General features: G+C 64.8%; 46 protein-coding genes and 1 tRNA gene (1 of these 47 only partly in view). 21 read left to right on the forward strand and 26 right to left on the reverse strand.

The window, feature by feature from the left end; all coding sequences use genetic code 11:
* Positions 1–71: 71 nt before the first annotated feature.
* From ACRYLT_RS03985 to ACRYLT_RS04010, 6 genes are all read right to left on the reverse strand, one after another.
* A complete protein-coding gene (locus tag ACRYLT_RS03985; RefSeq protein WP_482662813.1) occupies positions 72–1,178 on the reverse strand; it encodes a site-specific integrase in 1,107 nt (368 codons plus the stop codon).
* 2 nt (positions 1,179–1,180) lie between these two features.
* Positions 1,181–1,660, reverse strand: coding sequence for a helix-turn-helix domain-containing protein (locus ACRYLT_RS03990; RefSeq protein WP_482662814.1), 480 nt, complete (start codon positions 1,658–1,660; stop codon positions 1,181–1,183).
* A gap of 7 nt (positions 1,661–1,667) precedes the next feature.
* Positions 1,668–1,838, reverse strand: a complete 171-nt coding sequence (locus ACRYLT_RS03995; RefSeq protein WP_482662815.1) for a helix-turn-helix domain-containing protein — start codon at positions 1,836–1,838, stop codon at positions 1,668–1,670.
* 1,125 nt (positions 1,839–2,963) lie between these two features.
* Entirely contained in the window at positions 2,964–3,986 is a 1,023-nt protein-coding gene (locus ACRYLT_RS04000) for a tyrosine-type recombinase/integrase (protein WP_482662816.1), read from the reverse strand.
* A 143-nt stretch (positions 3,987–4,129) separates the two neighbouring features.
* Positions 4,130–4,216: transfer RNA gene (locus ACRYLT_RS04005), tRNA-Tyr, on the reverse strand.
* 162 nt (positions 4,217–4,378) lie between these two features.
* On the reverse strand, positions 4,379–5,767 hold the full coding sequence (locus tag ACRYLT_RS04010) for a glycosyltransferase (protein WP_482662817.1): 1,389 nt from the start codon (positions 5,765–5,767) through the stop codon (positions 4,379–4,381).
* Positions 5,768–5,924: 157 nt separating this feature from the next.
* Between ACRYLT_RS04010 and ACRYLT_RS04015 the strand changes: the two genes are divergently transcribed.
* Together ACRYLT_RS04015 and ACRYLT_RS04020 are read left to right on the forward strand one after the other, a co-directional pair.
* A complete protein-coding gene (locus ACRYLT_RS04015; protein WP_482662818.1) occupies positions 5,925–6,980 on the forward strand; it encodes a glycosyltransferase family 2 protein in 1,056 nt (351 codons plus the stop codon).
* Positions 6,981–7,257: 277 nt separating this feature from the next.
* Positions 7,258–8,088: a flagellin N-terminal helical domain-containing protein gene (locus ACRYLT_RS04020; protein ID WP_482662819.1), complete on the forward strand. Its 831-nt coding sequence runs from the start codon at positions 7,258–7,260 to the stop codon at positions 8,086–8,088.
* Between the two features lie 66 nt (positions 8,089–8,154).
* Here the strand turns inward: ACRYLT_RS04020 and ACRYLT_RS04025 are convergent, their stop codons facing one another.
* The 9 genes from ACRYLT_RS04025 to ACRYLT_RS04065 all read right to left on the reverse strand — a co-directional run bounded on the left by ACRYLT_RS04025 (position 8,155) and on the right by ACRYLT_RS04065 (position 14,942).
* The gene (locus tag ACRYLT_RS04025) at positions 8,155–8,883 is read right to left on the reverse strand and encodes a sigma-70 family RNA polymerase sigma factor (protein WP_482662820.1); all 729 of its coding nucleotides are present in this window, start codon (positions 8,881–8,883) and stop codon (positions 8,155–8,157) included.
* Positions 8,870–9,673, reverse strand: a complete 804-nt coding sequence (locus tag ACRYLT_RS04030) for a MinD/ParA family protein (RefSeq protein WP_482662821.1) — start codon at positions 9,671–9,673, stop codon at positions 8,870–8,872. The genes ACRYLT_RS04025 and ACRYLT_RS04030 overlap by 14 nt, the downstream gene beginning before the upstream one ends.
* Entirely contained in the window at positions 9,670–11,778 is a 2,109-nt protein-coding gene (gene flhA, locus ACRYLT_RS04035; RefSeq protein ID WP_482662822.1) for a flagellar biosynthesis protein FlhA, read from the reverse strand. Before flhA ends, ACRYLT_RS04030 begins: the two co-directional genes overlap by 4 nt.
* A gap of 3 nt (positions 11,779–11,781) precedes the next feature.
* Positions 11,782–12,561 carry a transglycosylase SLT domain-containing protein gene (locus tag ACRYLT_RS04040; protein WP_482662823.1) on the reverse strand — a complete coding sequence of 260 codons (780 nt, stop codon included), beginning with the start codon at positions 12,559–12,561 and terminating at the stop codon, positions 11,782–11,784.
* A gap of 59 nt (positions 12,562–12,620) precedes the next feature.
* Positions 12,621–12,926: a hypothetical protein gene (locus ACRYLT_RS04045; RefSeq protein WP_482662824.1), complete on the reverse strand. Its 306-nt coding sequence runs from the start codon at positions 12,924–12,926 to the stop codon at positions 12,621–12,623.
* Between the two features lie 2 nt (positions 12,927–12,928).
* Positions 12,929–13,204, reverse strand: coding sequence for a flagellar biosynthesis anti-sigma factor FlgM (gene flgM / locus ACRYLT_RS04050; RefSeq protein ID WP_482662825.1), 276 nt, complete (start codon positions 13,202–13,204; stop codon positions 12,929–12,931).
* Between the two features lie 62 nt (positions 13,205–13,266).
* Positions 13,267–13,782, reverse strand: coding sequence for a flagella basal body P-ring formation protein FlgA (locus tag ACRYLT_RS04055; protein ID WP_482662826.1), 516 nt, complete (start codon positions 13,780–13,782; stop codon positions 13,267–13,269).
* A gap of 54 nt (positions 13,783–13,836) precedes the next feature.
* Complete coding sequence (locus ACRYLT_RS04060) at positions 13,837–14,268, reverse strand: OmpA family protein (RefSeq protein WP_482662827.1); 432 nt, start codon at positions 14,266–14,268, stop codon at positions 13,837–13,839.
* Positions 14,265–14,942, reverse strand: coding sequence for a motility protein A (locus ACRYLT_RS04065; RefSeq protein WP_482662828.1), 678 nt, complete (start codon positions 14,940–14,942; stop codon positions 14,265–14,267). The genes ACRYLT_RS04060 and ACRYLT_RS04065 overlap by 4 nt, the downstream gene beginning before the upstream one ends.
* Before the next feature lie 192 nt (positions 14,943–15,134).
* On the opposite strand from ACRYLT_RS04065, the gene flgB reads away from it, so the two are divergent.
* The 16 genes from flgB (at position 15,135) to ACRYLT_RS04145 (ending at position 28,851) form a co-directional block, all read left to right on the forward strand.
* Positions 15,135–15,488, forward strand: a complete 354-nt coding sequence (gene flgB, locus ACRYLT_RS04070) for a flagellar basal body rod protein FlgB (RefSeq protein ID WP_482662829.1) — start codon at positions 15,135–15,137, stop codon at positions 15,486–15,488.
* A gap of 3 nt (positions 15,489–15,491) precedes the next feature.
* Positions 15,492–15,896, forward strand: coding sequence for a flagellar basal body rod protein FlgC (gene flgC, locus ACRYLT_RS04075; RefSeq protein WP_482662830.1), 405 nt, complete (start codon positions 15,492–15,494; stop codon positions 15,894–15,896).
* Positions 15,893–16,555: a flagellar hook assembly protein FlgD gene (locus ACRYLT_RS04080; RefSeq protein WP_482662831.1), complete on the forward strand. Its 663-nt coding sequence runs from the start codon at positions 15,893–15,895 to the stop codon at positions 16,553–16,555. Before flgC ends, ACRYLT_RS04080 begins: the two co-directional genes overlap by 4 nt.
* Before the next feature lie 24 nt (positions 16,556–16,579).
* Positions 16,580–17,851, forward strand: a complete 1,272-nt coding sequence (locus ACRYLT_RS04085) for a flagellar hook protein FlgE (RefSeq protein ID WP_482662832.1) — start codon at positions 16,580–16,582, stop codon at positions 17,849–17,851.
* Between the two features lie 13 nt (positions 17,852–17,864).
* Positions 17,865–18,608 carry a flagellar basal body rod protein FlgF gene (locus ACRYLT_RS04090; RefSeq protein ID WP_482662833.1) on the forward strand — a complete coding sequence of 248 codons (744 nt, stop codon included), beginning with the start codon at positions 17,865–17,867 and terminating at the stop codon, positions 18,606–18,608.
* Positions 18,609–18,627: 19 nt separating this feature from the next.
* Positions 18,628–19,416, forward strand: coding sequence for a flagellar basal-body rod protein FlgG (gene flgG / locus ACRYLT_RS04095; RefSeq protein WP_482662834.1), 789 nt, complete (start codon positions 18,628–18,630; stop codon positions 19,414–19,416).
* A gap of 1 nt (position 19,417) precedes the next feature.
* On the forward strand, positions 19,418–20,056 hold the full coding sequence (locus ACRYLT_RS04100; RefSeq protein WP_482662835.1) for a flagellar basal body L-ring protein FlgH: 639 nt from the start codon (positions 19,418–19,420) through the stop codon (positions 20,054–20,056).
* 9 nt (positions 20,057–20,065) lie between these two features.
* Entirely contained in the window at positions 20,066–21,163 is a 1,098-nt protein-coding gene (locus ACRYLT_RS04105) for a flagellar basal body P-ring protein FlgI (RefSeq protein ID WP_482662836.1), read from the forward strand.
* Positions 21,160–21,447, forward strand: coding sequence for a rod-binding protein (locus ACRYLT_RS04110; protein WP_482662837.1), 288 nt, complete (start codon positions 21,160–21,162; stop codon positions 21,445–21,447). The genes ACRYLT_RS04105 and ACRYLT_RS04110 overlap by 4 nt, the downstream gene beginning before the upstream one ends.
* On the forward strand, positions 21,444–22,793 hold the full coding sequence (gene flgK / locus ACRYLT_RS04115) for a flagellar hook-associated protein FlgK (protein ID WP_482662838.1): 1,350 nt from the start codon (positions 21,444–21,446) through the stop codon (positions 22,791–22,793). The genes ACRYLT_RS04110 and flgK overlap by 4 nt, the downstream gene beginning before the upstream one ends.
* Positions 22,794–22,804: 11 nt before the next feature.
* A complete protein-coding gene (locus ACRYLT_RS04120) occupies positions 22,805–23,662 on the forward strand; it encodes a flagellin (protein ID WP_482662839.1) in 858 nt (285 codons plus the stop codon).
* A gap of 125 nt (positions 23,663–23,787) precedes the next feature.
* Positions 23,788–24,651: a flagellar motor stator protein MotA gene (motA, locus tag ACRYLT_RS04125; RefSeq protein ID WP_482662840.1), complete on the forward strand. Its 864-nt coding sequence runs from the start codon at positions 23,788–23,790 to the stop codon at positions 24,649–24,651.
* A gap of 3 nt (positions 24,652–24,654) precedes the next feature.
* Positions 24,655–25,584, forward strand: coding sequence for a flagellar motor protein MotB (locus tag ACRYLT_RS04130; protein ID WP_482662841.1), 930 nt, complete (start codon positions 24,655–24,657; stop codon positions 25,582–25,584).
* A 67-nt stretch (positions 25,585–25,651) separates the two neighbouring features.
* Complete coding sequence (locus tag ACRYLT_RS04135; RefSeq protein ID WP_482662842.1) at positions 25,652–26,641, forward strand: GGDEF domain-containing protein; 990 nt, start codon at positions 25,652–25,654, stop codon at positions 26,639–26,641.
* Between the two features lie 123 nt (positions 26,642–26,764).
* Positions 26,765–27,109 (forward strand): antibiotic biosynthesis monooxygenase family protein, encoded by a 345-nt coding sequence (locus ACRYLT_RS04140; protein ID WP_482662843.1) that lies wholly within the window; start codon positions 26,765–26,767, stop codon positions 27,107–27,109.
* The gene (locus ACRYLT_RS04145) at positions 27,106–28,851 is read left to right on the forward strand and encodes a DUF885 domain-containing protein (protein WP_482662844.1); all 1,746 of its coding nucleotides are present in this window, start codon (positions 27,106–27,108) and stop codon (positions 28,849–28,851) included. The genes ACRYLT_RS04140 and ACRYLT_RS04145 overlap by 4 nt, the downstream gene beginning before the upstream one ends.
* Before the next feature lie 21 nt (positions 28,852–28,872).
* Here the strand turns inward: ACRYLT_RS04145 and ACRYLT_RS04150 are convergent, their stop codons facing one another.
* The 6 genes from ACRYLT_RS04150 to ACRYLT_RS04175 all read right to left on the reverse strand — a co-directional run bounded on the left by ACRYLT_RS04150 (position 28,873) and on the right by ACRYLT_RS04175 (position 48,557).
* Positions 28,873–33,084 carry a translocation/assembly module TamB domain-containing protein gene (locus tag ACRYLT_RS04150; protein WP_482662845.1) on the reverse strand — a complete coding sequence of 1,404 codons (4,212 nt, stop codon included), beginning with the start codon at positions 33,082–33,084 and terminating at the stop codon, positions 28,873–28,875.
* Entirely contained in the window at positions 33,084–35,225 is a 2,142-nt protein-coding gene (locus tag ACRYLT_RS04155) for an autotransporter assembly complex protein TamA (protein WP_482662846.1), read from the reverse strand. The genes ACRYLT_RS04150 and ACRYLT_RS04155 overlap by 1 nt, the downstream gene beginning before the upstream one ends.
* Positions 35,226–35,364: 139 nt before the next feature.
* Entirely contained in the window at positions 35,365–43,023 is a 7,659-nt protein-coding gene (locus ACRYLT_RS04160) for a hypothetical protein (protein WP_482662847.1), read from the reverse strand.
* Between the two features lie 14 nt (positions 43,024–43,037).
* Positions 43,038–44,807: a ShlB/FhaC/HecB family hemolysin secretion/activation protein gene (locus ACRYLT_RS04165; RefSeq protein ID WP_482662848.1), complete on the reverse strand. Its 1,770-nt coding sequence runs from the start codon at positions 44,805–44,807 to the stop codon at positions 43,038–43,040.
* On the reverse strand, positions 44,807–47,884 hold the full coding sequence (locus ACRYLT_RS04170; RefSeq protein ID WP_482662849.1) for a CHAT domain-containing protein: 3,078 nt from the start codon (positions 47,882–47,884) through the stop codon (positions 44,807–44,809). Before ACRYLT_RS04170 ends, ACRYLT_RS04165 begins: the two co-directional genes overlap by 1 nt.
* 121 nt (positions 47,885–48,005) lie before the next feature.
* Positions 48,006–48,557, reverse strand: coding sequence for a hypothetical protein (locus tag ACRYLT_RS04175; RefSeq protein WP_482662850.1), 552 nt, complete (start codon positions 48,555–48,557; stop codon positions 48,006–48,008).
* 328 nt (positions 48,558–48,885) lie between these two features.
* Between ACRYLT_RS04175 and ACRYLT_RS04180 the strand changes: the two genes are divergently transcribed.
* Complete coding sequence (locus ACRYLT_RS04180) at positions 48,886–49,662, forward strand: metallophosphoesterase family protein (protein WP_482662851.1); 777 nt, start codon at positions 48,886–48,888, stop codon at positions 49,660–49,662.
* Here ACRYLT_RS04180 and ACRYLT_RS04185 read toward each other — a convergent pair.
* The gene (locus ACRYLT_RS04185; RefSeq protein ID WP_482662852.1) at positions 49,659–50,669 is read right to left on the reverse strand and encodes a M48 family metallopeptidase; all 1,011 of its coding nucleotides are present in this window, start codon (positions 50,667–50,669) and stop codon (positions 49,659–49,661) included. The genes ACRYLT_RS04180 and ACRYLT_RS04185 overlap by 4 nt on opposite strands.
* A 221-nt stretch (positions 50,670–50,890) precedes the next feature.
* Between ACRYLT_RS04185 and ACRYLT_RS04190 the strand changes: the two genes are divergently transcribed.
* Positions 50,891–51,142 carry a hypothetical protein gene (locus tag ACRYLT_RS04190; RefSeq protein ID WP_482662853.1) on the forward strand — a complete coding sequence of 84 codons (252 nt, stop codon included), beginning with the start codon at positions 50,891–50,893 and terminating at the stop codon, positions 51,140–51,142.
* A 93-nt stretch (positions 51,143–51,235) separates the two neighbouring features.
* On the opposite strand, the gene ACRYLT_RS04195 is transcribed toward ACRYLT_RS04190, so the two are convergent.
* The 4 genes from ACRYLT_RS04195 to ACRYLT_RS04210 all read right to left on the reverse strand — a co-directional run bounded on the left by ACRYLT_RS04195 (position 51,236) and on the right by ACRYLT_RS04210 (position 56,853).
* Entirely contained in the window at positions 51,236–52,414 is a 1,179-nt protein-coding gene (locus ACRYLT_RS04195; protein WP_482662854.1) for a hypothetical protein, read from the reverse strand.
* Positions 52,415–52,466: 52 nt separating this feature from the next.
* A complete protein-coding gene (locus ACRYLT_RS04200) occupies positions 52,467–54,689 on the reverse strand; it encodes a GumC family protein (protein ID WP_482662855.1) in 2,223 nt (740 codons plus the stop codon).
* 19 nt (positions 54,690–54,708) lie between these two features.
* The gene (locus ACRYLT_RS04205) at positions 54,709–55,413 is read right to left on the reverse strand and encodes a polysaccharide biosynthesis/export family protein (RefSeq protein ID WP_482662856.1); all 705 of its coding nucleotides are present in this window, start codon (positions 55,411–55,413) and stop codon (positions 54,709–54,711) included.
* 117 nt (positions 55,414–55,530) lie between these two features.
* A complete protein-coding gene (locus ACRYLT_RS04210; RefSeq protein ID WP_482662857.1) occupies positions 55,531–56,853 on the reverse strand; it encodes an O-antigen ligase family protein in 1,323 nt (440 codons plus the stop codon).
* Positions 56,854–57,095: 242 nt separating this feature from the next.
* On the opposite strand from ACRYLT_RS04210, the gene ACRYLT_RS04215 reads away from it, so the two are divergent.
* Positions 57,096–57,671, forward strand: the start of a protein-coding gene (locus ACRYLT_RS04215) for a hypothetical protein (RefSeq protein WP_482662858.1). Its footprint extends 915 nt past the window's final position; 576 of the gene's 1,491 nt are visible here — the first part of the coding sequence; it begins with the start codon at positions 57,096–57,098; its stop codon lies beyond the right edge, outside the window.

A 57,671-nucleotide genomic window follows, 5' to 3' on the forward strand; every position in this document is an offset into this window, starting at 1 on the left:
GCCTAAATTACTGCGCTGCAAGGGGGTACGGTCCATAATGCGGAGGATGATGTGTCCGCCGAACCGCCTTTTCAGCTTCGCGCGCGATGCCGATGCGCGATCCGTTCGATCAGCGCGACGACGTCGGGATCGTCGAGAGGATCGGCAGCGACCGAGGTCTCTCCTAGCTTCTTGATGAGCTCGGCCTGTCGATAATCAGGCACTGAACCATAACTGGTCAGCGTTGTGAGAACTCCGGCGTGCCCCAGGTTTTGCGAACAAGCCTTAAAGGCTTCAGGGGATCGGCACTGTCGCTCTGCCCACCTCGCCAGCATGTCTCTGAGGCAATGAGGGTTGAAGTAGGGTAGCCCAGCGGCGTTGCAGGCTTCTCGAAACACCGCTCGGATTGGCGACGAGGAACTCCAGAAATGCCTCCGCACGCCCGCTGCTCGGAAACCGCCATCCGTCCCGACGACCAAAGCCGTCGCTGGAAACAGCGGATCTTCGTCGCCCCAGCCCAACTTGTCTCTGAGGTAATGGATCCACTCCTCGACCACTTCGAAGGCCACGCCGCCGATCGGGAAAAACCAAGTCGCAAAGGTTTTACTCCGCTTGGTGTTCACCTCGCGGGCATCCTGAAGGAAGACCTGGTCATCCAGGCGGACGTGCTTGAGCCTCGCTGAGGCGAGTGCTCCGTCCCGCGCCCCGGTCAGCATGGCGAACGCCACGAGCGCTCGGTTCCGGTCCGCCACAGGGTCGCCCGCCGGCATCATCGTAAGCACCCGATGCATTTGCTCAAGGGTCGGAACAGCCTTCGGGCGGGTGGCCCGCGCTATGGCAGCCTCCTTCTCTGACAAGTTGAAGTAGTCTGCGTCACTATAATGGATACGCGCACGATAGCCGGGCTGCCCAGCCAGCCACAGGAAGAACTCTCGGAGCGCACGGAGAATTCCGTTTATCGTGGATTTGCTGAGCGGCCTGCGGGTCCCTGAGTGCAGCTGCTCTGCCAAGTGCCTCTTGAACGCAACTGCCTGCTGGCGGTGAAACTTGCTGAAGCAGCGATTCTTGGTAGACTGCTCAAAGCGGTGGATCGCCGCGGCTGCCGCATCGATGGTGGACACACTCTGTCGCCGGGCCTCCTTCAGGTACTGGAAGTAGTCCCGCTTGATGCGAGCATTTTTGGCGTTGGTCCGAGCCATAGTCAGCTAGCCTTTCGCAAGTCACAGTTCAGGGGAGGAGATGCAGTTCTTCCTAATGGTGGATCCGCCTCCGGAAGCTGGACTTCGATTCCCGGCATTACCGTCGCGACGTCGTTCCGGCGCACGCGTCGATGCATCAGCGACTCGCACGTGTTACAAACAGCGCGAAGGTTGCCGGTCGATAGGTTGATCGAGATGAACTCAACCAACCCAAGAGCCGGCGCCCGCGCCGCCCGACATCCGAAGCAGTACATGGAACCCGGTGGGCAAGGCTGCTTCCGCGCCGCGCGCTCCCGCTCCAAAAAGACCTTAAGGACCTTTCCGGCGAACAACAGCGGGCGCCCCCCGTCGACCGTTTCCAATCCTCTGCTTCGCCATGCCAGGACCGTGTTCTTGTGGACCTTCAGTAGCCGGGCAACTTCGCCAACTGTGTAGCTGTGATGCTGCTTTACGAGGCGCGGGTTAATACGCTTTTGGCCCATGACCGGCTCACAGGTCGTTCGCGTTGGCGATGGCTTTGACGCTGGCCACTCTGACGAGCCTGCGTCGCCCAATCGAAATCGTCTCAAGACGCCCGGTTGTGATCAGCTCATAAATCTTGGAGCGTCCCAGGCCCAAGACTTTGCCGGCGTCGTGAATAGACATGAGAAGCGCTTCCATGGTTCCTCCAAGGTCGGCACGAGTGACAACAGGCCACCGCGCACCTTGAGGGGTACGGGAGAACGTCAGCGGGCACTATGGAATTGGTTTTACGAAATGATTCCGGAAAAGGTAGGGCTTAGCTTCTCCCACCGCGCTCGGCTTGCCAAGCCTGCCAGTACGCCAGCCCATCCTCTTCGACACGAGATCGCCACTGGTGCGGTGGATAGTCCATCCACTGCGGCTGGGCTGCTAGGCTGAGTTCGGAAACGACCGCGTCGCGGCCAAGTACGTCCTCGCATGATCCCCGCCACTTTCTGATGGCGTCCCAAGCTGTTCTGTAGGCACCCGCAATCGAGGGTTGGCGCTCGGCAGCCGATATGCCCCGTCGCTTGAGATGTTCGTTCCACGCCAAAGCCTGCAGACGCAGATGAGCTATCCACATCGGTCGACGGCTTTGCCCGCGTGACCGCGCCGGCGGCGCGAAGATTCTAGGTTGATCTCCACCGCGAAGGCAGGTGAGTTCCATTATGACCTCACGATAGCGGCGGTTCCACGCGGGAGGCACTCCTATCATGGCTTCCAGGATGCGAAGACGGGTCAGCAGATCCTCGCGCACCTGCTCCGAGCTCTCGCCCACCGTAGGGAAAGCTAGCTCCATCATCGTGAACCCGGCCAGCCTTGCCGCCACCTCCGAAACACCGCGGTAGAAGTACAAGGCGCGCCGTCGAAGCGAATATTCCCATGTCTCAGTTGACCAAGAGTCGTCGGGAGGCCCGTTTCGCCAATCGTGCTCGATCGCCTCTCTCGCAGTCATAAGGGCATGGACATTCGCGACGACGTCATGTCGGTCGTCGACTGATAACGGACGGCGCGGCCCGAGAATCTGGGCGGCCAAATCTTGCAGATCGCGGCCAGACATCGCCGCCATAACGTACCCTGCGAGTCCTTGTGTTGTGCGACAACCGACTTGCCAACGGCAGGCGGGATCGGACGACCGTCACGACACTGGAACAATGAACGACGCCGTGTTCGGTTCAACCCACCATCCGGACAACCTCGGCGTCCGCGCCATCGCAATAGCGCCCCCAAGCCTCCATGAGGTTGCGCCTCTTCTCGAGCAGATTGCCCCTTCGATACGCGGCTTCAGTCTTGTTCTCGATGGCGTGGGCCAGCGCACACCCAATCCCGGAAGCTGGACCGGAAACCAACCGTGCAATCCGCACCAAGGTCGCGCACGACCTTCAGCAAGGTCATGTCACTCATGGGCTTCTCAACGCGAGCTCCTTGAAAGACATAGCGAGTCCGTGGCGTGCGCAATTCGGTTGCGCGCTCAAACACGCGTCGCGCCGCCTGTGAGAGCGGAACGACGTGAGCCTTTCCAGCCTTCATTCTCTCGGGTGGCACCGTCCAGACACCGGCCTGTAAATCTAACTCGTCCCAAGTGGCGCCTCTAATCTCGCCGCTGCGCGCAGCCGTCAGAATCGCCGCCTCAAGCGCGAGGCGCCCCCATGTCTCCTTCTCGCGCAGATGGGAGACGAACGTCGGTAGATCTGCGAAAGGCATGGCAGCGTGGTGGCCCACCTTTCGGGGCTGCCGAGGCAAGCCTCTGGTGATAGCGCGCATAGGCGCTTCATTTTCGCGATACCCTTTGGAGTGTCCCCAATCGAGCACCATGCCGATCCGCTGCCGCACCCGCCGCGCGGTTTCGGGCTTTTCGAGCCAAATCGCTGCGAGCACGTCGTGCACTTGCGAAGCTGTGATCTCGTTCAGCTTGAGGTCGCCCAGTGCAGGGAACGCGAACATCTCCAAACTGCGCATCCACTGCCACTGATGCTTTCCGTTGCGCCACGTTTTCCGAATCGACCCGAACACGTGCGCCGCAGCTTCCTCAAAGGTGGGAATCCCCTCGGCCTTCTTTCGCTCGGCAACTGGGTCAATGCCGGCATCGATTTGAGAGCGCACCAGCGCAGCTTTTTCTCGCGCCCTAGCCAGTGAAACCTTCTTGACGCTCCCGAGCCCGATATCGCGCCTCTTTCCAGCTTTCTGGACACGGACCATCCATGAAGCCGTCCCGCTTCGACCGACCATTAGGAAAAGGCCGTCGCCGTCTCCATACCGGCCAGGCTTCTTCGCTGCCCTAACTGACGCTGCGGATAGCTTACCCACGCAGAGCCTCTTCCCACATTCTTTCCCACACTATGCCGCAGCTTCTGGCGAATGGCAACGGATGACTACGGTAGCAAAGACCAAGGAATCGCGGGAGGATTGGGCCTCCAGCGGCTTCTGGTGGACGCAAAAAAATGTGAGGGTGGTGGACAGGGCTGGATTCGAACCAGCGTACGGGAAACCCGGGCAGATTTACAGTCTGCTGCCTTTAACCACTCGGCCACCTGTCCGTGGGAGCGCCATATAAGAAGGCGGCGCCCTAGGCGGAAGGGGCGGTTTCTGTCAACGCGTCACCCCGACGCGGCGCGAACGACCGATCGGCCGCAGTCACGCCGCAAGGAGTCGTGACGGGATCCGGGGCTCCGATGAGCCGGCGCGCTGGGCGCCGAAGCTCATGCCGCGAGGCGAATTTCCTCCTTCGAGAGCAGCGCAAGGAGCGAGATCCGGTTGAAGAACCACATCTGTTCGATGTTGAAGCGGCTATATTTTCGGATCGTGTTAGCGAAGGTGTAGGGCGTGTACCAGGCATTGTGGTCGGGGTGCACGACCTCGACGAAGGTCTGGCTGTCTTCCACATAATCGAAATGGCGGCCGCGGCACTGGAAGGCATCCGGAACCGAGATCAACCAGGTGGTGGCATCCACATTCTGAAGCTGCGCCAGGAAATCGGAAACATTGGGAACATGCTCCATCACCTCGGGAACGAGGACGATGTCGTAGGAGTCGGTCACTTCCTCCAGGCTCGAGTAAAGCCGGCCAGACGCAAAGGGCGCCAGCTGTTCGAGCGCTTCCACGTGCGGATCGACGCCGTCGAGCACGGCACAGCACGGCTCCAGCGCCAGATGGAGCGAGGTAGCGGGATCGGTGATCGGCCAGTCGGCACAACCCACATGGAGCACGCGCTTGCCCTGGCAGAGGCTTCGGAAGACCTCGATCCGGCCGACTCCCACCAGTTCGCTGCTGATCGCGACGCGCTGGACGAAATAGGGATCGTGAAGCGATTCCAGCTTGGAGCCGGCCGCCGGCGCGGCCGCAACGGCGGGAAGCTCGTCGATTGTGACGCTGCCTGCGGAAGGTTCCGCTCGGCCGGCCGGCTGCGGGACCTCCTGATCGGCGGCCCCTGGAACAGCTTCCGCCACGACGGGAACGTCGAGCTTGTGAAGCTCGTCATAGGCGCGCCGGGTCGAGCCCCAAAGCTGGTGGGCATAGATCGGATCGCTGCCTTCATAGGTGAGCCCGGTGAAGTGCTGCGGAATGAAATAGTGGCTGGGGTAGATGCGAAGCTTGGTATAGCCATATTTGCGATAGCTGTCGGTCAGCCTTTGCGGGCCGACCGTCTTCCACGCCATGTCGTGAGTCACCGACGGTTCGGCCTCGATGTCGCGGATGATCTGCTCGACGAAGGGATTGCCCGGCTCGCAGCCGAAATAGCCGGCGGCGATCAGGCCGGGCCGGACCACCTCATTCTCCCAGCAGGCGAAGGCCTCGCAATCGAGCAGGTGATCGTCGAGCGGCCGAAGGGCGATGCTGTCGGCATCGACGACGATTCCCCCGGTCGCGTGAAGAATCTCCCAGCGCATCATGTCGGCGACGCCGTTCAGCTCCTTGCCGTACATCGCCTTCATGTGCGCGGCGTTGAACCAGTCCTGGCCCTCAAGCTCCGAATTGCCCCAAAGAACGAACTCATAATCGGGGTTGAGCGCCCGCCACGTATCCATGCAGTTGGTTGGGCACTTGCTTTCGTCGCCAACCCAGATGAAATGAATGAGCTTCGGGATCATTATCCTGCCCCCCGCATGGATCGTGGTGGAGCATGAGGTAAAGCGTGATGGTTAACTATGGCTTACCGCTCCGCTTCCGCTCTGGGTACGTCATGGTTAACGATTTGTTGGCAAGTTAACCGCAATCTGGGCCTTCGACATTGGCGGAGGCCTTTCCATGCGCAGGCACGTTTCCAATCGGCCGAGGATTGCCGCAACGCTGATCGTGCGCGACGAGGCACGATGCATCGTCCGCTGCCTGGAAAGCCTGCGGCCCTTTGTCGACCGGATGGTGGTACTCGACACCGGCTCGACCGACGGCACGCCTGCCCTTGCGGCCGGCTGCGGTGCCGAAGTCCATCACCTGCCCTGGCCCAATGATTTCTCGGCCGCCCGCAATCATGTTCTGGATCTCGCCGACGCCGACTGGAATCTCGTGCTCGACGCCGACGAATGGATCGTCTCCGGCGGCGAGCGGCTGCGCCAATGGTGCCGAGGACCGGCCCGCCTCGGGAAGGTCTGCGTCCGAAGCGCGATGGATGGGAATGACTCGCCGGGGGCCGAGCGGCGCAACTGGATCACCCGACTTCTGCCGCGCGGCGTCCGTTATGAAGGGCGGGTCCACGAACAGCCGGTCTCGCCGCTTCCGCGACTGCGGATCGATCTTCACGTCGCCCATGACGGCTATCTCGAGGACCAGCTTGCCCGAAAGCGCGACCGCAACGGGCCGCTCCTCCTGCGCGATCTCGAAGAGCGGCCGGGGGACCCCTACCTCCTGTACCAGCTCGGCAAGGACGCCGAGCTCCACGGCGACCTCGATTCCGCTTGCGGGCGCTATGCCGCGGCGATCGAGGGGACGGAGCCGGGGGCCAATTGGCGCCACGGCCTGGTCGTCAGGCAGATGCATTGCCTGGGCAAGACCGGACGCCTGGAGGAAGCGATGCTGCTCGCCCAGGACGAAATGCCGAACTGGACCGACTCCCCGGACTTCTTCTTCGTTCTGGGGAACCTGGCGCTCGACAAGGCACTCGCCGATCCGGCGAATGCGCTGGGCGAATGGCTTCCTCTCGCCGAAAGCGCCTGGGAGCGTTGCCTCGCCATCGGCGAGCGCCCGGACCTGGAAGGCAGCATGCAGGGTTGCGGCAGCCATCTCGCACGCCACAATCTGGAAGCGCTCCGAACCCAGACGGCGCTCTACGCGGCCCGGGACGAACTTTCCCGAATCTCCGGCTGACGCCTTCCGCTTCGATGCGCTGAACCCTTGCCTCCCGACGATCGGGGGAGGATTGCGCTCGACCTCGCCGCGACACGGAGCCGGACCGGTCAAACGTCGCTGACAGAAAGCGGCTTCGTTCGACCGATCCGGAACCGGTTTTCGCCGCGCATTCCAGCGGCCGGCATGAAGTCGAATAAAAAGCCGATTAAAGCTGTTCGGAAATCAGCCGTTACTGCTCTCGTGGCACGCTTGGGGACGGCCCGGCAGCCTCGATTGAGCGGGAAAGGAACCCACTATGACTGTGATCAACACCAACACCTCTGCGCTTCGCGCGCAGAATGGCGGCCGGGTTGCCAATCAGGCCCTGCGCACCGCCATGGAGCGTCTGTCGACCGGCAAGCGCATCAACTCCGCGAAGGACGACGCCGCCGGCCTCGCCATCGCTTCGTCGATGACCTCGCAGATCCGCGGCATGAACCAGGCGATCCGCAACGCCAATGACGGCATTTCCTTCGCCCAGACGGCGGAAGGCGCTCTCAACGAAGTCAGCAACATGCTTCAGCGCGTCCGCGAACTCGCGGTGCAGAGCAAGAGCGGCACCTACAGCTCGACCGACCGCACCAATCTGAATGCCGAAGCTTCGCAGCTGCAGGCCCAGATCAGCGACATTCTCACGAACACCAAGTTCAACGGCGTCGCCGTGTTCGACTATGCCTCGGCCGACACCGCCAGCGACGACATCGTCATCCAGGCGGGTTCGGACGCGTCCGTGGTCGTCAACGTGTCGAAGGCGTACCTCAACAGCAGCAACTTCGAGGCCGCCGACTTCGCGGTCGACTCGGTCGCCAATGCCACGGCGACGATCGCCAATGTCGACACCAATCTCGGTGCGATCAACACCGCCCGAGCCACGCTCGGTGCCGCTCAGAGCCGCCTCGGCTCGGTCGTGAACAACCTGACCAACAACGTCACCAACCTGGCCGACGCGCGGTCGCGGATCGAGGACGCCGATTATTCGTCCGAAACGACCAACCTCGCCAAGGCGCAGATCCTGAGCCAGGCTTCCACCGCGATGCTGGCCCAGGCCAACCAAAGCGGCCAGGACGTCCTGAGCCTGCTCCGTTAATCTCTGATCCCGTAGGACAGAGAGCGTAGGAGCCCCGGCGCGAGATTCGCGCCGGGGCTTTCCGTTTCAGTCGAAGCCGGCGAGAGCGCCGCGAACGCGATCCAGCGCGGCCTTCTTGATCTGGCAGATGCGCGCGGCGCCGACGCCGAGCGTTTGACCGATCTCCTCGAGATTCATTTCCTCGACGAAGTAGAGCTGGAGCACCATCGCATCGCGCTGCGGCAGCGATCGGATCGCTTCGGCGATGGCGCCCTTGAGCCGGGCCCGGTCGATCGCCTCGTCGGCGCGCTCCTCCAGGTCGGCGAACCACATCGAATGATCCGAATAGATTTCGTCGATCGACTCGTGGTGAATGGCCTGGCTGCCGTCGACCAGCTCGCGATAGCTTGCCGGATCGAGTCCCATCTCCTCCGCCATCTCCGAATCGGTCGGAGCTCGTCCGATCCGACTCTCGATCCGTTGCCGGGCGGCCGCCAGTTCGCGCCGTCGCGCCATGGCCGATCGACAGATGGCGGCGTGCCGGCGCAGATGGTCGATCATGGCGCCGCGGATCCGGACCGACGCGTAAGTCGCGAAGGCATGACCGCGATCCTCGAAGCCGTTCGCCGCTTCCACGAGGGCGACCATGCCGATCTGGACCAGATCCTCGACTTCGATCGCCGAGGCGACCCGGCCGTGCACGTGCCAGGCGATCCGTCGCACCAGCGGCATGTGCGTGCGTATCAGCGCCTCCGGTGAGGGCCTGGCCCGGCGCTCATAGACGCCGGGGCTCATTTGTGGCTCAGCAAGCCCCATCGAGCACCTCCATCGCCCGAACCGGGATCCCGGCCGGCTCCGTCATCAGACGGGCGAGGCGGGTGAAGGCGCGGCCGGCGCGCGAGCTAGGATAGGCCTCGACGCAGCAGCGCTTTCTCACCACCGCCTGCTTCAGATAAGGATCCTGCGGGACGGAGCCGAGATGGGTCAGCTCCACGTCCAGGAACCGGCCGATGATCGCGTGGAAATGATCGAACAGTTCGCGGCCGGCCTCCTCGCTTTCGACCATGTTGGTGACGATGGAAAAGGCCTTCCGCCCATGGCCGACGGCAAGTCCCTTCACGATCGCATAGGCATCCATGAAGGAGGTCGGCTCGGGGACCAGCACGATCAGGATCGTGTCGGCGGCCGCGACCAGGCTGAGGCCGTCGCTGCCGATGCCGCTGCCGGTATCGATGACGATCTCCTCGAAGCCGCGGGCTTCTTCCCGAAGCGCTTCGATCAGCCGGTGCCGCTCGCGGTCGGAGAGGCTCGAACCGATTCCGGTTCCGCTGTGGCCCGGGACTAGGCACACGCCCCCGGGGCCGGGCTGGACGATGTCGCCAAGCTCGCAATGTCGCGCCAGCACGTCGGCCAAGGTCCAGTTGGAATCCAGGCCCATCAGAATGCCTGCATTGGCCAGGCCCATGTCGCAGTCGGCGAGAAGCGTCCGGCGTCCGCTCCTGGCCATCGCAACGGCAAGGTTCACGGAGATATTGGTCTTTCCAACTCCGCCCTTTCCGCTTGCAACGGCGGTGACACGGGCGGTTGGAGAAATTTTGGAGTTCACGCAGCTACCTCCGTTCCGAGCATGGGTCGTTCAGTTTCGCCGCCGACGATGGCGACGACCTCGACGGCCTTGCCGTCGGGAATTTCCAGGAAGGACAGGACCGGCACGTCCGGCAGATGCGGCGCGAGCAGTCGCGACAAGGGTCTCCGGGCGATCGGCGAAGTGACCACGGCGAAGCGGCGCCCCTGGCCGAGCAACGGCCCCGACACCTCGCCGACGGCCTTGACCAGCCGCTGGCCCAGGCCCGGCTCGATCGGGTGGACGGCGTCCCGGCCGGTCCGGATCGCCTGGTTGAGCAGGCTTTCCAGGCTGGCGTCGAGAGTGACCACCGGCAAAGGCATTTTCACCGGAACGATGGTCTGGACGATCAGTGCCCCGATGCGCTGGCGCACCGCTTCCACCAGCTGAACCGGATCGCTTTCCTCGCGCGCCGCGTCGGCCATGGCTTCCGCCAGCCGACGGAAGTCCTTGAGAGGCACGCCTTCGGAAAGCAGCGCCCGACACAGAGCCGCGATCGAGGCGAGCGAAAGCGGCTGCGGAGTGAGGTTCGCGACCAGCTGCGGCGCGGTCTCCTTCAGCGCGTCGAGAAGCTTTTGCGCCTCGTCCATTCCGAACAGGTCGGCGGCGACGGTCTGGATGATCTGGTTGAGATGGGTAGCGACCACGGTCGCCGGATCGACCACCGTATAGCCCGCCACCACCGCCTCCGCCCGTTGCGACGGAGCAATCCAGACGGCGTCGAGGCCGAACGTGGGGTCTTTCACCTGGCGGCCGTCCACGCGATCGAGAAGATCGCCGGAATCCAGCGCCAGAAGCTCGTCGGGGAAGATTTCGTCCTCGGCAACGACGACTCCGGCAACGGTGATCCGGTAGGTGTTCGGCGAAAGGCTCATGTCGTCCCGCACCCGGACCAGAGGCACGACGAAGCCGAGCTCGCGCGAAAGCTGCCGGCGGATGCCGGTGATCCGAGTCATCAGCGGCGCGCCCTTGCGCTCGTCGACGAGCCCGACCAGGCCGAAGCCGAGCTCGAGGCCCAGCGATGCATCGTCGCTGACTTCGTCCCAGCCGATCGCGCTCGGCGGCGGCGCCGAGACAGCGGGAACCTCGGCCGCCTGAGCCTTTGCCGCAGCCGCCTTGCGCAGCTTCCAGGCAACATAAGCGGAAAGGCCTGCGGCAGGGAGGATCACCAGGTGAGGCATGCCCGGGAGGATGCCGAGGAAGAACAGGATGGCGGCAACTGGAGTCCAGGCCTTGGCGGATCCGAACTGACTCGAAATCTGGCCCGACAGGTCTAGCGGCGAATTGACCCGGGTGACGATCGACGCGGCCGCGATCGAGAGCAGAAGCGCCGGCACCTGAGCGACAAGAGCGTCGCCGATGGCGAGCAGGACGTAGGTCGAGGCAGCGTCGCCGAGCGACATTCCATGGCTGATCGTTCCGAGGACGAGGCCGCCGATGATGTTGATGACGAGGATAAGGACGCCGGCAACGGCGTCGCCCTTCACGAACTTGGAAGCGCCGTCCATCGATCCGTAGAAATCGGCCTCGGTAGCCACTTCCTGGCGCCGGGCCTTGGCTTCGTCAGGCGTCAGCAGGCCGGCATTGAGATCGGCATCGATCGCCATCTGCTTGCCCGGCATTGCATCGAGGGTGAAGCGGGCGGAAACTTCCGACACGCGTCCCGCGCCCTTGGTGATCACCACCAGGTTGATGATCATCAGGATCAGGAAGACGAAGAGTCCGACCGCATAGTCACCGCCGATGAGGAAGCTTCCGAAAGCTTCGATCACATGGCCGGCGGCGCCGGTGCCTTCATGACCCTTCACCAGGACGACCCGAGTCGAGGCCACGTTGAGTGCCAGTCGAAGCAGCGTCGCGAACAGAAGAACGGTCGGAAAGGAGGAAAAATCGAGCGGCCGGGCGACGTTCAGAGCCACCATCAGCACCGCCAGGCTGATCATGATGTTGGTGATGAAGCCGACGTCGAGCAGGAAGGCCGGAATCGGGACGATCATCAGCGCGACGAGCAGCAGGGTGGCGATCGGGAGCACCGCTCCGCGTCCACTGCTGAGCCAGACTTTCCTGTTGAGAGCGATCTGACTCATGGCTCAGCCGCCGAGGTTCGCGAGCATGAGATAGGCAAGCCGCGCATATTCGGGTGAAGGGCCGGCGATCGGCTGGCTCGGCCCCTCCTGGAGCGCCGCCATTCGAAACGGGGTCAGCCTCTCGTCAGCCGATGGCCGGCTTGGCGGCAACGGGCCGCTGCCCCCGATCCGCTCGGCGAAGCGCTGCCGGATCTCGGCAAAGCTGCGCGGCTCGCCATTGCGCTCGTAGAAGATCGGACGATTGGCTCGAGCGGCCTGCGGCAACAGGGCGGCCGCCGCGGCGTCGGGATTGGAGTCGTGGGCGCGAAGGAAGCGCGCGGCTCCGGCGGGCCCGAGAAAATGGGCGAGATAGAGGTCCACGGGTTCGACCGGGCGGCCGAGACGCTGTTCCAGATACTGGCGATTGTCCGCAGCAAATTCCGCCGCCATTGCCGAGGCGGCCTCAGGCTGGCGCCGAAGATCGAGGATCGACTGGCGGAGACCTGGATCGGCGACATGATAGCGGCCCGTTGGCCCCTGACGGATCGCTTCGGCGGCCCAGCCGAGCCCATGTTGCGCGCCGTGGCGCTTTACCGTCGCGAGCCAGGTCTGTTCGATGAACTGGAAGAGACCGGTCGCGCTGGACGTACGGGCGCGCGCGTCGGGATTGAGCCCGCTCTCGATCCGAGCCTGATTGAAGAGATAGGAGAAGTCGACTCCGGTTCGTGCCGCAGCGAGCTGGATCGCGCTTCCGACCCGGCTTCGTCCCCCGAGCCCGGCTAGGTCGTTGATCGTCGGATTCATGACGCCCCTTTCCATTCAGGGGCATGGTAGCAAGCCTCGTGCCAGACGACGCCGGGCGGCTATCGGCCGCTGGCCTGGTAAGTGGCGCCTACCTCACCGCGCGCTGCCGCCAGGCCGGCGGTCCTGCGTTTGAGCGCGTCCGTCAGAAAATTGACTCGGGTCTGGGCGGCATGGCCAAGCGCAACAAGGCGCGACAAGGCCGCGCGAGCCGCGGGATCGGCGGCCGGATCGGCCAGGCGCAACTGTTCGACGGCCTCGGCCAGATCGACCGAAGCCTTTTCGATCCCGACGGGATCAGAGCCGTCAAGGGCACGGATCAGCGTCTCGTAGGACGCCGTCAGCCGATCGATAGCCGCCTCGCTCATGCTCAACGAGGCGGAAAGTCGAGCGCGATCATCCGCTCGGCGATCTTCTCCGGGTCGACGGGATAGCGGCCCTCGGCAATGGCGGCACGGATTGCGGACACCTTGGCGCTGTCGACCGGCGGCCCGTCGGCAACCAGGCCAAAGACGGAGCTTTCGATCGCTCCGCCGCTGCCGCGGGTAACCGCGTCATTGGCCGGAGCAATGGCTGCCGTTCCCTCGACCGATCCGCGCACCGGATCGATCCGGCCCTGATTCAACTTTCCGATACCGTCGATCATTTCCAAACCCTTTCGCGGCGCGAGGCCCGATCTCGCAGAGAGTGTAACGGCACCATTAGCAATTAATTAAATCCCGGCAGAGCGACACGCCCGTCGACCGTCACCTGTCCGATCACGGGGGAGCTGCGCCGCTCGGTGCGAACGCGGATCCGGTCGCCAGGAGCGCCGTCCTGTTCGGCAACGCCGCTGGTGCTGACGGTGAAGCTGCTCGTCATTGCCACCACCTCCACCTGGTCGCCGCGGCGGATGATCGGTTCCACCCGGACCGGAGCGGCAACGGCCGCTGCTGCCTGGACGCTTGCACCGACGATCGGAACTCGAATCCGCCAGCCCAGCGGCTCGCAGCGTATCGCGACGGCACCAAGCGCCGGAGCGTCGACGGTTACCGGCTGCGGGCAGGCGGCTAGCCGAAGCCGACGATCGATCGGCCGCGCCGGTCCGCCCGGCTCGCCGATTCCCGCTCCCAAGGCCGCAGCCACGCGCGCCTCAAGCGCCTCCAGATCCTCGAACGGCTGGGCAAGGGCCGGCGCCGCGAAAGCCGCGCTGACCAGGATGAAGCGTCGAAAAATTGGCACCATCGTCATCACTCCGTCGATTCGGCGGGAGCGAAGCAACTGCCGTGCCAAGTGGGGTCAGTATCGGACGATGTCGATCCGTTGCCCGCCGGATCCGGCGTCCTGCTGCAGGTTGAGGCTGAGCCGGCGCTCCTCCACTCCGGCACTGCGGAGGGCTCGAGCGACCGCGGCGCTGCGCGCGGCGGCCAACTCGAACCGATCGAACCGGCTGCCGCCTTCGCTGGTTCCGCTGCTGACGATCCGGACATCCTTCCCGACCGAATTGCGGCCGAGCCTTTCCAGCCTTTGCCGACCCTGTCGAGTGAGCCGGGCTTCGCCGGGCTCGAACAGGTCCGAAGCGGCATAAACTACGCCCCCGCCACTGCTCGTCGAAGCGGCAGGCTGGTTCGGCTTCGCGGCTTCGATGGCGTGAAGAAGAATGAAGCAGCCGAGCAGCAGCAGGCCGAGATCGGCGAAGCTGATCGCCCAGCGCGGCGCCGCACCGGTCATTGTGCCACATTCAATCGCTGGCCGACCCAGGGCTTTCTCGCTTCAACCTCTTCGCGCGCGAGCGCCTGCAGGCGCGCGACCACCTTTTGCTGCCAGTGCCGCTCGGCTCGGGACAGTCGCTCGAGCCTGGTCGCGATCGGGCCGGCCACACCGGCGGCGATGAACAGGCCGTAAAAGGTCGTGAGCATTGCCACCGCCATGGCGGGTCCCATTTCCGCTGGATCGCTCATCCGGGCGAACATGCCGATCAGCGCGAGCACCGTTCCGATCATGCCCATGGCGGGGGCCGTTTCGGCTGCCGAACGCCACACCGCAATCGCGCCGTCGTGGCGGGCGCGGCGATCGTCCAGCTCCTCGCGCGCCCAGGCCGCAAAGCGCTCGACTCCGTCGGCGTCGGCAAGCCGACAGGCGGCCCGGCGGACAAATTCCACCGGAGTCTTCACCCGGTCGACGAAGACGATCCCCTTATACTCCGACAGGCGCTGAATCTGCCGGACGGCATGCTCGGCCACCGTTCCGTCCTCGCTCGGCCGGGCAAGGAGAAGCGGTTTCAAGGCCGCCAGGGCCCGCCCCAGATCGTGCCGAGTGGAAGTGACGACGGTAGCGACGGCGGTTCCCCCGGCGACGATGAGGAGCGAGAGGGGATCGAACAGACTTCCCGCCAAGCCGTTCATTCCCATTCTCCCGCCCACCGGCAAAGATTTGCCGGGTCCGGCAAAATCCTGCCGGTCCTCATTCGTCTGCTTCGAGGTCAAGGACGGCCGGCCCTGCCACAACAGGTTGGCACGATCATTGCAGCCATCGGACCGGACGCCCTTGCCTGTCAGAATAACGGCGGGTTCGGGCAAAGCTTTAGGGGGCTTGCAATGGCTCAAGGTGAAGGTCTTTTCGGGGTCCATGGGACGGCGCTGGCGTTGCGCTCCCAGCGCCTTTCGCTGCTCGCGTCCAACATCGCGAACGCGGCGACGCCGGGCTACAAGGCCCGGGATATCGATTTCGGGCGTGCGCTCGAGCTCGCCGGCCGCGGCTATGATGCCGATCAGGCGGCTCAGGGCGCCGTCGCCTATCGGGTTCCGGTGACGCCCTCGCTCGACGGCAACACGGTCGAGCTTTCCACCGAGCAGACGCTCTTCGCTGAGAATGCGGTCCAGTACCGGACCACGCTCGCCTTCCTCGAAGGCCGGATCAGCACGATCAAACGCGCCCTGAAGGGAGAATAAGTCATGGAACGGCCACTTTCCGTCTTTGACATTGCCGGGCGCGCCATGTCGGCCCAGCTCGTCCGGCTGAACGCCACCGCATCGAACCTCGCCAATGCCGGATCGGTCGCCAACAGCCGCGAGAATGCCTTTCGCGCCATGCGACCGGTGTTCCGAACGGTCGAGGCGGAGCCGGGGATTGCCACGGTCTCCGTCGAGCGCGTGGTTCGATCCGATATCGAGCCGACTCGGCGTCACGATCCCAACCACCCGCTCGCGGACGAGAATGGCGATGTCTGGGTCGCCGGCGTCGACACCGCCGCGGAGCTGATCGAAATGGTCGAGACGGCACGCCAGTACCAGAACAACGTCCAGGTCCTGCAGACCGCCAAAACTTTGACTCTGGACACGCTGAGGCTCGGCCAATGACGACCATCCCGAATCTGGGCGGATCGCCCACCAACCCATCCACGTCGACTTCGTCGGCAGCGGCCATGATGAATCAGAACGACTTCCTGCGGCTGATGACGACTCAGCTCACCACCCAGGATCCGTTCAACCCGGTCGACAATACGCAGATGGTCGCCCAGATGGCACAGTTCAGCCAGGTGGCCGGCATCGCCGAGATGAACAACAGCCTCAAGGCGATCGTCGATTCCCTCGGCGGCGGCCGCTTTGCCGACGCGGCAAGCTGGATCGGCCGCTCGATGCTGGTGGAATCCGACGTCGCCACTCCGCTTCGCGACGGCAGCTATGCCGGCGAGATCGATCTTCCGGCCTCGGCCGACGAGGTCACCGTCAACTATCTCGATGCCAACGGCGCCGTCGTTCACAGCCAGACTCTGGGACCGCAGGCGTCGGGAAATATCGGTTTCGGCTGGGACGGCAAGAATTCGGCCGGTGAGACGGTCGCCAATGGTCCACTTCAGATCGTGGTGACGGCTCGTACCGCTGGAGTCGCTTCCAACCCCGCCACGGCCACCTGGACCACGATCGGCGGGATCCAGTCGCCGGCAAGCGGCGGCGCCAGCCGCCTCGTCACCGGCCTCGGCCTTCTTCCACCCGAAGCGGCGATCCGCCTCGCCTGATCCTTCCTCAACAGGAGCAACTCCATGTCCTTCTACACCTCGCTGTCGGGCCTTCGCGGCGCCCAAACCGACCTGTCGACGACCGCCAACAATATCGCCAATGTCGGCTCGATCGGGTTCAAGAAGAGCCGCGCCCAGTTCGGCGACATCATGCCCGCGTCGAGCACGACCGCCGGGCAGGGCACGCGTCTCAAGGGCATCAGCCAGCAATTCACCCAGGGCGGGTTCGAAACCTCAGCGCGCGAGCTCGATCTTGCCATCAGCGGCGCCGGTTTCTTCGTCACCCGCGACAGCCTGACCGGCGGCACCACCTATTTCACCCGCAATGGCTCGCTCGCCATCGATGCGCAGCGCTACCTGGTCGACTCGAACGGTGCCTATGTGCAGGTCCTCCCGGTCGATACCGAGGGCAATGTCACGGCGAACACCTTGGCGGCCGCTCGCAACCTCCAGCTTCCGCTCACTTCCGGTACGCCGCAGGCGACCACCGCCATCGATCTTTCGGTCAGTCTGCCGAGCAACGCCGACAAGCCTTCGGCTCGTCCAACCTACAGCGCCTCGAACCCCTATGCTTTCGACCGGCTCGACCCGAACAGCTACAATTATTCGCAACAGACGACGGTCTATGACAGCGCTGGCCAGCCCGTTACCGCCACCCTGTATTTCGTCCGAACCGAGTCGACCGCCGCTGGCGATCCCGACAATCGGTGGGAGGTGCGGGCCTTCCTCGGCAACGAGGACGCCACCGCGACTCCGATCGAGCTGCAATTCGACTCGAGCGGTGCGCTCGTCTCCCCGACCGGGCCCGTCGCGCTGGACACGGTGACGCCATCAGGCGCTTCCGCTCCCTTGGCGATAAGTCTCGATTTCGGCGCCGCCACCGAACAGGCATCGGGAACGTTCAGCGTCGGCTCGCTCGACCAGAACGGTGTCGCCTCCTCCAAGCTCAACGACCTGTCGATCGGTGACGACGGGCTGGTCACCGCCACCTTCTCCGACGGCAGCACGCAGAAGCTCGGCAAGCTGCTGATCGCCAATTTCTCCAATCCCGAGGGGCTTCGCCAGCAGGGCGACGGGCGCTGGACCGTGACCGGCGACAGCGGCCCGGCCCAGATCGGCACGGCGAACAGCGAGGGCTTCGGACGGATCCAGTCCGGAACACTCGAGCGCGCCAATGTCGACATCACGGAAGAGCTTGTGTCGCTGATCTCGGCACAGCGCAACTTCCAGGCCAACGCCAAGGCGATCGAAACCGCCAATGCGATGACCCAGTCGATCATGAATCTCCGGAGCTAAAGGACCTTAGTCGATGGACCGGCTGATCCACACCTCGCTTTCCGCGCTCCGCGGCGCGATGTCGCGCCAGGCGACGACGGCGAACAATCTCGCGAACGCCAACACGGTCGGCTTTCGCGGGGAGCTGTCGACGGCACGCGCCCTGTGGATCCGGGGCGAGGGCCTCAACGCCCGTGCTCAGGCCGCTCAGGAAGTCACCGCCGCGGACATGCGCTCCGGCACCGTCTACCAAACCGGTCGCGACCTCGACATCGCCATGGAAGGGGACGCACTGCTCGCCGTCCAGGCGCGCGACGGCGACGAAGCCTATACCCGGCGAGGCGATCTCAGGCTGAGCGAAACCGGCCTGCTGACCACCGGCGACGGAAGGCCGGTGCTGGGCGAACAGGGACCGATCACTCTTCCACCGGCCGATTCCGTCCGGATCGACCGCGACGGCGCGATCTGGATCGTGCCTCAAGGCGGCGATCCCAACGTTCCGCAGCAGGTCGACCGGCTGAAGCTGACGAGCCCGGCAGGCTCGCGCGTCCTGAAGGGGATTGACGGCCTGTTCCGGGTCGAAAATGACGGTGCCCTGCCGGCCGATCCCCAGGCGCGGGTGACTCCGCGGAGCCTGGAAGGCTCCAACGTGCAGACCACTCAGGCGCTGATCGACATGATCGAGGCGAGCCGCGCCTGGGACACGCAACTGAACCTCATTTCCGCCGCTCGCGAAATCGACACTTCCGCCGCCGAACTGATGCGGCTGCCCAGCTGATCCTGAAGGAGTTACCGGCATGTCCAACGCAGCTCTCCACGTCGCACGAACCGGGCTCGATGCCCAGCAGATGCGGATGCGGGTGATCGCCAACAACCTCGCCAACGTGAACACGACCGGGTTCAAGCGGGACCGCGCGGAGTTCGAGACCCTGGCCTACCAGATGATGACCGCCGCCGGCGCGATCGCGGCGGGCGACAATCAATATGCGGTCGGCCTCAATCTCGGCAGCGGCGTCCAGGTCGTCGGCACCGCTCGAGTCACGACCCAGGGATCGATCAACACCACGGACAATCCCTTCGACCTCGCCATCGAAGGCGATGGCTACTTCCAGGTCGTCCGACCGGACGGAAGCACCGCCTATACCCGGGCGGGCAACTTCCACCTTTCCTCCGAAGGCAAGATCGTCACTTCGGACGGTCTGCCGCTTCAGCCGGAGATCCAGATCCCCGAGGGCGCGGAGTCGGTGACGATCGGGGCCGACGGCACCGTGTCGGCGACGCTCGCCGGCCAGAGCGCCGCAACCGAGGTCGGCAAGATCGAGATTGCGCGCTTCGTCAACCCGGCAGGGCTGCAGGCGCTCGGCGGCAACCTTTATGCCGAAACGGCGGCGAGCGGCGCGGCTCAGGTGGGACAGGCCGGGATCGAGGGCCGCGGCTCGATCCGTCAGGGTTCGCTGGAAGGCTCCAACGTCAATGTGGTCCAGGAACTGGTCGACATGATCGAGACTCAGCGGGCCTACGAGGTCAATTCGAAGATGATCTCGGCCACCGACGAGATGCTCCGCAATGCCAACCAGCAGCTATAAGATGAGAATCGGCCTTCTCGTTCCTGCCGCTGTTCTGCTCTGCGCTGCCGCTCGGCCGCAGGAGCACCGGCCGACCTATGCGCCGGCTCCGCCGCCTGCCCCGGCGAACGGCGCGATCTTCCAGGTCGATCAGGGCTATGCGCCGCTGACCAGCGGCCAGCGCGCCGGATCGGTCGGCGACGTTCTGACGATCGTGCTGGTGGAGCGGACCCAGGGCGTCTCGTCGAGCACCTCGGCAACCGATCGCGGCGGCAATATCGGCCTCACGCCGCCTGCCACGGGGCCGCTTTCGGTCTTCCGTCCCTCCGATGTCTCCATGGGCGGCAGTTCGGAATTTGCCGGTCGAGGACAGACGGAACAATCCAACCGTCTGTTCGGCGAGATCAGCGTAACCGTCGCCGAAGTCTATCCCAACGGCACGATGCTCGTTCGCGGCGAAAAGCAGCTTCGAATCAATCGCGGAAACGAGTTCATCCGGCTGTCCGGGATCGTCCGGTCGGCCGACATCGGACCCGACAACCGGGTCCCGTCCACGCGAGTCGCGGACGCAGACATCGATTATGTCGGCCGGGGCGAGATCGCCAGGGCCAGCCGCCAGGGCTGGCTGCAGCGCTTCTTCTCGATCCTGAGCCCGTTTTGAGGTGACAGCATGATCAGCCGAATCCTTCTTTTCCTGATGATCCTGCTGGCCTTCGCCGCGCCCGCCGAGGCGGCGCGGATCAAGGATCTCGGCACGTTCCAGGGCGTTCGACCCAACCAGCTGATCGGCTACGGCATCGTCGTCGGTCTCGCCGGGACGGGCGACGACAATCTCGAATATGCGACCCAGGGCATGAATGGCGTCGCGTCGCGCTTCGGCCTGACTCTGCCGCCCGGGGTCAATCCGGCCCTGAAAAATGCCGCGGCGGTGATGATCACTGCCGATCTCCCGGCGTTCGCCCGGCCGGGCCAGCGGCTCGACATCACCGTGTCGGCGATCGGGCGGGCCCGGTCGCTCCGCGGCGGTACCCTGATCCTGACTCCGCTTCGCGGCGCCGACAACGAGATCTATGCCATGGCTCAGGGGAATCTCGTCGTCGGCGGGCTGGGCGTCTCGGCTCAGGACGGGTCGCAGGTGTCGGTCAACGTTCCTTCGGCGGGGCGAATCCCGGGTGGAGCCACCGTCGAGCGGGCGGTCGATGCGGGCTTTGCGAGTTCGCCCTTCCTCACCTTCAATCTTTCGGAGACCGACTTCACCACCGCCCAGCGGGTCGCCAACGCCATCAATGCCGAGTTCGGCCAGCCGCTGGCCCGAGCCATTGACGGCGTTTCAGTGACGATCGAAGCGCCGGACGGCGCCGAAGCCCGAACGGCGCTGGTCAGCCGGATCGAGAATATCTCGGTGACTCCGGGGGATGCGCCGGCCCGGGTGGTGGTCAACGCCCGAACCGGAACCGTCGTGATCAATGGTGCCGTCCGAATCAGCCCGGCCGCGGTAAGCCATGGCCGACTGACGGTTGCGGTTCAGGAGAATCCGACGGTCGTCCAGCCGGCGCCCTTCTCGCGCGGCCGGACCGCGCTCGAACCGTCGAGCGACATCGAAGTGACGGAAGAGCGTTCGCCCATGTTCAACTTCGCGCCCGGCGCCTCGCTTTCCGAGATCGTTCGAGCCGTCAACGCGATCGGAGCCTCGCCGTCGGACCTGGTCGCCATTCTCGAGGCGCTGAAGCAGGCGGGCGCGCTTCGCGCGGAACTGGTGGTGTTATGATCAACGCACTTCCTCCGGCCGCGTCCGGCGCCGGCGCCGCCGATCCGCAGCAGCGCGAGCAAATGCGTGCCGCGGCGGAGGCGTTCGAAGCGGTGTTCCTGCGCCAGGTGATCGGGTCGATGCGTCAGGCTCGGCTGGCCGAGGATCCGTTCGGAAGCGCCGCGACCGAACAGTTCCGCGACATGTCCGACGCCCAGCTCGCCGACAACATGTCGCGCCAGGGCAGCTTCGGGATCGCCGAGATGCTGCTTGCCCAGTTCGAGGGCCGGAGTCCGAGACGGTGAGCGATCTGCTGAACATCGGCTCGTCAGGGCTTCGCGCCTATCGCGCGGCCTTGAACGTGACCGGCGAGAATGTCGCCAATGCCGAAACGCCCGGCTATGCTCGCCGTTCGGTCAGGCTCGAACAGGCGCAGGCGAGCGGCGGCGCCAGTGTCATCTACCGCGACTCGATCACCTTCAACGGCGTCACCGCTGCCGGGGTGCAGCGCGCCTGGGACAATTTCCGGGCCTCGGAAGCCCGCTTTGCCGCTTCCGCCGCCGGACGGAGCGAAGTTCGCCAGCAGTGGCTCACCGCTGCCGAGGGCGCACTCAACGATGGTCCGGGAAGCGTCGGAGTCGCGCTGAGCAGTTTCTACGCGGCCGCGGCGCAGCTCGCGCCGACCCCGAACGACCGGCTTGGCCGCTCGGCCATGCTGATGGCGCTGCAAGATGCGGCGGGCGCTTTCCGCCGAACGGGCGAGACGCTCGAAAGGGTTGCCGATGGCGTCGCGGACGCCGCAGCGATCGAAGTCCAGGGCGTCAACAATGCGCTTCAGGCGCTCCACAATCTCAACGGAACGATGCGCGCGACTCCCAACGGGGGAAGCGCCCGCGCCTCCCTGGAGGACGAACGCGATCGGCTGATCGACTATATCGCCGAACGCGTCGACGTCAGCGTGTCGATCGGCGGCGACGGCACCACCGAGCTCCGCCTCGGCAGTTCGGCCGCAACGCCGCTGCTGACCGGGGCCGGACCGGGTTACATCACCATGGTTCAGGCGGCGGATGGTCGGCTCTCGCTTCAGCTGTCTTCCAACGGAACAACGACTCCCCTGCCGGTCGCGGACGGACGGCTCGCCGGCCTGGTGGAAGTGGCGAGCTCGACCGCCGACCGACGCTCCGCGCTCGACGCGCTTGCGACCGACTTCGTCAACAGCCTGAACGGCTGGTCCGCTGCCGGTGAGGACGCCAACGGCAATCCCGGAACCAATCTGCTCGAAGCCCCGTCCGGAGCGAAATCGGTCCGACTCCTCGTCAGCGACCCCGACCTGATCGCCGCAGCGACGCCGCTCGGTGCCGCGAACGGCAATCTCCTGGCCCTGGAAGCCTTGCGCTCTTCCAGCGGGATCGAGAGCCGCTGGAGCGGCCTGGTTTCCGGAAATGCACAGGCCCTGGCCTCGGCGAAATCCGAGGCTTCTGCGGCCGCGCGCTGGCGCGACGACAGCTATGCCTCGCTCGACGAAGTGACTGGGGTCGATCTCGATCGCGAAGCCGCCGAAATGCTCCGTTACCAGCAAGCCTATAATGCCGCTTCGAGGATCATCCAGGTCGCCCGTGAAACGCTCAACGAGATATTCGGCCTCTTCTAGGAGTTTGAAGAATGATCACCGGAACGCGCTACCGCCTGACGATGGAGATCAATCGCCAGCTTTCGCTGCAGCGGGAGATCGAGCGCGCCCAGATCGAGATATCCACCGGCAAGCGCATCCAGGCACCATCGGACGACCCCGTCGGCGCCGCCCGAGTGTCGGACATCGCCCGGAGCCAGGCCCGAGAAGCGGCGTGGAAACGGAATCTGGATACCGCCTACGCGTTATCGTCTCGCGCCGACACGGTGCTGACGTCGGTCGCCGCCGGAATCACTCGAGCCAATGAACTGATGGTCTCCGGCGCGAACGGGACGATGTCGGCGGAGAATCGCGCAACGATCGCCATCGAGCTTCGGGCGATTGCCGAGGAACTGGTCGCTCTCAAGGATTCCAAGGATGCCCGAGGCGAGCCGCTTTTCCCGGTTTCGGCGGCGCTGGACATACCGGTGGGCGACGGCATCACGATCAATGCGGTCGGGACCCGCGGCGCCGTTTTCGAGTCGGTCCAGACCGGAATGGGACCGCGCGACATCGCGGCGATCGTGTTTGCCGCGGCGGATGCGTTGCTCGAACCCGATCCAGACACGCGCGCGGCTGCGATCGTCGCTTCGCGAGAGGAACTCAACGCGGCCGATCGCCACATTGCGGCGGCCCGCGGCGAGCAGGGGGCGCGCGGCAATCGGATCGACAATCTGATCGAAAGCCTGGCCAATACCGGGCTTCAGCTCGAAGAGGAGCGCAAAGGCCTGGAAAGCTCGGACGTCACCGCGATCGTCGCTCGTCTTCAGGCGCGCCAGCTTACGCTGCAGGCGGCTCAGGCCGTCTTCGCCCGAGTGAATCAGAACACATTGTTCGACATTCTGCGCTGAACTCCGCGGTCGCGGCGGAGAAAACATAGTCTAAGCCCCCTTAACCATAAAGTCTCGCCACCGCTGCCGTTAATCCCTTCGGGAGGCGGGCCACCGCTCCCCCTGGCCAGCTTCGGGGATGATGGATGTTTGCAGCCGTCGGTATAATCGTCGTCATCGTGATGGTGTTCGGCGGTTTCATCATCAGCGGCGGAAGCATCGGGGTCATCCTCCACGCGCTGCCGCTGGAGATGCTCATCATCGGCGGCTCCGCCGTCGGCGCGACGATCGCCGGCAACTCGTCCCGGGAACTGAAGTCCTTGCTCGGCGGTCTGTCGAAGGTCTTCAAGGGCCCGAAATACGGGAAGCAGGATTTCCTCGAGACGATCTTTCTCGTGTCGCGGCTGATGAAGATGCTGCGGACCGACGGGCCGGTAGCGGTCGAACCGCATATCGAAGACCCCAAGGCCAGTTCGATCTTCGCCGACTATCCCAAGCTTCTGAAGGACGAGACGCTCGTTCACCTGATCTGCGACACCTTGCGGCTCGTCGTCGTTTCGTCCGGAACGCTCGACCCGCATGCCGTCGAGGAGGTGATGGACAATGCGATCAAGACCCACCATCACGACGCCATCCGTCCGGCCAACAGCCTGCAGACGCTCGCCGACGCCCTGCCCGCGCTCGGCATCGTGGCCGCCGTGCTGGGCGTGGTGAAGACGATGTCGTCGATCGACCAGCCCCCCTCCATCCTCGGAGAAATGATCGGATCGGCGCTGGTCGGTACCTTCCTGGGCGTTCTCCTCGCCTACGGCTTCGTGGGTCCCTTTGCCAATCGCGCCAAGCAGGTGATCGAAGCGGACTCGGCAATCTATCATGTCGCCAAGCAGATCATCATCGCTTCGCTTCAAGGCCATCCGCTGCCATTGGTGATCGAAGCCGCGCGTTCGGGCATCAGCCACGCGAACCAGCCCGCCTTCGCCGACGTGTTCGACGGAATGCGGGGCCGCTGAGCCATGGCGAGCGCAGCCAAGCGCGGACGCAACGAGCCGGAGCCGCGGCCGATCATCGTCAAGAAAGTGATCGAAGAAAGCCATGACGCTCATCATGGCGGCGCATGGAAGATCGCTTATGCCGACTTCGTGACGGCGATGATGGCCTTCTTCCTGCTGCTCTGGCTGCTCGGAGCAACCGACGAGGACCAGAAGAAGGGTCTCGCCGATTATTTCACTCCGACCCTGATCGAGTACAAGCAGGACAGTGCGGGATCCGACGGCATATTGGGCGGCGAATCGATCATCTCGGCCGACAACTATCCGCATCGGGCGACCCAGACGGGTTCCCGGGCCATCGTCATTCCGCGCGACGTGACCGGGGGCATCCGCGAAGGCGAGGCTGCGCGCCGACTGGAGGACCGGGCCCGGTTCGAGCAGCTTCGGCGCCAGCTGATGCAGCGGATCATGAGCTCGCCCGACCTGCGCCAGCTGCGCAACCACATCCGCTTCTCCGAAAGCGAGGAAGGGCTTCGGATCGATCTGATGGACGAGGCCGACTTCTCGATGTTCAGGGTCGGCACCGATCAGCTGCTGCCTCAGGCGCAGCGTCTCGTTCGCGAAGTCGCGCAGGTGCTGACGGCGGTGCCCAATGCCGTGATCGTTCGCGGTCACACCGACTCGCTACCTTATGCGAGCGGCCGCTCGATGAACAATTGGATGCTGTCGACCGCGCGCGCCGAGAGTACGCGAGCGACCCTTCAGGGGTCGGGCGTTCCGATCGAACGGATCGCCCGGATCGAAGGCGTCGCCGATCGGGATCCGTTCGTTCCGGAGGACCAATATGATCCCCGCAACCGAAGGATTTCGATCACGCTTGCTTGGCGGGACGCGCCGCCGGTGCGCACAGCGCTTCGTCAGCAGAGACCGCCCGAAACGGCGGCGCGCCCTTAGGCTCCGTTAACCATTTCCGACTAGCGAGAAGGGACAGTTCGGAGCAGCGTGAGGCGGACAAGGGCAGGTGGACAGGGATACGCTCTACCACAATATCGGCACCTTCCTGGCCCAGCATAGTCTCTGGCCCGGTCCCGAAAACTATGCGCTCGTCTATCAGCTCTTCGTCGAGCAACACTCCCCTGCAGCCCGGGCGATCAAAGCGGCGACCGGCGACGGCGTCCGGCTGACCCAGCGCGAGGCGAACGAGATCATGAAGGCGCACGGGCTCCAGCCCTCGCCACCGCGTCAGCAGGAGCAGAGCGCGGCCCTGCTCCTGAACGCACGCCGACAGCTTGAAGAATTCGTTTCGATCCTCGAGTCCTCGCAGGCCGAAACGGAGCGTTACGGCCGCGACCTCGCCGAAGGCGCGGCGAAGCTCGAAACGGCGGAAGGCGCAAAGGGATCGGTCGCCAAGCTGATCGAGATCACCCGAACCATGGTCGAACGCACCCGGGAAGCCGAGCAACAGCTCAGCGCCGCCAATGAAGAGGCGAAGTCGCTTCGGATGAAGCTGGCGGAGGTCGAATCGGAGGCGCGAAGCGACCCCCTTACCCGGCTGCCCAACCGTCGCGCGTTCGAGGAACGGTTCGCCGAGCTGAAGGAGCAGGGCAACCAGCATAGCGTCGCCATTTGCGACATCGACCGGTTCAAGCGGATCAACGATCAGTACGGCCACGGCGTCGGCGATCGGGTGCTTCGGACCGTTGCGGAACTGCTACAGGCGAGTTGCGCCGGCCATATGGTGGCCAGGCTCGGCGGCGAGGAGTTCGTCGTCCTCTTCGAAGGACTTGAGCCGCCACAGGCTGCGACCATACTCGACGAAGCGCGCGAACTCCTGGCCGCCAAGCATTTCCGAGTTCGCGAAACGGACGCTCCGCTGGGCAAGGTAACCTTTTCCGCCGGGATTGCCTGCTGCCTAAGGCCGGCCGATGCGGGTCCGATGCATCGGGCCGATGCCCTGCTCTATCAGGCCAAGAATTCCGGCCGGAACCAGATCTGCTTCGAGACCTGCTAGGCCCGTCGTCGGTTCTTCGGCAGATTGAACCAGAATGAGGACGAAAGCGCCGAGTCGGAGTTGCTGGCGTCCTCCCCGACAGCTCCCGATTTCGAGGCACCGGCGCCCAGAGAGGAGAGGCTCATGTTCGTGGCCGTCTATTGGTGGCGGGTCCACCCCGGCAAGGAAGAGCAGTTCCGAGCTGCCTGGCGACGGGGCACCGATCATATCACGCGCATCTATGGAAGCTACGGATCACGCCTCCATCGCGAGCGGGACGGCCGCTTCGTCGCCTATGCGGAATGGCCCAGCGAGGAAGTGTGGCAGAAGGCCTTTGACGCGAAAATGATCTATGACGATCCCGAGACGCGTGCCATGTTCGTCGATGCGATCGCCGAGACACCGCCAGGCAACAAGCCCGCCTTCACGATGACGGTCACGGACGATCTGCTGTCACTGCGCAGGGCGCCGGAGGGGGATCGGGGATGACAAGGCTTTTCACCCTCTGCTCAACGGGCCTGGCACTGCTGCTCGCCGGCAGCGCAACGGCGCAAGCCGGTCCGGCCGGCGGCGACGCTGCGCTCGATGCCCTTGCCGAGCGGATGGTTGCAGAGCAGGTCGCCTACGATCCGACCTCCGCCTACTTCATCGGGGTGCCGGCGCCCGATCATCGCCGCTGGGCGGATCGAAGTCCCGAAGCCCTGGCGGCCTTCGAACGCCAGGAGGATGCCCTCGTGGCGGATCTGCGCCGGATCGATCCCACCCGGCTGTCGCCCCGAAACCGATTCATCCATGCAGGAATGGTCGAACGACTTGAAGCGAGCCGAGAGGAGCGCGTCTGTCGTTTCGAGCTGTGGGGCGTGAACCATATGGGAGGCTGGCACCTGGGGCTCGCCAGCGTCGCCCGCGATCAACCGGTGGACACGCCCGAACTTCGTTCGCAGGCGCTTGAGCGGTGGGGAGCGCTGCCGACCCTCGTCGACCAGGAGATCGCCAATCTCCGCCGCGGCCTCGCCGAAGGCTATTCCGCGCCCAAGGCCGTGGTCGCGCGGGTCATCCGCCAGATTGACGGCCTGGCGTCCGCCGAGCCGGAAAGCCTGCCCTTCTATGCGATGGCCCAGCGAACGGAGGATGCCGACTTCAAGGCACGGCTTCGCGAGATCCTGGCAGGACCGGTCCGCGAGGCGTTCCGCCGCTTCGGCCGGTTCCTCCGCGAGGAATATCAGCCGCAGGCTCGCGAGGCCCTCGGAGTCAGCGCCAACCCCGATGGCGCGCAATGCTACCAGGCCTCCTTGCGGAGCTATACCACCCTCCAGCGCTCGCCGCAGGAGGTGTTCGAGCTTGGGCGGCGCACGGTGGAGGGAAATCTCGCCCGAGTGCGCGGCCTCGGCCGTGAATATCTCGGAACCGATGACCTGGTCGAAATCGTTCGGCGAATCCCGCAGGCTCCGGACAACCGATTCGGCTCGGAGGATGCGCTGATCCAGTTCTCGCGGGAGGTCGTAGCGCGCTCTCGAGAGCTGAGCGAACCGCTGTTCCTGGCGATGCCGAACCAGGAGATGCGGGTGGAACCGTTTCACGCCTATCGGCGCGGTTCGGGCGGAAGCTCCTATTACGAGCGGCAAATCGATCCCAACCTGCCCGCCTTCTACCGGATCAACAGCGAGGCCTGGGAGACGGAGACGCGCGGCGGCGCCGAAATCACAGCCGTCCACGAAGGCTATCCGGGCCACCACATGCAGATCAGCCTTGCCACCTCGACGGCAGCCAGTCCGATCGCCAACCTGCTGTTCAACTCCGCCTATGTCGAAGGATGGGCTCGTTATTCGGAAGCGCTCGCCGAGGATGCGGGGATTTACCGAACCCCTTATGCGCTGATGACTCGGCGGCTGTGGCCCGCACGCGGAATGGTGGTCGATCCTGGGCTGCATGTCCTCGGCTGGACTCGCCAGCAGGTGATCGATTTCATCCGGGCCTCCGGTCGCTTCGGCGGTTCCGAAGCCGACGATCTCGTCGACCGGATTGCCATTCTTCCGGGCCAGCTAACCGCCTACGATTCGGGCGGGCTGGAGATCATGGCGCTTCGCCGCGAGGCGGAGGAGGCGCTCGGCTCGCGATTCGACCTGCGCCAGTTCCATCAGCGGATCCTCGAAAACGGAGTGCTGCCGCTGCGGACCCTTCGCGCTCACGTCGAAGCCTGGGTGGAGGCCGAACGCAGCAGGCTGCGCTAGACGGCCCCTTCCGGAACCGGTTCAGTAATCCTTCGAGTAGCGGAGGTTCACGTTGCTGCCGGCGGTGCCGCCGAACTGGGACAAGAGGCTCAACGTCCGCGACAGGGCGATTTCGAGCTGGGTGGCCGTGAAGCCCCGCGCATCGGTGATGATCTCGATATAGATATCGTCGCTGAGATACATTCCAGCCGCCAAAGCCGTCCCGCGTCCCGTCGTCTGGTCGGCGCCAAGGATCCGGATCCGACTGAAGCCTGTCGCCGAGCGAAGCTGCCCCAGCGGGTTGAGCCCGCCGCCGCCGCCGCCGCGCAGGGTGTTCAGCGAGGCGGCAAGCTGCACCGCCTGCAGCGCCGATATCTCGGTCACCGAACTGCCGAACAGGATCCGGGAAACGACTTCGTCTTGCGGCAGGTTCGGAGTTGAGGTGAAGGCAATCTGCGGGTTGGTCGAGCTGCCCGTGACCACGATCGCCACCTCGACTCCCTCGATATCGCTGACCGCTTCAAGGTCGATGCGCGGGTTGGGCGGACGTGCGCCGGTGAAGGAAACATGCCCGCGCCGCACCTCGAAGCGGCGGCCCGCAAGATTGAGATCACCACGGATCAGGTCCAGTTCGCCGAGGATCCGCGGAGTCGCCGTCGTTCCTTCGACCCGAAGGTCGGCCGACCATTCCGATTCAAGCCCCATGCCGTAGACGAACACCCGATTGTCGGCTCGTACCCGCAGGTCGAGCTGCCAGATGCTGGGGACTGCGCCTTCCTCCTGCTGGTCGCCGGGTTGGGCGATCGGATCGCCGCGACGGCGAACACCGGCCAGCTGACGAACTTCGGCCGCGGCCTGGCGAACGAACTGGTAGCGGACCTCGCCAAGTTCCAGCTCGCCGGACACCCGGGCGCCATCCCGCCCGTTGACGATGGCGACCGTGCCGGTCGCCCGCGCCCCGATATCGTCGCTTCGGGCGAGCTGGGCATCGTCGAACCGGAGCCTGAGGTCGACGGGGAAGCCCGCCGCAGAGGCAAGGCCGATCGTCCCGCGGCCGCTGATGCTGCCCTCTCCGGCACGTCCGGCAAGCTGAACGATCTCCAGCCTTGAAGCATCGAACCGCCCGGTGAGCGCGAGATTGGTGATTCGGGTTCCGTATTGCTCGTTCACATAAGTGAGATTGTTGGCCCGAACGAGACCGACGAACTGCGGATCCTGAACCCGGCCGCGGAAGTCGGCGCCGACGCCGATCGGACCTGCAAGCTGGTGCCCGGGCAGATTGACGAAGGACATCAGCACGTCTGCCGGGCCGTTGTAGCGGATCCCGCCCGCGAGCGGAGCGGCGAAAAGCCGAGCCGTCCAGGAACCGGCCTGAGGCCCCAGCGGCTGAAGGCGAGCCTGGATGCGACCCAGGATGGCGCCGCCACGGCGAATGACGGCGGCGGCCTGTCCGCCTTCGGGGCGAAGGGCGCCGGCGAAGGCGAGGTTCACCGGTACCGACCGCATGGCAAGGCCGGTCCGAGTGAAATTCTCGACATTGAGCCGTGCCTCGGCGCGCGGGAACGAGCCGTCGGCGGGCTGGGCGAAGTCCAGGCTTCCGGTGGCGCGTCCGCCAAGCCCCAGCCCCGGAGAGAAGGCATTGAGCACCGACAGATCGAGCGCGTCGAGCCGGGATTGGACGATGAGGCCGTCGCCGTACCGGCCCGCAAGTCGGATTCGGCCCTGCTCGAGAGCCACGGTCACCGGCTCCAGCCGCCATCCGTCGGCTTCGCGACGAATCCGTGCCGGTTGGGCGAAACGGAATGGCAAGTCGTTCACATGCCCCTGGACCGCGGCGCGAACGAGCTCGGGCGCAAGCGCCGCATTGGCGGCGACCCGGAAGGAAACACCTCGGCGGCCTTCGGCGAGCAGCTGTACCTGGCCGTTGCCACCTTGATAGTCGATCCTTGCCCGCGCGCGCTGGATGATCAGATCGCCGCTGGCGAGACCGGCGAGTTGGGCGTCGCCAACGATCGAAGGTGTCGGGGTGAGAATGGCGGTCGCGCGGATGATCCCACGCTGGATCAGGATCGGCACGTCGCCAGGCGTACGAAGCCCGTTCGCGTTGGCCGCGACGTCGATCCTCTGATAGCGCCCGGCGGCGCTCAGCCGAGCGCTGCCGCTGAGCCCCGGCCCGTCCATCGTCAGAGTCCCGACGAAGGGCCCGGCGGCGGTTCGCACCACGCGGCCACGCATGTCGATCCCGGCGAGGGTCAGACGGCTGATGTCGATCGTCAGCGGTCCGCGGCCGCTGAGAATCGTGACGTCGGCGTCGAACGGACCGTAGGCCGATTGACCGCTCGCCTGGATCGCCCAGCCGGCCGCCGTCGAACGAACCGTCGCGTCGACGTCGCTGAGGCCGATCCCCAGCCCCGGATTGGCGGCGTTCAGGCGAATCTGCGGAGCGCCGGCCGTACCGGTGACGAAGACGGTAAGCGCTCCATAGGTCTCGCTGATCCCCGCAAGCTGAATATCCAGCGCTCCGCCGGGACGATAAACACCCCTGCCGGAAGTTATCCGGAGCAGCGGCGAGGCGACCCTGACATTGTCCACTCGGATGAGGCCGGATGGCTCGACGGCAAGGCCGGCCGTGATCGTCGCGGGTCCTCCAAGCAGACCGGCCACCGTTTCATTGTCGATCCTGCGACTGCGAGCCGCGATCCGGCCGCTGAGTCCGAGGCCACCGCGCCGATTGGTGACGTCCAGATTGGTGGTGATATCGAACAGGCCGACGCCGTCGACGAGATAGTTGTTCACCCGGCCGTTGACGCCGGCGAGGTAGGTGCCCGTCGAAAAGTCGAAGGCCAGCGCCAGAGTGGCGTCGATCCGGTCGGAACGGAGCCGCAGATTGTCGGAAACCATCCGGCTCCCCGCGAGGCCGAGTTCGCCGTCCAGCCGGACGTTCGCAATCGTGCCGCCGGCGACCGCATCGAATCCCATGATCCGCGTGGCCCGGGCGGAAACGGGGATGACGATGTCTTCCGAGCGGATGCGGGCGCTTCCGACCGCCCGCAGTCCCTCCACGGTCGTCGTCGCGAAGGTGAGGCTGTCCGCACGCAGATCGTAGGCGACCCCCGGCGTGGCAAAGGGTCCGTTCAGGATCAGGGCAAGCTGGAGGTTGCGACCGCTCAGGTCGGGGGCGATGGCCGTTGGCCGTAGCAGCCGCGCCGCGACCCGCAGATCCTGGAACCGGTTCTGCCCCAGATCCACCAGTCCCTCGGCGGCCACCGCAGCCGCGCGGCTGGCGAGGCGGAGCCGCATGTCTGCGCGGCGATCCTGCCAGGTGGTGACGAGCTCCACCATCGTCAGTGGACCAAGCAGCCGCTGAACAGGCCCCTCCACGAGCAGGTCAGGGCGGACTGGCCCCTGCAGCCTGAACGTGCCGCTTCGGGCGCTCACCGCGAGATCGGCCAATCCCTCTCCGCCCAGGGACGCACGGGCGCGCCCGCTCCAGTCCCTCCAGTCCCCACGTCCTTCGAGGTGGACGGCGACTGGCCGCTCGACTCCGGCGAGGCCCGCCAGGAAGCCGTCCGCCGGACCGCGAAGCGCGAGCGCAAGGTCGAGCCTGTTGCTTTCCGGCACGGCGTCGAGGCGCATGACGAGGCGATCGCCGCCCGCAAGGCCCGGGGCGGCGAGCGTTCCGAGGTTCAGCCCGACTTGCGCCCGCCCGTCGGCGATCTCGATCCGGCTGTCGAAAGTGAGAAGATGTCGCCTTCCCGTCACCGCAGGATCGACCAGCATCCGCCCCACGCGGAGTCGGCCGACGTCAATGTCGATGTCGGGAAGCAGCGGAGCTTGGGGGTCGCCCGGGCGAAGCTGGGGAAGGCGGTGCAGTCGCGCTTCGGGGATTACAAGGGAACGGATGTCGATATGGTTGCGCAGATATGCCAGCGGGCGGTAGTCGAGCTCGGCCCGGCGCGCCCGGAAGAAGATTCCGCGGGGATCGCTCAGCGCCACGTCATGAAGCGTCATTTCGCCGAAGATCGACCCTTCGATCCGCCCGACATGGACCTGCAGCCCAGACGCCGCCTCGAAATTGTTGATCTGTCGCACGATGAACCGGCGCCCGGGATCGCTATTGATCCAGACCAGCAGCCCTCCGACCAGGAGCAGGAGGCCAATAAGGCCGAAGCCGACCCATTTCGCCGCCGTCTGGACCGGATGGCGACGGACCACGTCCAGTTCCTGCTCGGTGGAAGGCGCTCGGGTCGCCATCAGAATGCCTGCCCGATCGAGACGTAGATCGAGACCCGCGATTCTCCCCGCCGGCGATTGAGCGGCGTCGCCACATCGACTCGGATCGGGCCGAAGTTCGTGTAAAGGCGTCCGCCGATGCCTACTCCGAAGCGAAGGTCACTGAGCCGCGGATACTCGCTTTCATAAACTTGACCGGCATCCACAAAAGCGACGACGCCATAATTGCCGAAGCGATAGCGGCCCTCGATCGCGAACTCGTTGAGGCTTCGCCCACCGAGCGGGATCGAACGCGTCTCAGGCTCGTCTTCCGGATTCTCCGGGTCGAAATCGGGGTTTGGCACGATCTCGCGAGGGCCGAGTTCCTGAAAGCCGAAGCCGCGCACCGAGCCGCCGCCGCCGGCATAGAATCGCCGCGACGGCGCAAGATCGTTTCGAGGGATGCCATAGATGGAGCCGAAGCGCGCTCGGCCCGCAATGACCAGCTGCTCGCTTACCGGATAGTAGACGCTGCCCTCGACGAGGTTGCGGAGATAGAAGTCGGTCCCGTCGCGAAGCGAAGCTTCCGGGTTGACCCGGGCGAGCAGCCGGAACCCCCGCGTCGGATCGAGAAGGCTGTTGGATCGATCGTAGCCGACCTGGCCGATCAAGCCGCCGATGAAGTAGGCGTCGCTCAAGGAAATCCGCGCCCGGCCGGTTCGGTTCTCATTCGTCGCAAGGAGCTCGGCCCCATAAGCGTAGGTCCAGACCTTCTGCCAAATCGGTGTCGACTCGCGCGTGATCAGGCCCTGGAGGCGAACGGTGTAGCCCTGGAACGCCTCGAAATCGCGTGCCCCTCCCTCCACCTGAACAAGCAGCGCGCGATCGCGTTGGCCCCAATTGCTGCGGCGGAAGCGGACCAGCAGGTTCTGCTCCGCGGTGCCGGCGATCGCCGCGATCCGAAGCGATCCCTCAGGCGGGAAAAGGTTGCGATGCTCCCAGGCGCCTTCCAGCCGCAGGCCTTCCCCGGTACTGTAGCCGGCATTGGCATCGAACGAGCGAGGCGGCCCTGCATCCTGGCGAACCAGGATGTTCACATATTCGCTGCCGTCCGGAGCGGTCTGGCCGGTAAGGACCGGCTCAGCCGAAACGCTGTCGAAAAGCCTGGTCGCCACCATGGCTTCGCGCAGATCGTCGACCTTGCGCCGATCGTAGAGCTCACCGCGGCGGAACCGCGCAAGCACCTCGACATGATCGGAATCGAACGCCAGGTCGCCCTCGGTGGTGAACCCGGCGAAGGTCGCACGCGGTCCCGGATCGACCGGAAGCGTATAGTCTCCGAGAGTCGTTTCGGGATCGAGCAGGATGTCCCTGAGGCCGATTTCGGGGAAGGGATAGCCCTGCTGCGGCAGGCGCAGCAGAACGTTCGCCTCGGCCGCTTCGACATCCTCTGCGACGATCGGGACGCCGGACTGGAGCAGCAACGCTTCGCGGGCGATCCCGGGCGGCACCGTTTCCGGGCCTTCGATCCTGATGTCGCCGAACCGGTAGCGCTCGCCCGGTACCGCGGTGATCGTCACTCGAAGCCTTCCGGGCTGCCCGTCCTCCCCGGGCAGCTGTTCGATCGACGAGGTGGCGACGGCGTCGTAATAGCCTTCCGATCGAAGCAGTCGGACGGCCAAGGCTTCGTCTTCCTCCGCTCGGGCGGCGATCATCGCACCGTTCACGGCTTCGCCCTGAGCGTCCTCGAGGGCGGAAAGGTCGCGGAAACGGTCCTCGAGTTCGACCTCAGCCAGTCCGGCGACCTCGATCGAGTAGCGGATCGGCACAGGTTCGCCGGCTTCGGCGGCAGACTGCGTTTCCTGCAGGGGTTCGACTTCGAAGCTCGAAAGCGGCGGCAGCGGCTCGGCCAAGGCTGGATCGCCGAGCGGCGCATCCTCGACCGGGCCCGGCACCGGCGGAAAGGGCGGCGAGTCCGGCTCGATATCGTCAAGCGGCTCGAGCGGCTCAGTCAAGGCCGGATCGAGCGGCGGAAGCGCTTCCTCGAACGCCGAGTCGGAGATGATCGGCTCAACTTCCCTTGGCGACTGCGGAAGGCCTGTCTGTTGGGCGTGCGCCACCAGCGGCGCCGCCAACGCACCGCCCGCCACCGCCGCCAGAAGCCCTATTCTGATCTTGCTCAATAAACCCCGCTCCGCCGCGGCAGGACACCGCGACGGCAACGAAACGACCGACGAGCCGGAAAGTTCAACGCGCGCCCGGACGAGGGCGGAACCTATTCAGCCAAAGTACCGAAAAATCTCAGTTTCCACTGGAAGCGGCTCAATCGAGAGGGTTGCGGCTCTGGCGATCCTCATTGCCGGTGCCGGTCACCGGCTCGTCGATGATCTCCTGGTCCGGGGTTGACGGCGGTCCGATCAGCGAGGTCGGCGGAACCTGCCATTGATCCTCGTTGCCGGTGCCGGTCACCGGCTCGTCTATCACCGGTTGGAACGGATATCCGAGGAGCCGAATCAGCGAGGCCAGGCGGACCAGCGGCGGCCGTCCAAGGCCTTCGGATTCCTCATCTTCTTCCTTCTCGTCGACCAACTCGCGAACAATGTCCTGGACGACAGGCGTTTCGCTGAACTCGAGGCTGCAGCCGGCTCCACCGATGAGGCAGCCATTGATGGTCGATCCGCGAGCGAACTCGCCGTCGACTTCAACCCGGCCGACCAGATCGCGCCCGGTGACGAAGACTCCTGCGCTACCCTCCTGGCGGCCATTGACGATGATCTCCACCGGCCCGTTTCCAGTGCCGAGCAGGGTGATTCCAGCCGGTCCGGCAGTGATTCCCCGACGATCCCCGGTCTGGCTCGAAGCGCCGCTATTCTGCACCCAAATTCGATCGGAGGCCGCGAGAGTCACGCCGTTGGCCCGGATATAGCCGGCGTCATTTGCCGGTCCGTCATTCTGCCCGAGTCGAAAATCTCGGTTCGCCGTCGTGGTTGCGGTCCTTGCCTGGTCCGCGGCGGCGCGGCTGGCGACGACGATCGAATCGGCTTCGATCCTGAGTTCGCCCGCAAGAGCGCTGCCGTTGGTCACCGAAATGTCGGCCGCTCCGGCGTCAGCGAAGAATTCGTTTGCTGCGACGAAGCTGAGCACATTGTCGCTCGTCGCATCGTTCAAGGCGACGGTCCCGGCAATCTCGATATTGTTGGCGCTCTCGATGGTGAGTTGCTGAGTGACACTGGCATTCTGTCCCTGGCCACCGCGGGCAGCGAAATCCTCGACCCGCAAAGTCCCGCCCTGGATGTCGCTCCGGAAGCTGATGTTGCGCGCTGCAAAGGCACCAAACTCGCCATTGTCGAGCCGATAGCCGCTACCGCCCGGATTCCCGCCCAGGACGACGGTGCCTCCATTCGCCCCAGTCGCGACGATGCCGATCCGGCTGGTCCCGCTGAGGGATCCGATCCGCGCGGGCGAGGCGATGGCGAGGTCCTGCGAGGCCAGATCGATCTGCTGCCCGGAGATGCTGCCGGTGACGGTCAGAACAGCGCCAGAGCTGGCGGCGACATTGCCGGTGGCGATGACGTTCTGGATGGAGAGATTGCCGCCGCTGCTGAGCGCGGCATTCCCCCCGGTGGCGTTGACGAAGGCCAAGCTGAGCGGTCCCGTTGCATTGAGCGTTACCGACCGGCCTACGGCCTCGATCGGCCCGCCCGCTGCCAGGTCGGTGGACACGAGAATGTCGCCGATGGAGTTCAGCCGGATCGACCCTCCTGCCGCGAGCCGGGTTGAATCGATGCCGCCATCTGCCTCGAGATCGAGGTCGCTCCCAGCGCTCAGGCGGTCGGCGCTCAATATGCGTCCGCCGGAGGATACCAGTTCGATCCGGTCGGCGGCATTGCCATTGTCCAGCCGGATATCGCCCGAAGCCTGAACCTGGATGTTGCTGCCCGACTCGCCGGCCGCCTGAGCGACGGACTTGAGCTCCAGCGCCTCGCCCTCGCTGGAGTCGTCCTCGCCGAGGCCGGTCGTGACGACTGTGTCGCCGGTGAAGGCGCCGCTTGCGGTCGCGATGAAATCGTCACCCGCCTCGGCAAAGCCGACACTGATGTCGGCGCCGCTCTCGAGCAGGATGTCCCGTCCGGCAGTGCCGCTGGTAAGCGCGATCCCGGCCGCCGTCACGACAAGGTCGCTCGCGACGTCGAGATTCCCGAGTGTCGCCGACCCGCCGGCGCTGACGATCATGGACTCTCCGGCCGAAGCGTTCTCAATCGTCGTATCGGCGCCCGACGAGGCAAGGACGAAGCCGTTGGCGTTCAGTGATCCAGCCGTGAGCTGATTGCCGGCAGAAAGGTTCATGTCGCTTCCGGACTGCGCGCTTCCGATCGTCGCGTCGCCATCCAGTGCCGTAGCGAAAAGGCCGCCGCCGGCGCTCAGTGCCTCGGCGCTGATATTACCGGCGTCCGTAAACAGGTAGATCTCACCGGTGGAGGTCGCGGTCCGAACGTCGACGCCGGTCGCTGCAAACAGGTCGATCAATGCCCCGGCCACGAGATCACGGGCCGTTGCAGTCCCCCCGGAGTCGATAAGTATCGAGTTGGACGCCCGAGCGTCGTTGATCGCGACATCGCCGAGCGCCACGACCTGAACCCCATCGCCCGCGCGGAGCAGGCCGTCGCTACGAACGACGCCGTCGGACGAAAGCTCGAGCCGGTCGGCGGCAGTGCCATTGTCGAGCCGTGCATCGCCGGAAGCCGCGATCACGATGTTGCTGCCGGCCGGACCGCCAAAGGCCGCCGGCCCCTTGCCGTTGGCCAGGAGTTCGCTGCTCGAGCTGTCGTCTTCACCAAGGCCGGTTGTGACGATCGTGGTTCCACTGAAGGAGCCGCCCGAATCGGCGAGAAAATCGTCGCCAGCCTCAGCGAAAGTCACATCGATGTTGCCGCTGCTCGTCAGACCGACATCCCGTCCCGCTCGGCCTTCGGCCAGCGAGATCGCCACGGCGTTGACGTCGATGTCGACGGCCGCTTCCAGAGTGCCGAGACTGGCCGTGCCATCGGCCTGAACGACGATCGAGCCACCACTGGTCGCCCCGTCGATGATCGTGTTGCCGCCAGAGCGGGCGAACACTTCATCGGCTGCCACGAGGTTGCCGACATCAATGTCGCCATTGGCGACAAGGTTGAGAATCCCGCCTGCGTCGGCGCTGGCAAGGACGATATTGTCCGAGGAATCGAGAAGGATGCTTCTTTCACTGTTGAAACTGTTGCCGCTGATCGAGCCATTCGTCGTGGTCAAAGCGAGGCTGTTGACGACGGCGACGTCATTGAGAGCGAAATCGAGTGCCGCACTGGCAACCAGTCCGGTGGCGGAAAGCGTGCCTGAGCTCAGAATGCTGCCGTCCGAAGAGACCAGGTCGATCAGGTCCGCTGCGGTTCCGGTGTCGAGCCGAAGGTCACCGCCGGAGCGAACGACGATGTTCGAGCCATCGCTGCCATAGCCGGCCTCGGTATCTTCTGCGAGGCCGGTCGCGGCGATGTCGGTGCCGGTGAAAGTGCCGGCGGCTGTTGCCCGGAAATCGTCGCCGGCCTCGGCCGTGCCGACGACAATGTCACCGTCGCTGTCGAGCGTGATGTCGACGCTCGCCGAAATCTCCCCAAGCGTGATGCCGCCTGTGGAGTTCAGGACAACGTCACCCTCGCTGGCGAAACTGTTGCCGCTGATCGAGCCGTTGGTCGCGGTCAGAGCCAGGCTGTCGACGACGGTGACGTTGCTGAGCGCGAAATCGAGGGCGGCACTGGCAACCAGTCCGGTTGCGGAAAGCGTGCCCGAGCTCAGAATGCTGCCGTCCGAAGAGACCAGATCGATCAGGTCCGCCGCGGTCCCGTCGTCGAGCCGGAGGTCGCCGCCGGAGCGTACGACGATGTTCGACCCATCGCCGCCATAGCCGGCCTCGGTATCTTCTCCGAGGCCGGTCGCGGCGATGTCGGTGCCGGTGAAGGTGCCGACGGCATTTGCCCGGAAATCGTCGCCAGCCTCGGCTGTGCCAACGACGATGTCACCATCGCTGTCGAGCGTGATATCGTCCCCGGCCGAAGCTTCGTCGACAGTGATTCCATTCGCACTGACGCTGATACCCGACTCGGATTGGACTGCCCCCAGTTCGGCGGCACCCGAACCCGAAATGAAGATCGAGGCACCGGTCGCCGAGTCGATGGCGATGTCGCCGAACCCGCTGACGGCGACGAGCGTGCCCCCGGAGGACAGGTTACGAGCGGTGACTTCCTCGCCGTCGATGAACATGAAAGTGCCGGCGTCCGCGTCATTGATCGCGACCGCTTCATTGGCGCTGAGGAACAAATCCGACCCGGCCCGCAGCAGCCCGACACTGACGATCCGGCCCTCCGAAGAGTCAAGATCGATCCGGTCGGCGGCATCGGCATTGTCCAGGTCGATATCTTCTCCCGCGGCGACGAGGATGTTGCTGCCCGCCGGGCCACCGGCGGCCGGCGGCCCGTCTTTGAGCAAAGCAAGCCCGTCCCCGCCGATGTCATCCTCGCCAAGACCGGTGGTGATGATGGTGCCGCCGGTGAATCCGCCTCCGACGGTGGCAAGGAAATCGTCGCCGGCCTCGGCGAAGGCGACGCTTGCGTCACCGTCGGCGAAGAGCGACACGTCGCGGCCGGCGACGGCAGACTGAATGCCGATCGACTGGGCACTGGCATAGATGTCCCGAGTCGCAGTCACTCGCCCGACATCCACGGTTTCGGCGATAAGATCGACATCGCCGTCAGTAGCCGCGATGAGGCTGTCCGGATTCCCGGAGATCGAGTCGGTGGCCAGCAGCGAGACCGTGCCCCCGGCAAGGGTTCTCGCGCCGGTCGCAGGCGCGGCATGGGTCAGAATGATGTTCCGACCGGCGTCGATCGAGACGAAGCCCGAGCCCTCGAGCCCGCCGCTCCCTTCGGCGCTGATCGCCGCATCGCCGCTCACCGAGATGAACGCGCTTCCGGTTCTGACCGGGCCCGCCGTGCTTCGAAGCTCGAAAGCTGGCCCGTCCTCCGAAGGCGAGCCGACCGCCGAAACGTCCAGGCTCGCAAATTCCAGACCGCCCGCGACGGTACCCAGATCCTCGATCAGAACTCGTCCTGAGCCACCGCCGAAGTCGGGCTCGCCGAACTCGTTCAGGCCCTGGGATTCGATGATTGCGGCACCGAGCGAAGCGTTGCCGGAGACCCCATTGGCGTCGGCCACGAGGATGCGGCTGAGTCCGCCGGAGGCGGCCCCGACACTCCCCTGAGCGCCACCCGAGCCGAGATCGTCGCCACCAGCCCCGCCCGCACCTCCGGTGCCGTTGCTCTGAATGCGGGTGTCGGGTGCACTGACGCTTCCGCCCTGGACATTCAGAAAAGCGGTGCCGCCACGGCCATTGCCGCCGTTACCGCCGGCGCCGCCGACTCCACTATCGTTGGAAGCCAAACCCCCATCTCCGCCACGACCGCCTCGGCCATTGGCGATGAGCTCGAGCCCGGCCTCACCCGTTGCGGTGAGTATCCCACCGGTGGTGCGAACCTCGAAGATTCCGCCGGTGCCGTCCCCGCCGGCTCCGCCGGCGCCGCCATCCTGACTCAGCGCATTGCCGAAATTCAGGCTGCCGTAGCCGCCCTCACCGCCCTGACCGCTGACATCGATGAAGGAATCGAGCAAGTCGAGCGCTCCACCGGAGCCGATCTCCACCAGGACGTTTCCGCCGAGCCCCGCGCCGCCCGCGCCAGCGACCCCCGGCCCGTCACCTTCTGCGGTATCCGCATCGCCGCCGAGGCCGCCCGTCCCGGTAGCGTAGATGGCAAGTCCGCCAAGCTCCGGAGATCCCGACGCCACTGCCAGCGTGACGCTTCCTCCTTGGCCGGTTCCGCCGGCCCCGCCATTCACGCCGAAACCGCCTTCACCACCGGTGCCGCGAACATCGACGGTCAGCGGAAGGATTGCTGCATCGGTCTGACCGATAGTCACGGTGACATTGCCGCCGGTGCCGTCATAACCGCGCCCGCCGTCAGCGGCGCCGAAAAAGCCGGTTTCTCCGTCGCCGCCCGCACCTCGAGCGGCAGCGAGGAGCTCGACCCCGGTGACACTTCCGCCCTGAATGGTGACGTTTACATCGCCGCCGCTACCGTCGGCGCTCGGACCATAATCCTCGGAGAAGCCAGCGAAGCCGCCATCGGCAAGCACTTCGATACCCTCTCCCGATGAGATGTCGCCGCCCACTCCACCCACGGCGATCGCCTCGAAGGTCGCAGTGCCGCCGAAAGAATCGCCGTCCGACCCGTAGCCAACCTCGCTTCCACCATAACCGCCGGCGTTGAGGCGAACGCTCGATGCGGCCGAGATGGAGCCGCCGATCGAGGACAATCGCACCTCTCCGCCACGGCCGATGCCGCCGCTGTCGCCGCTTCCGCCGACACCGATCGCCGACACCTCTATGCCGCCGCCGACGTCGATCGCTCCGCCCTCGGCTTCGATGGTCGCCGACCCGGCAGTGCCGTTGCCGCCCAGAACGATTCCGAAGCCGGCCGTGGCGTCCGCTGAAACGGTCAGTTCGTCGCCAATGCTGATCGAGCTGCCGTTGCGCGCGATCACGGCTGCGCTTCCGCCCTGGGCATTGATGCCATTGTCGGAGTCGCCGGAATCGAACACCAGCGCATCCGCCGACACGGAGGCGCCTCCGACGATCGTGATCGTGCTGTCCGCCCCGGCCTCGAGAGTGGCGCTGCCCGCGCTGCCGGCAGCGCCGTCGGCGCCAAGGAACAGGTCGCCGGCGATCGACGCGCTGCCGCCGGAGGTGGTTCGAAGCGCGGCCTCGGCAGCCGCCTGAAGGCTGAGCGAGCTGGCGAACTGAAGCGAGCCGCCCTCGGCCACGGCGCTTCCCGTCGCCTGCCCGACCAACTCCGCATTGGCGGCGATGTCGCCGATCCGGACGTCGGCCGCGGCCGCCGTCGAGGTGGCCCGCGAACCGATGGTCGAGCCGCCGACATTGTAGCCGGCCGAAAGGATGATCCGGCCGCCCGACAGGGAGGCCGAACTGGCCTGCTCGTAGCCGAGATTGCCGGTCACCAGCATGGTGACCGCATTGTTCTTGGGAACGGCGACCATGACGACCTGGCGAGGCTCGCTGCCATAGCCCGACTCCGGCTCGTCGGTGATCGTGGTGCCGCTATGTTCGAGAGTCGTCCCTCCCGGCTGGTCGGCGTCCGAGCCGATCCCGACATTGATGTCGAACAAGGTGCCGTTGATCGTGAGATCGACCTGCTCGGCAGCGACATAGGCGGCGGAGCCGTTGACCTGAACCGTTCCGGCCTGGCGCACGCGCGGAGCGATCAGGGCAACATAGGCATCGCTCCCACCGGCGCTGATCCGGCCCTGATTGACGACGCTTGCCGTGCTTCCGGGCGCCGCGCTGAATCGGAAAGTACCGTCGCCAATGTCGATCGGGTCGTTGGCGGTAAGCAGCAGGCTGCCGACGTCGAACACGGCGGTGGAGCCGACGAGGATGCCGCCCGGGGCGTAGAACCAGATCCGTCCGCCGGTCTGGCCGTCAATCTGGCTTAGAACGGTGCCGTAGAAGTCGACGCGAGGCGTGGAGGTGGGGTTGGTCGCGATGATCCGGTTGATGACGAGATAGTCGCCAACGCCGTCGCCGTTGGTGAAGGTCGCAGTGTTCCCTTCCGGCAGAAAATTGTAGGTCGCGCCCGTCGACGTGATCCGCCATTCGACTGTCGTCCGTGGTGCGTTGACGGTGATCGTTTCCGTCCCGGCCGGACCGCTCGTGTCGCGGGTAACGTTGCCCGACACAATGCTCCCCTGGAAGGCCTGGGCACGGGCCGATTGCGGCTGGAGCGAGACGGCCGCGAGCGCCGCCCAGGCGCAGGTGGACAGCAGGAAGCTTGAACGCCCGGGACGATGGGCGCTTCCGTCATGCTGCATCAGGCGGGGCATAAACCGATCCTTCCTTAGCGGCGGGTCCAGGGCAGAAGTCTGGTCGTGAGCGAAACGAGGATCCGCGGGTCCGGCCGCTCGTCGAGCAGACCGATCCGGGTCAGCGGCACGGCCAGAGCGACGTCGATCCGGGCTCGATCGCCATAAGCGGCGCGAACGCCGCCGCCGATCGAATGAAGCTCTTCCGATCCCCGCAGGCCGTCGTCATTGTTCCACAGCCAGACGGCGTCGTAGAAAATGAACGGCTGCAAGGCGAAGCCATCCAGGGTGCGCGGGTAGATGTTGCCGAACCTGAACTCCGCCTGGAATCCAGCTCCGCTGTCGCCGACCAGCGAACCGGGGTCGTAGCCGCGCCCGATCGTGTAGTTGCCCGCCGAGAATTCCTCGAACGCGAGCAGGGCGTCGGGGCTGTACTGGATGCGCGGCGAAAGGCTGAACGCCACCTTCGGCACGGGCCGGAATTCGAGCAGGCCCGAGGCGCGGAACACGGTCCCTTCGGCAGTTCCGGGCACACGGCTCGGCTGCACGGGACAGGCGGCACAGAACTCCGTCGCTCCGAGCACGTCGAGACCCTGCCGCATCTCGACGCTTCCCGCCACGCGCCAGCGCGGCACGAGTCCGGTATAGCCGGGGCGGCGGCCGAGGCTGGCCTGGTCGACGGCGTCGAAATCGGCCCGGGCGAAAATGATCCGCAACTGATCCCGGTTCGTCAGCGTCTCCAGCAGGTCGATCTCCTGATCGATCGCCTCGAACCCGGCGGTGCCGAAGAGGTTGGCCGACTGGGTTCGGAGGAACGGATAGGTCAGGTCAACGCCCGCGATCATCGTTCGAGCACGAATTCCGAGATCGGGATCCGTTTCCGGCCGGCTCCAGGCATAAGTGAAGCGGCCGCCGAGCCTGAGCCCGTCATAACCCAGTGCGAAATCGTGCGACAGCTGCAGCACCTGCTGCTCCTCGAAATCCGCCGTGGTGTAGCCGCTGACCACCGTCCGGTCGCCGAGGCCGGTGAGGCCGTTGAACTGCGCGCGAAGAAGGCCGCCCCAGCGGCCAACGCTCTGCGACCCGTAATTCTGCACGTTGAGGTCGACCTCGACCGGAGTGTGGACGACCGTCACTTCGCCGATCACCTCGCCAACCGCCGTTCCGGCAGGCCGAAGCGTCAGGCGAACGTCGTAGCCGGGAAGATCGCGCAGCAGCAGCAGGTGGCGCTCGGCCTCAATCTCGTTGAACACCGGCATGTCCTGGATGCCGCGCAAGATTCCGGCGATCATTCCTTCGGAGCGGCCGACATCGCCGCGGACCTGAACGGCGACCACGCGCGCCATCAGCACGTCCAGTCTGACCACTCCGTTCTCGATCTCCTGCGGCGGGACCTGCACAGCGGCCAGATAGCCGCGCTCGCGCAGAATGGTGGCGGCGCGGTCGCGTATTTCGCAGATCGTCGCGAGCGGCACCGTTCGCCCAGCAAATTCCGACCAGGCCGGCCGCAGTTCGTCAGACGTCACTGCCCGAAGCTCGTTGAACACCACGTCGGACAGAGTGAAAGTGAGAGCGCCATATTCCGGCGCCGCAAGCGGACAGGGGGCCCGCTCGACTTCACCCTCGATCGTGACTCGCCGCGGCTGCGGCCGGGTCGACTGAACGGGGATCCGCTCCAGCTCCTCCCGCGTGGGAACCGGGACGTTGGGCGTCTGCTGCGCCAGCACCGGCGCTTCCAGCACCAGCATCGAAGCCGCTGCGAGCAGCATGCACTTCATCACCACTTTCACCCCCCCGGCTTTCATCAGCGCGTCCTCAGCACGGGACGGCTGCCGTCGCCGATCACGGCGAAGCCGGCCCAGTAATAAGGATGCGACGTTTCTGCGCGGTCCATGAGCTCGATCTGGGCCTGCCTGAGCGCCGCCGCTGTCGAGGTTCCGGCCGGCGATGAGAACAGGCCGCCGATCAATCGCTCGGTCGCGTTGAAATCGTCGGGCGCCGGCCAATGGCTGGCGACGATCGAACGGCCGCCTGCGCCGATGAAGGCGCGCACCAGTCCGTCGAGAGCGAAGTCGCCGCCGGTCGACAGACCGGCCGCCCGGGTCGCCTCGCTCGTTGCTGCCGCCGCCGTGTCGCAGGCCGAGAGAATGACGAGATCGGCGTCGAGCCGAAGGTCGAAAATCTCCCGGAAGCTGAGCAGCCCGTCGGACTGGCCGGCCGCCGCCGGATTGGCCGGGAACGAGGTGAGCAGAGCCGGTTCGGCCGGACAATCGGGTCGCGGCCCGGTGACCAGCCCATGCGTCGCGAAATGCAAGATGCGATATTGGGACAGGTCCTGCCGCCGCTTGAGGGCGACGTCCGAAAATTCGTCCTCGACCAGCAGTTCCGAGCCCTCCGCGCCGATCACGGAGCGAGCGGTGAACAGTTCGCGCGCCGAAATCGGCCGGTTCCATGCCGCCGCCGGCCAGGAACAATCATTGGCGCCGCCCTCGATCCCCCTGAACGCGGCGATCTGCGTCACCCGTGCCGGGTTGAGCGGCGTGTTCTGGCCGGCGCCGAAATATTCCTTCGGAGCGTTGGACGGCGGAGCGGAGCGCATGTCGCGGAAGGCCCGTGCCGAAACGGCGGTCGAGATGTCGTGGGTCCGCCCCAGCCATGCAATGCCTCGGAAATCGAAGTCGTCGACGACGTTCATGGAGGCGTTCCGCGGCGCCGGATCCTCTGTCACCAGCAGGTTCGGCGGCAGCTGAAGCATCGCTCCGGCGGGCTCGAAGATCAGATGCCGGGCCGAGCCAAAGCGAGGCGCGACCGGCCCGAACAGGTCGACGTAGAGACGGCGAGCACTAGCCACGTCAAAAGGATAGGTCAGAACCTGGTCGTTTCGAACCGTGTAGAGCGTACTCCGGATCGTCCGAACAGCCTCATCAAGTTCCGGCGCGGAAAGATCCGACCGGTGGACGATCGCCGATTCCGGTGTGATCACCATGGCATAGATGGCTTCGCCCACCTGCGACATCTTCACATAGGCTTCGGCCGGACGCAGCGTCGACTGGAGGTCCTGCAGAGTCAGCGCCTGAGTCGACAGCGCCCGGTAGCGGGGGAAGTCGGCCAGCTTGGCCTGAGTTGCCGACTGCTCGCGCTCGAGCGTTTCGAGCTCCTGACGGAGCAGTTGCGCAGCCTCGCGCTGTGCTGGGGCCGCCTCACCGTCCGCGGTGACTCGGGCGAGATTGATCCGCGCCTGCTCGACCTGGCGGGAAAGATTGACCGCCTGACGGAACAGCCGAGCGGCTTCGTCCTCGCCGGCGCTCAACTCACGCGCGAGCACCGCCTGAGTGCTGGCCACACCCGGCCGGGCCAGGGTCTCGGCCGCAAGGAAGAAGTCCGCCGCCAACTCGGGCCGCCGGACGACTTCGCGTGCCAAGAGATCGAAATAAGGGGCGAGAATGTCGCTTGAAAGACCGCTTCCGAGCACCCCCTCGGAAGCCCTCCCGACGATTCCCCGGTAAAGATCGATGGCTTCATCGTTCCGGCCGCGGCGGGCGAAATAGGCCGCCAGGCGCGCGGAAGCCGAGGCAGTGGCAATGGAGCCGGGATATTCGATGGCAAGGACTTCAACCGCCTCGCGCAACAGGCGGTCCGCCTGCTCGTGATCATTTCGCGCCTCGGCGATCAGCGCCAGTTCGCTCAGCCCCTGCGAGCGCAGGCGCGCGATCGACGTGACCCGGCCGCCGCGGATGCTGAGCAGATCGGCAAGCGCGGCGGATATATGGGTTTCGGCCTGCTCCGGGCGCCCTTGGGCCCGGTCGATGGTTCCACGAAGGAGCAGCGCCTGGTCGTCGAGAATGGCGGATCGCTCTTCGGGCGTCAGTGGTGCCACGCGTCCGGTCAGCTGCTGCGCCAGCGGGTCCGCGCTGTTGATGGCTTCAGCCGCCTCCGGAGTGATCGCCGCCCGAGCGAGGGCTCCGCCGCTCAGCGTCGAAGAGCCCTGGAGCGGTCGTTCGAGGAGGGCCTGCGCCTCGTCGAACCTGCGCTGATTCATCAGATGAAGCGCTCGGAAGTTGCGCCGCAACCGGAGCTGAACCGGATCGGAGGTCGGCAGGGCCTCGGCCTGCGCGAACAGGACATCGGCCTCGTCATAGGCACCGAGATTGGAGCGCTGAAGCGCGCGGTTGATCAGGAACTCGCCGAGCTCGCGCCGGCTTTGATCCGAGCTGCTACGCTGAAGCAATGCTTCGAAGAATTCGGCCGCCTCGGCATAATTGCCGCTATTATTGCGGCGATAGCCTTCCTGTAGCGCCTGCGCGGCATCGAGACTGCCCGCCTGGACGCGGGCAAAGGCGACCGGATCGCCGACGCCGGTAGACGCTATCTCCACTTCGCCCGGAACTATCCGGTCGGCAACGATGGTGCGAAGACCAAGTCGAAGCGCCGAATCGTAGCCCGCAAGACCTTCCGCGACATAGAGGGTGCGGCCGCTTTCATGCGCATAAACCAGGTAACGGACATCAGCCTGGCTGAGCCGGCATTCGGCTCGGCTGACCTCGCTCAACTCCTCCAGCTCGACCGTCGAGGCGGCGCCGTCGCAGTTGGCGAGCTGCGAGCGCAAGCGAGCAAGCCGGCCTTGCGGATCGTCGCCCGATTTCCTCAGCGCATAGATTCGGCCGACGGGCTGGGCGGCGTCGCGGCAGACGATCGCATAGGCGCGATCGAAGATCGTCTCGACGGCCGGATCGATGCCGCTGTTCTGCACCTGGCACTGAGCCACGCCGCCCGTGCCGAGCGGAAAGCTGTTCTGAAGCGAGGGCCGGATCTCCTGGGCACCGAGTTGGGAGGTACCGGAAAGCACCAAAGCCGCGGCAATAATCGCCTGATAGCCTCGCATCGCTCGCCCCCATTCCTGCTGCGCGTCGGCATGACCGGATCGCTTCTATAGGGCCAACCGACTCAGCCTGAAAGCCTACAGCGTTTCGTAAGCGAGTCCACAGGCTTAGCTAGCAATCGGATCAACGAGCTGCGGTCTGCCCCGATTCGAGCCGGCCGGGATTGGCCTCGCGAACCGCGACGAGGAAGGACCGTGGCCGCTTCATCAGTCGCTGCGCGGACGGGATCCGCAGCCCGAGCGCCTGGGCAATCTCGCCCACGAAATGGACGCAGTTTCGGCGATTGAGATTGTAGGACGGTTGCGGCCGGTTGCGCCACCGTTCGACGACCGCCATCACGGCTGCATATTGTCGGTCATTGACCACGAGCGAGAATTGGCGATCGCTGCGCGCAATCTGTCGAGGCCCTTCGACGATGACCTCACCCGCGACCGATCCCAGAAGGATGGCAGGCGTGATCGTCTTTGCGGTGAATCCATAGCTCGTATCCACGCGCTCCCCAGTGCCGTCGAGAGTCCCTCGAAGAGTCACGAAAGCATGGGGAAAATTGTTCCCGCCCAGTTCGCGCGAATAGAAGGCGACCTCGACAGCCGCCAGGGCGGCACCCTGGAAGCCGAAGACGAACAGCCAGAGGAGGAGCAGCCGGCCCGCTGCTCGCCTTGAGCGCAGGATCACCAAGAGGCTAGCGCCGAAGAGCTTTCGGGGACCCCTCACGACCATTCGCCGGCCGATGCTTCGGTCGGCGAGCGATCGCCTCCATTCGCCGCCGACGGAGAAAGGCGAACAATTCGAAAGCTCCGAAAAGGAGAAAAGGCACAGCGCAGATCGCCGCCGCCAGAAGCCATTCTGTCTTCAAACTGATCTTACCCAAATCAACGGCACGAGCCGTCCCACGCCCGAGCCTTTGATAATGGCCTGACGCTTCCGGTCAAGTTTCGCCCGAGCGCTTCAATCGCAATTGAACCCGCGCTTGACCCCGCCTATCTCAAGCGCCCCCCGCCACATGAGACGGCTGTTTCGAGTGCCCGTTCGAGCTCTACTGAACCTGATGTCGCGCCGACCCGCGCCACTCGCTGTCCCGGATGGCCGGCGAATCTATGCCGTGGGCGACATTCATGGCCGGCTCGACCTGCTCGAGGACTTGCTCCAGAAGATCGAAGCGGACGGGGCCGAGCGCGGCACGATGGACACGCTGATCATCTTTCTGGGTGATCTCGTGGATCGCGGACCGGACTCCCGCGGCGTCGTGGAGCGCCTGATCTCGTTCAGCCGCGGACCGGTTGCAGCACGATTTCTGATGGGCAATCATGAGGAAGTTTTCCTTCGCGCCCTCAGGGGAGAACGGGGCGCCATGCGCTTCTTCGTCCGGATCGGCGGTCGCGAAACCATTCTCAGCTACGGGATCAGCGAAGCGGAGTATCGGAGCCTCGATTTCGACGATCTGACTTCGCTGCTTCGGGAGCGCGTGCCTTCCGAGCATGTCGCCTTCCTCTCGTCGTTCGAGGAGTGGATCGAGGTCGGGGACTATCTCTTCGTCCATGCAGGGATCCGGCCCGGAGTGAGTCTCCAGGAGCAATCCGCCTCCGACCTGCGATGGATTCGGGAAGATTTCCTTTCCCACCGCGACAGCTTCGGCAAGCTGGTGATCCACGGGCACACGATCACCGACGATATCGATCTTCGCCCCAACCGGATCGGCATCGACACCGGCGCCTATGCCACGGGTCGTCTCACGGCCATCGGGCTCGAGGGCGACCAGCGCTGGTTCCTGTCCACCTAGTCGGCGTCGGCGGGGTTTCGGTTCGGCAGGAAATCGGGGAACGGCTTTCGCCCCGCGGCACGGGCCAGCCTGATCCTCTCGATTTCGGCCTCGAACATGGCGATGCGCCGGCGCCAGTTCGGATGCGTCGCACTGCCCAGGAAATTGAGGCCGCGACGGCCGAAACGTGACCAGAAGCGGACGGCCGCACCCGGATCGTAGCCGGCCCTTTCGAGCAGATAGATGCTGAGACGATCGGCCTCGATCTCGGTTTCGCGGATCAGACGGGCATTACGGCCAAAATTGCCGAGAAACCCCCGCTCGACATTCGCTTCGTCGAGCCGCGCCCGATGCGCCAGGATATTGTGGGCGAATTCGTGAGCAAGAACGGCGGCCAGTTCGTCGTCGTCGCGAACATAAGTGGCTATCGCCGTCGTCACCTGAACGTAGCGCCCGTCCGCAAGCGCGTTGAGCTTGGTCGACGGGACCAGCTGGAAGCGGCTGGCGCAGCCTTGCTCCGCCTGCAAGGTCAGCGAAAGCGGCTGGCCGTTCCGGTCGATCGCGAGCTCTGCGGTTCCATCGGCGAAGGCGGACTCAACTATGGCGAGGATTCGCTCCATCTGGTCGAAGGAGCGCTCGCGGTCGGGAGCCCCGCGCGGCAGCACAATCCGATCCAGCGCGACAACAACATCATCGAGCCGGAGCCCGGATCGCTCCGCCGGACCATCCGCGGCCAAGGCCAGAACCGCAGGGCCGCGGTCGAGACGAAAGGACCGAATCGCGGCCGGGCGATAGTCCGCGCCATATTGCGAAAGATCGTGAAGGGCGAATCCGGGGAGCCACTGATTCGCTCGGCAAAGGTCGAGATTCGCCGTCGCAAGGCGATGGCCGATCGTGGCGACTCGTCCGTCGAGTTCCCGCATTCCGAGGAGCGACTGCTCCACCGGTCCCTGCGCGGCAGCGGACGGGAAAACGCACCACGACAATGAGGCGCCAATGAAGATGCGAAGAAAGGCACGTCTGATCAAGGGCTTCTCACGCAATTCGTCGAGCCTGGAAGGGCGGTAAGCCTCTCTTAAGGGATTTGGCGGATGAACTGGCAACCATTTTCCGGGCCGCTGGTTTACGGCACCGCGGGTGCAAATGCGCAACACCGCGCATGCCAACAATCGGCCGCGGAAATTGGGGGTTGTCATAGATAGATAGCTGTGGCAGTCGAGCTACGGCCAGCTCAACAGGGAGTTCGATAATGAGTTTGAAGAAGGCATCTTTGGTGGCGATGCTCGCGGCCTCGATGGCCGGCACGCCGGTTCTGGCGCAGTCCGCCAATCCTGCCTCGAGCCTGTCGGTTGCGGCGGCTACTGCCGAGCGCAGCGGCGCTGAAATGGACGAGGCCAGCGCTCTGAACGGCGGCTTCATCATCCCGCTGCTCGCGATCGTGGCAGTCGTGGCCGGTGTTCTCGCCGCGACCAGTGGCGGTGACGGCCCCGACAGCCCCTGATCGGATTGCCACTTGGAACAGAATAGCGGCCTTCGGGCCGCTATTTTTTTGCGTCTCGGTTCCGGACTTTATTTTCGTTTCGAATGCAGTCGTTCAGCGCCTCCGGATCTGCAGGGAATCAAGCCAAGGGTGATGCGCAGGGCGGTCGAGCACTCCGCGCACAGCAATGCGCAACCATTGCACCGGGCAACCCACGGGCACGTCAAACCGGGTTTCGAAGCTCCGACCCTCGTTGCCGGCGGCAGGCATATCGAACCTAAGGAGCAGTGGTTCGCCGCGCCCCGCGCAACTGATCAAGACATAGGGTCGCCCGGCAGGGTCCTCTGGCACTTCGCCGGCTACTCCCGTGAAAACATAGCGGCCCGCCGGGAGCCGGATGAGTTGGCGGGCCAGCTCGCCACCACGACCGGCCTCGGACGTCAGGAAGAGCGCATAGCCACCGTCGGGTCGAGCTCCAGGACCGGGAAGTGCTGCGAGATCCGGCTCGCTTGCTAGCTGCCAATCGATCGGCGGGTACAGAGCCTGCTCTTCGAATTCGCCATCTCTAAGCAGGCCCGGGTTGCGCCCGCTCATACGCCGGTATAGCGCAAAGGCGGCGTCGAAGTCACTGGCAGCCGCCAACCTAGCCATCAAAGACTGGGCCAGGTCATGGAACTGCGGATCACGCCGTGGCGTGACTGTTTGCAAGAGTATGATCGCGACGTTGCGAAGGTTACTACCCTCACTTACTAGGCTCTGAAGAAAAGCAAGCCGCCATGGAGGATCCGTTTTCAGGAGGTCGACAATTTCCTCGACCACATCGTCATCTCGAGTCGCGCCTACCAAGACTGGAAACAACACGCTAGCGGCATCACGTGACGAGCGGAGGGCCATGTCGTAATGGTCGAGGGCACCGGCTATGTTGTTAGCTCGAACGTTTGCCTCGATGAACCAGAGCTGTGTCGGCAAATCGCGCTTGGTAAGCATCAGTGCATAGGATAGCAGCCGATGAGCTGCGGCTTCGTTGCCGCTGGCAGCTTGAGCCACTCCGAGAACGCGGGCGCCTTTAGAAGACAATGGGCTTCGTTTTAGTGACGCCTCGGCAAGGAGAGCGGCACGCGCCCTCGCTGCGGCATCCCCGGTGACTGCTTGCTCGGCCAGCTCAGCAAGCGCCTCGGAATCCGACGAGTTCCAGCGAAGAGCGTGCTCCGGTCTAGAGGAACGGGTGACGCCAACAAAGCTAACGACGAGGACGCCCCAGGTCAGCACGGTGGCTGACAGAACTACTGCCAAGCTCCGAAGCAAAACACTTGGTCGAACGGTCAGAGCCAATGATCTTGCCCCGCTAGGCCCCTTCGGTAGTTGCTTTGGAGCCATAGCTATACTCGTAAGCATAGCTGTAGCCATACCCCGACTGCTTGGCATCGAACTTGGTCACAACAGCTCCGAGCACCCTAGCACGGGCGTTCGCAAGCCGGTTGAGCGCCACTTTAGCAAGCCCCGCCTTGGTGGAGTTGGACTCAAGAACGAAGATGGCACCTTCGACTTGGCTGGCCAGAAGCGGAGCATCGGCAAGTCCCATCACGGGGGGACCATCGATCACTACATGATCGAAGCTATCGCGTAGCTCGCGGAGCAACTCGACCAGTCGGGGACTAGTTAGAAGCTCAGCGGCATTCGGCGGTAGTGGACCGGCTGACATCGCCGCTAATCCCGGAGTTGGCAAAGCGTGGAGGGTCGAACGCCAGTCGTCATGGCCGGCAAGGTAGTTGCTCAGCCCGTGAGCATTCTGGAGATTGAGCAGACGATGAACCGAGGGGTTGCGCATATCTCCGTCAACGAGGAGGACGCGCTTTCCACTTCGAGCCAAAGACTTGGCGAGAGCGTAGGAGCTAGTCGATTTACCCTCTCCCGGCCGTGAGCTTGTCACAACAAGGGCGCTCGGAACGCCGTGATCGGTCGCGAAAGCGAGGCTGGTCTGCACCGACAGATAAGCCTCGGTGAGCGCCGACTTCGGATCCTCCAGTTCGTTAACAGGGTCTACGCCGGAAATCTTCGGTACGGCGCCGAGTAGCGGAATCTGGAGCCTCTCCCTGACCTCGACCGGATCCTTCAGCGCCTCGTCGAGGTGCTCAAGAACAAGCGCTAAAGCCACTCCAAGACCAACACCTGCAACGAGAGCTATGAGAAGATTGACGAGGAGGATCGGGCTCGACGGCCCACCGGGAACCTCCGCGCGGTCGACTATAGCGATATTGTTCACGCCGACACCACCGGCAACGCCAATCTCTTTGTAACGCTGGAGGAGCCCGTCGTAGAGTTGCCGGTTTGTATCCACGTCGCGCTGGAAGATGTTATACTGGATCGATCGGTTACGGAGGTCGAGCATCTCAGATTGGGCCGCGTTGACTCGCGCCCGAAGTGCTGTCTCGCGCGCGGCGCTTGCCTGATATGCGGCCTGAAGGCTGCTGGTTACTCGGCCCACCTCGCGGGTGATCAGATTATCGAGCTCCCGAACTTGCGCCTCCAAGGCTTGGGCAGGCGGATAGCCGGGTTCAAAGTTGACGAGCATGCTGGCGTGCTGCGCCGCAAGCTCCGCCCGACGCGCACGGAGCGAGGCAATCGCCTGGTTCTCTAGGGCCTCGGCAATATTGCCGCCGCCGGAGGTGCGTAGGCGACTTTCGGCCCTGACGCGATCCGCCGTTGCTCGAGCGAGTTCCTGGTTCAAAGCAGCGAGATCCTCAGCTGCAAGGGGCCTTTCAGGGGCGGCGGCGCCCCCTTCTGAAGGCCCGGTCGGCACACTGATGATCCCTTGTCGCGCCGCATAGGCGACCGCCTGTCGCTCGGACTCTTCCAGTCGCTGCCGCAGCTGCTGAAGACGCTGCTCAAGGAAGCTGCGAGCGTAAGATGTTGCCTCGAACCGACGTGCAAGGGTTGCTTGAATAAAGTGAGCACCCCAAGCGTTAGCGATCTGAGCCGAGAGCACCGGATCGGGGCTGGTGAACTTGATCTCGACGAGACGCGAAAATGGCACCGGCGCAATGGCGACATTCTCGAGCAATATCCCGGCTGCGGTGCTAATACGATCCCGCCGCGTTCCGGCCGCCGCGCGGGTTGGACGGCCATTCTGGAACTGATCCTCGTAGGAGGTGATGCCGAATGTTCGGAAAAAAGTCGGGTTGTCGTGGAGGCGCAAATCCTCGGCCACTCTCTCTGCCAGCGAGCGAGCTTTCAGCAAGCCATACTGAGTCTGATAGAACTCCATGTCGACGGCGTTCGGCTCTGGCTCGACGCCGTTGACGGCGACGATATCCAAGCCTTCGCGTTTGATCTCAATGGTGGCGGATGAGCTGTACAGCGGAGTAGTAAGCAAGGTGACGATTAAGCCCACGATCAGTGCTGCCGCAGTAATGCCGAGGATCAGCCACTTCCGCCTGTGCGCGATCTTCAAGTAGCGAGAAAGCACCGGCTCTGTACGTGGCGAGACAATCCCCGGCTCGCCTTCGTATTGGACGAGCGCGGCCGCGCTTGAGCTCTGAGATCCTTCAGGAACAAAAATTCGGTTCATTTCTCAATCAATCACTAAACTATTGACGACTCACCACTGCAACTAGGGGCGTCGTCAGGACACCGGATGCCTGAATCAGATCCCTGAACAGACGCCGCGCGTGCGATTCGCCTACGACGACGACGTCATTGGCGTAAATTTCGGGGTCGGAATAAACGCCTTGGCGGATCTGCCCGAGGTTATACAAAGCTGCCAGCTCACGCCCCTCTGCGCGACGGAACACCACGACGTGACTTTCTCGAGCAAACTCAGTGGTTCCACCAGCCGCTGCGACTGCACGCATCAAAGTCATCCTGCCTCTGACAGGATAGGGACCAGGGCGCGTTACTTGGCCATCCACCGTGACGTTTTGGCTGAACATCTCGACTAGGTTAACAGTAACCTCCGGATTACGAACATAGCGCCCCCTCAACCGATCTTGGATGAGCTGAGCAAGCTCCTGAGGGGTTCGTCCTGCAGCTTCGACTTCTCCGACAAGCGGGTACGCAATGCGGCCGCTGGCGTCCGCTTGAACGGTCTTGCTCAGATCGGGAGCTCCGAACACGTCCACACTCAGCCGATCATAAGGGCCGATCAGGTATGGCTGAACTCCCGCGGTTAAGTCTGAACGAGTCGGTGGCGGAAGCTCTGACGCCGGCACGACTTTCAAATTCTCATTGCCGACCAGCCGCTGCGACGCACAGGCGGCGACCATCAGCGCCATCAGGACGATGAACCAACGCATCGAGCTAACCTCTCGTAATCCGATCAGGCGCGATTTCGCGCTTAGCCGCCAGATACCAACCGGCTACCAGTCACCGTTTAGGCATAGCGTCATTCTTAGTAAAGCACTTAAGGCGCGTCATCGAGGCCTCGCGAATCCATGCTCCGGTCGGACTCTGTCACTGAGCCAGCCGGAACAAAGCGCGAACACAGATGCCATCAATGGCGTCCGCAGCGGGTAATCGACCACACTTGCCAACAGGATGAGCAGGATCACGATCGATCCTGCGCGGGCGCGCCCGGCGGAAGCCGAGCGGCTGTCGGCGCGGAACACCGACACGGTTCGAACGCCCCACCACAGGAGGAACGCGAACAGAACCAAGGCCGCCGGGAGCCCGCCGGTTATCACTAGTTCGAGCGCATCATTGTGCGCGTGATTGAGATAGGTCGGCCGCAAATCCTCGATCTGCTCGTAGGTTCGCCACAGCGGATCGAACGAGCCGAAGCCCGAGCCGGTCGGGAAAAAATCGGCTGCCATTTGGAGATAGGTGCCGACATTTTTCAGCCGCGCCTCAGCCCTTTGGTCGGAGCTAAGCAGCCGCTCCCAAGCCTGCGCCCGGGAGAGCAGAACCGCGGCCAGAACGACAAGCGCAGCGACACCAACGAATAGGTACCTCGCCAGCCGATGGTCGCGCGAGCTCCAGCGTGAGTCGACAAGAAAATCTCGGAAGGCGAGCCAAGTCGCTACCACGGAAACCGAAGCGATGACCAGCCCTGCCCTCGATCCAGCGACCAGGACGGTCGGCACCAGCAGCAAAGCTAGAACAGCGGCCGACCACCACCGCACCTGCGATTGTCTTTGGCTGGGCTGCGTTGCCCATACAGCGAGCAGTGGGAACCCAGCCGCTATGAAGACTGCTTGGTGGTTCCGATTCGCGAAAAAGCCAACGGCAGAATCGAGATTGGTGATTCGGTAGAGATAGAGAGGGCTGTCCGTTCCACCGCTTATCTGGGCAACGCCGAGCACGGCGCTGCCCACCACTCCAATCACGAGTAATGCTGGAAGCATCATCCGTTCGCCAGGCCCCAAAGCCGCGTAGCCAAGTAGAACCGCTGCCGGCACGACCAGTCCCGTCAAGCTGGCGAGGGTAAGATCAGGGGTCAGACTGAGCGGCCCCGCGGGCGGTGCAAGACCGGACTGAACGGCGGCCTCGGAAAAGCGACCGTGACCAGGCAGTGCCGCCCAGGTCTCGGCAGCTAGCGGCACCAACTGGATGAGGTGGGCGAGGATAAGCCCCGCCAACAGCAGCAGCGGGGCACGGATCGACCGCCAGTCAACATCACCGGGAACGAGGAGGATCAGCGCAGTGAGCACCACCGCGGCGGGCTGGAGATAGAGAAGGGACTGAATATCGTTACGACTGCCGCCGCCGCCGACCAGGCAGAGCAGAAGCAGAAACACGAACAATCCGAAGCGCAGCCTAGCGGTTGCTGCCGAGTGTTGGAGCGGGCGCACCGCTGATCTTCCCCATGGCCATGCGTTTTGAACGGGTCAAATCTCGGCAAAAACCGTCGACGTCAAGTGCTAGATACCGCGCCCGTCGGGCGAGCGGCCGTTCAGCGCAGGTTCCGGTCTCGACCGCCACTAGCATGGCGGTCGCGGCTGAGTTGTTCTGCACAGCCGCCGAAGTTACGGAAGTGAAGATGACTCCGCTGATCACCAGGCGATCACTGATCGCAGGCGCGCTCGCCCTGCCGCTGGCGGAGGGATGTGGCGCCCAGTCGCCGCCCACAGCACCTTCGGTGCTCGACACCATTCCGTCACGCCTGCAGGCAGAGATACGCCGCGGCCGCGTCCAGACCGACCTGACCCGCTATTTCGAAGAGGCGCTGAGGGTTCACGACCGGTTGCATGTGCCGGCGGGCCTGTATTCGATGACCAGCCTTCGTATCCCGGCCGGGAAGACCGTGCTGACCGATGGTTTTTCCACCCGCTTCCGACAGCTTCCCACGGCCATGTTTGACGATAGCCTGCTGCTGATCGAAGGCAGCGACGTTACTATCGGCGACTGTTCGATCGAAGGCATCATCCGATTGTTCAGGCCCGGCGGCTCCGAGTTCAACCATGGCCTCCAAGTGCGTGCCCGTCGCGGCGAGCAGCCCGTCCGCAACGTGCGGATCGGAAACATTCGCGGGCGCGACATACGCGGCGATCTCGTTATGATCCATTGCCAAGTGGGAGCGACGCTGGAGGGAGTCAGGCTGGGCAGTGTCCATGGC

The sequence above is a fragment of the Sphingosinicella sp. SM1-17 genome (assembly GCF_056821765.1).

Coding starts and splice junctions, on each gene's coding strand:
- ACRYLT_RS04205 (WP_482662856.1), bottom strand. CDS start 55,413: ATGCGTTGGTTCATCGTCCTGATGGCGCTGATGGTCGCCGCCTGTGCG.
- ACRYLT_RS04020 (WP_482662819.1), top strand. CDS start 7,258: ATGACTGTGATCAACACCAACACCTCTGCGCTTCGCGCGCAGAATGGC.
- ACRYLT_RS04110 (WP_482662837.1), top strand. CDS start 21,160: ATGATCAACGCACTTCCTCCGGCCGCGTCCGGCGCCGGCGCCGCCGAT.
- ACRYLT_RS04145 (WP_482662844.1), top strand. CDS start 27,106: ATGACAAGGCTTTTCACCCTCTGCTCAACGGGCCTGGCACTGCTGCTC.
- ACRYLT_RS04165 (WP_482662848.1), bottom strand. CDS start 44,807: ATGAAAGCCGGGGGGGTGAAAGTGGTGATGAAGTGCATGCTGCTCGCA.
- flgG (WP_482662834.1), top strand. CDS start 18,628: ATGTCCAACGCAGCTCTCCACGTCGCACGAACCGGGCTCGATGCCCAG.
- flgM (WP_482662825.1), bottom strand. CDS start 13,204: ATGATCGACGGTATCGGAAAGTTGAATCAGGGCCGGATCGATCCGGTG.
- ACRYLT_RS04090 (WP_482662833.1), top strand. CDS start 17,865: ATGGACCGGCTGATCCACACCTCGCTTTCCGCGCTCCGCGGCGCGATG.
- ACRYLT_RS04170 (WP_482662849.1), bottom strand. CDS start 47,884: ATGCGAGGCTATCAGGCGATTATTGCCGCGGCTTTGGTGCTTTCCGGT.
- ACRYLT_RS04100 (WP_482662835.1), top strand. CDS start 19,418: ATGAGAATCGGCCTTCTCGTTCCTGCCGCTGTTCTGCTCTGCGCTGCC.
- ACRYLT_RS04140 (WP_482662843.1), top strand. CDS start 26,765: ATGTTCGTGGCCGTCTATTGGTGGCGGGTCCACCCCGGCAAGGAAGAG.
- ACRYLT_RS03985 (WP_482662813.1), bottom strand. CDS start 1,178: ATGGCTCGGACCAACGCCAAAAATGCTCGCATCAAGCGGGACTACTTC.
- ACRYLT_RS04060 (WP_482662827.1), bottom strand. CDS start 14,268: ATGACCGGTGCGGCGCCGCGCTGGGCGATCAGCTTCGCCGATCTCGGC.
- flhA (WP_482662822.1), bottom strand. CDS start 11,778: ATGAGTCAGATCGCTCTCAACAGGAAAGTCTGGCTCAGCAGTGGACGC.
- ACRYLT_RS03995 (WP_482662815.1), bottom strand. CDS start 1,838: ATGGAAGCGCTTCTCATGTCTATTCACGACGCCGGCAAAGTCTTGGGC.
- ACRYLT_RS04160 (WP_482662847.1), bottom strand. CDS start 43,023: ATGCCCCGCCTGATGCAGCATGACGGAAGCGCCCATCGTCCCGGGCGT.
- ACRYLT_RS04065 (WP_482662828.1), bottom strand. CDS start 14,942: ATGAACGGCTTGGCGGGAAGTCTGTTCGATCCCCTCTCGCTCCTCATC.
- ACRYLT_RS04025 (WP_482662820.1), bottom strand. CDS start 8,883: ATGGGGCTTGCTGAGCCACAAATGAGCCCCGGCGTCTATGAGCGCCGG.
- ACRYLT_RS04085 (WP_482662832.1), top strand. CDS start 16,580: ATGTCCTTCTACACCTCGCTGTCGGGCCTTCGCGGCGCCCAAACCGAC.
- ACRYLT_RS04190 (WP_482662853.1), top strand. CDS start 50,891: ATGAGTTTGAAGAAGGCATCTTTGGTGGCGATGCTCGCGGCCTCGATG.
- ACRYLT_RS04040 (WP_482662823.1), bottom strand. CDS start 12,561: ATGAATCCGACGATCAACGACCTAGCCGGGCTCGGGGGACGAAGCCGG.
- flgB (WP_482662829.1), top strand. CDS start 15,135: ATGGCTCAAGGTGAAGGTCTTTTCGGGGTCCATGGGACGGCGCTGGCG.
- ACRYLT_RS04015 (WP_482662818.1), top strand. CDS start 5,925: ATGCGCAGGCACGTTTCCAATCGGCCGAGGATTGCCGCAACGCTGATC.
- ACRYLT_RS04010 (WP_482662817.1), bottom strand. CDS start 5,767: ATGATCCCGAAGCTCATTCATTTCATCTGGGTTGGCGACGAAAGCAAG.
- ACRYLT_RS04200 (WP_482662855.1), bottom strand. CDS start 54,689: ATGAACCGAATTTTTGTTCCTGAAGGATCTCAGAGCTCAAGCGCGGCC.
- ACRYLT_RS04150 (WP_482662845.1), bottom strand. CDS start 33,084: ATGGCGACCCGAGCGCCTTCCACCGAGCAGGAACTGGACGTGGTCCGT.
- ACRYLT_RS04105 (WP_482662836.1), top strand. CDS start 20,066: ATGATCAGCCGAATCCTTCTTTTCCTGATGATCCTGCTGGCCTTCGCC.
- ACRYLT_RS04180 (WP_482662851.1), top strand. CDS start 48,886: ATGAGACGGCTGTTTCGAGTGCCCGTTCGAGCTCTACTGAACCTGATG.
- motA (WP_482662840.1), top strand. CDS start 23,788: ATGTTTGCAGCCGTCGGTATAATCGTCGTCATCGTGATGGTGTTCGGC.
- ACRYLT_RS04120 (WP_482662839.1), top strand. CDS start 22,805: ATGATCACCGGAACGCGCTACCGCCTGACGATGGAGATCAATCGCCAG.
- ACRYLT_RS04045 (WP_482662824.1), bottom strand. CDS start 12,926: ATGAGCGAGGCGGCTATCGATCGGCTGACGGCGTCCTACGAGACGCTG.
- flgC (WP_482662830.1), top strand. CDS start 15,492: ATGGAACGGCCACTTTCCGTCTTTGACATTGCCGGGCGCGCCATGTCG.
- ACRYLT_RS04080 (WP_482662831.1), top strand. CDS start 15,893: ATGACGACCATCCCGAATCTGGGCGGATCGCCCACCAACCCATCCACG.
- ACRYLT_RS03990 (WP_482662814.1), bottom strand. CDS start 1,660: ATGGGCCAAAAGCGTATTAACCCGCGCCTCGTAAAGCAGCATCACAGC.
- ACRYLT_RS04055 (WP_482662826.1), bottom strand. CDS start 13,782: ATGGTGCCAATTTTTCGACGCTTCATCCTGGTCAGCGCGGCTTTCGCG.
- ACRYLT_RS04130 (WP_482662841.1), top strand. CDS start 24,655: ATGGCGAGCGCAGCCAAGCGCGGACGCAACGAGCCGGAGCCGCGGCCG.